We start from the raw sequence: 56,074 nt of genomic DNA, 5'->3' as shown, positions 1-56,074 counted from the left end.
CTGTCGCAGCAGCGCTGATCGGCGCGGTCCTGCTCATCGCGCAAACTGTCGAGGCGGAACGCCATGAACGCGAGCAGGTTCAGAAGACCAATCGCATCCTGCTTCAGCTGCGTAACATCAGTCGGGCCGCTTTGAACGCGGAAACAGGTCAACGCGGGTATGTTATCACGCTAGATCGGCGCTATCTGGGTGCATATACTCTATCTCGCGACACATATCGATCTGAAATCAATAAGTTGCGCGATCTGATTGGAGACAACATCACTGTCAAACAGGCCGAACTGGTCGACCGGATCGAAACCCTCTCCGATGCCAAATTCGCGGAGATGGACGAGACGGTGAAGTTGATGGATCACCGCGATATCTTCAGCGCGCAGAAGCTGATCCTCAGCGACGAAGGCCTTGAAACAATGGGCCTTCTCAGCCAGTCGATCCGCGATCTGGAGGCGATAGAGCAGCAAATTCTCGCGCAGGCCACCGCGCAGAGCACCCGCGCCGAACAGCGGGTGATGCCGTTGCTGGCCGGGTTGCTGGTGTTGCTCACCGTCGCGCTCGTGCTCGGCTACCTGCTGGTCGGCCGCGCAGCACGGGCAGAGGCGGAGGCCGCCCAAGCCGCCCGTCTGGCCGAAGCGCGCGACCGCGCCGACTTGCTGGCGCGAGAGCTTAACCATCGGGTAAAAAACCTTTTTGCCGTGATCCTCGCGATCGTGCGGATGAGTGCGAAAGACGCGCCAGAGGCCAAGCCGGTGGTTGATCGCATCGCCGAACGCATCCATGCGCTGCTCAGCGCACACGAAGTGACGCAAGGCAAAGCGCAAGGCGCGACGAGCGACCTCGGAAATCTGGTCCAAACGGCTGTAAAACCATATCTTTCCAGCGACCGGGTGGTGAACCTGGATGGCAGCCCGGTGGCGCTCACCGCGCGGCAAGTCACACCGCTGGGGCTGGTGCTGCACGAATTGACGACGAATGCCGTCAAATACGGCTGCTGGGCAATCGGCGGCGAACTGACCGTGCGGTGGGAGATCGATTCCGACCGGATTACAATCGTTTGGTCCGAAGATGGTGCCCGCGAGGTAACACCAGACACCCCCGTCGAACGCACGCCCGATGCCGCGCCTGCCCGCGAAGGGTTCGGCACTCTGCTGATGACCAGCGCCGCCCGCCAGTTGCGGGGATCGATCAATCGCGACCTTTCGCCGGAAGGGTTGCGGGTAACGATTGAATTCCCGCACGAAGGCGCACCGAGCGAGGGTTGAGACGGTTGCCCCCGCCCGCCCTTGCCAGCGCATGGGTGCTTCCATAAGTCTCCGGCTATGTTCAGCGAATTCGATCTGTCCCGCTATACCATCGAATGGCCAGAGATGATCCACGCCGTGGTTTATCTCTGCGCGACCATATTCATCGCATTGCTGTTCCATACGCTCGTGTTTTCAATCCTGCGTCGCGTCGTGCGCCAGACCGAAACCGGGGCCGACGATCTGGTCATCGATCGCCTTTTTCAGCCGAGCCGCTGGGCGATTATGGCAATCGGGATTTCGCTTGCCGCACAGGCAGATGGCTGGATTGGCGCGGTGTGGGATATCGCGGGCAGATTCGTCATGCCCGCTTTGCTGGGATGGATGGCATTCGCCATTGTCCGCGCGTTCGCACTGGCGCTGGATCATCGTGCCGAAGCTTCGGAAGACCCGGTCTCCGCACGCAGCCACCGCACGCGGATCGCGATCCTTTCGCGGACGGTCACTTTCATCATCGTGTTCATCACTATCGGCCTGATGATGCTGGGAATTCCTGGTGTCCGCCAGGTCGGCGTCACCGTGATGGCCTCTGCCGGTCTTGCCGCTCTGGCGGTGGGCGCAGCGGCGCAACCCGCTCTCAAGTCATTGATTGCCGGTCTGCAAATGGCAATCACCGAACCGCTGCGTATCGGCGATCTGGTGGTGGTCGATGGCTTCACCGGGCGTGTGGAAGAGATCCGCATGAGCTTTGTCGTCGTGCGGATGTGGGACGAACGTGCGGCGATGGTGCCCACCAGCCGCTTCCTCGACAACAGCTTCGAAAATTGGTCGCGGGTGAGCGAGAAACTGTCCGGTCCGGTCTATCTCCACCTTGACCCGGCAACCGAAATAGCGCCCGTCCGCACCGAGTTCGAACAATTCCTCGCGGCACAGCCCGAATGGGATCGGCGCATGGGCAATTTGCTGGTCACAGAAGCACGACCGGAAAGCATCGAGCTGCGTATGGGGATGAGCGCAGCAACGATTGGCGAGTTGTGGGAACTGCGCTGCCGGGTGCGCGAACATATGCTCGACTGGCTACGGCGCGAAATGCCCGACGCGCTGCTGCGCCACAGGCTGGAAGTCGAAGCGGCCAATGCACGGGTGGAACAGTGACGGGCCCCGCCGAGGCTCAGGACCCGTTACTGGCAGCATAGCGAGCACCTCCCCGCGCACCTGCGCGAGCGGGGAGGTGGCACTCTCTGGCAGATTAGCTGCCCTTCGGATCGCCTTCGTCGGGCCCGTGTTTGAATTCACGGGTCGGCTCCAGCATCCCGTCGGTGATAAAGCCGATTGTCGGGCGAACAGCAGCAGCCCGCTTTTTCAGTTCGCCGCGCATCTTGAGATATTCGTTCTCCATCTCCTCCGTCACCGTGGCGCGCGATTCCGCCAGAGCTTCGGTAAAGTCGGCCGCCGTGACGCTGTCCGCCTCACCGCCCGCACGCCGCAAGGCACTGAGCCCTGCCCTGCGCACGATGTCTTCCAGATCAGCACCGGTAAAGCGCTCTGTTTTCTCAGCAATCACGCCCAGATCGACATCGCTGGCCAGCGGCATATTGCGCGCATGGATACCCAAAATGCGTTCGCGCCCGTCTTTGTCCGGCGTTCCGACATAAACCAGTTCATCGAACCGCCCCGGTCGCAGCAACGCCGGGTCGACCAGAGTGGGACGGTTGGTAGCGCCGATCACGATGACCGACTGCAATTCCTCCAGCCCGTCCATTTCAGCGAGGATCGTATTGACGACACGACCGGTAACCGCCGGTTCGTCTTGCCCCGTCCCCCGTGCGGGAACGAGACTGTCGATTTCGTCGATGAAGATGACGCAAGGTGCGACCGACCGGGCCCGCTGGAACATGCGGGCGATCTGTTGTTCGCTCTCGCCGTACCATTTCGACAGCAGGTCGCTCGACTTCATCGAAATGAAGTTCGCTTCGGATTCCTTGGCCACTGCCTTCGCCAGCAGCGTCTTACCCGTTCCCGGAGGCCCGTAGAGCAGGAAGCCCTTGGCCGCGCGAATACCGAGCCGATGAAATGCCTCGGGGTTCTTGAGCGGAAGCTCGATCCCTTCGCGGAGCTGTTCGGTCGCTTTGGCGAGCCCGCCAATATCGCTCCAGCCCACATTGGGCATCTGCACCATCACTTCGCGCATGGCACTTGGCTGCACCCGCTTGAGCGCAGCGAGGAAATCCTCGCGCGTGACTTGCAATTCTTCCAGCACTTCTGGCGGCACGGTGCGTTCGTCGAGATCGAGCCGTGGCATGATTCGCCGCACTGCCTCGATTGCCGCTTCGCGCGACAAGGCTGCGATATCGGCGCCGACGAACCCGTGCGTTGTGCGCGCCAGTTCGTCCAGATCGACTCTGTCACCCAGCGGCATGCCGCGGGTGTGGATCGCCAGAATCTCGCGGCGCCCTTTCTCGTCTGGTACGCCGATCACGATTTCACGGTCGAACCGACCGGGCCGCCGTAATGCTTCATCGATCGCATCGGGGCGGTTGGTCGCTGCGATGACCACGATGTTGGAGCGCGCCTCCAGCCCATCCATCAGCGTAAGGAGCTGGGCAACCAGTCGTTTCTCCGCCTCGCCAGCGACCCTGTCGCGTTTGGGGGCGATCGAATCGATCTCATCAATGAAGATGATCGCAGGCGCAGCTTTGGCCGCTTCCTCGAACACTTCACGCAGATGCTTCTCGCTTTCGCCATAGCCCGAACCCATGATTTCCGGGCCGTTGATGGTGAAGAAGTCCGCATCGCTTTCATTGGCGACCGCTTGTGCCAGACGGGTCTTGCCCGTCCCCGGCGGACCGTGGAGCAACACACCCTTGGGCGGATCGACCCCGAGGCGCGTGAACAATTCGGGGTAGCGTAGCGGCAGTTCGACCATTTCGCGCAATTGCTGAATCGTATCGCCGATGCCGCCGACATCGTCATAGTTCACAACCGCACGGGCATCGCGCGGCTCTTCGAAAGCGGGGCGCAATTCGACTTCGGTATTCTCGTCGATATGGACGATGCCCTTGGGGCTGGTCGATACGACAGTCAGACGGATCTGCGTAAGGGCATAAGCCGGTGCGTTGAACATACGGCGCACTTCGGGCGGCATATTCTGCACCGGCTGCTGACCGGTCGTGGCAACGATATCGCCCGCCACCAGTGGCTTGCGGAAGAAATTGCGCTGCAAGGCCTGCGTCGGGCCCTGCAGGCGCATTTCGCGCTGAGCAGGGGCGAACACGACCCGCGTCGCCGGGCGCGATTCGGCAGAGCGAATAACGACATGTTCGCCGGATCCGGTTTCCGCATTGCCACGCTGCAACCCATCGAGCCGCACCACTTCGAGCGATTCGTCTTCCGGATAGGCCGGGGCGGCAATTGCGGCCGTCGCCCGTTTGCCCACCACTTCGACGACATCGCCTTCGGTGATACCCAGCGCCTGAAAGGCGGAGCGGGGCATCCGGGCGATTCCCTGCCCCGATTCCTCCTGCCGCGCCGCCGCAACCTGTAACCTCACCGTCCTGTCGATTGTTGCCGCGTCGTCTTCGGCCATCGGGCTTCCGCCTTTCCTATTGTCTGCCTGTCTGGCCCCACGAATTAGGAACCCGATCCTGCTTTGCCAATGAATGGGGCGCGATTCGGTGCCAGAAAGCCGACCAGACAATCAAATTGGTGACGGCACTTGCAATAAAGGCCTGCATCGGACGAAAAAAAGGCCCGGCGGAAAACCACCGGGCCTTGGAAGTCTTGGGAGAGGATGCCTGAAAGGCAGGGAGACATATGCCGATTGCCGACATTTTGTGCAAGTGCGAAATTTTCAAGCACAGTTGCATAATCCGCAATTTGTGGAAATTAACAATTTAATTTCAATCGGATATTTCCGCAAGGCAAGAAAAGACACCGCGGATCGCACCCGATATTTTGCAGTGCACAATGAATTGCTCTGCTCGACAACTGCGTTGCGGGTCGCTCCGCAAAAGCTGTCTATTCGCCGGGATCAGGGGTCGTGACAGCAGATAAACTGCTCGCTAAACCTGTGGCATGAACAAGCTCTATCCCTCCGCCGCAGCCGCGCTCGACGGCATTCTGACCAACGACATGGTGATTGCCAGCGGGGGCTTCGGCCTCTGCGGGATACCGGAAAGATTGCTCGATGCTATCCGCGATTCAGGGGTGACCGGACTCACATTCGCCAGCAACAATGCCGGGATCGATAACGAAGGTATCGGCAAACTCCTCCGCACCAAGCAAGTGAAGAAAATGATCAGTTCCTACGTTGGCGAAAACAAGGAATTCGAGCGCCAGTTCCTCTCCGGAGAGCTGGAGGTGGAATTCTCGCCGCAAGGGACGCTGGCCGAACGGATGCGTGCGGGCGGCGCGGGCATTCCCGGATTTTACACCAAGACCGGCGTCGGCACTCAGGTGGCCGAAGGCAAGGAAGTAAAGCAGTTCCCCAACCGTGACGGGGAAATGGAAGACTACATTCTCGAACGCGGCATTTTTGCCGACCTGTCGATCGTCAAAGCGTGGAAGGCCGACGAAACCGGCAATCTCGTGTTCCGCAAGACAGCCCGCAATTTCAACCTGCCCGCTGCCACTTGCGGCAAAGTCTGCATCGTCGAAGTCGAAGAAGTGGTGCCGGTTGGCGCGCTCGATCCCGATGCCATTCATTTGCCGGGGGTATATGTTCAGCGCCTGATTGTCGGCGCTCCATACGACAAGAAAATCGAATTCCGCACCGTGCGCGAGCGGGAGACGACGTGACCTGTACAGGCCCTGTTGATTTTGCAGGGGACACGTCGGCTTGATCCGCCCGTTCGCTCCCTTCGTTGCTGCGGCGATGGCAAGCTGCGCGCTGTCAGGCTGCGTTGCTGCAATCGTGCCGACAATGGCAGGCGGCGCCTTCCTGCGTCAGCGGATGGCCAATGCGGAAGAGCGCAAGGAAGCCCAGACGGCACCCGTTGCCTCTACAGGCGCCACCACGCGCGAACCATCCGTCTCTGATGCCGCTCTTGCGAGTGGGGAAAGCGGCGAACGCATTGCCGCGATCCTGGAGGGACCGTTACCGCCCCCGTCGGGCTCGCCTGTGTCTCTCAACGCCAGTTCCTATGCCGATCTGTACGCATTTGCCGCCAAGGCAGGAGCCGCTCCGCCGGTCGGCACAGTACGTCATTCGGCGATGCTGGCCGATTCCGGGATGCTGGATGCCACGACAGCCGAATGTTCGATTCATCCCGCAGCGGTGCTGATCGATCTCGATCCTGCTGACGCGCTGCTGGAGCCGGGCGACGACCTGCAGGCCGATCAGGCTCTGGCCGAACGTCTGGCCACCTTGCGGAGTGACAATATCACGATTGGCTGGATTTCCGGCAATACCGCCGATCGGGCGGGTGACATTCGCCGTGTCCTCTTATCCACCGGGCTCGATCCTGACGGCCACGATCCACTGGTTCTGCTGCGCTATCCCGATGATCGCAAGCAAACCCGCCGCGCCGATTTTGCGAAGGAATATTGCGTCGTCGCCATCGCAGGTGACGAGCGCGCCGACTTCGACGAATTGTACAAGTATCTCAAGGATCCCTCTGCTGCCTTGTCGCTTGAACCGCTGCTTGGCAAAGGCTGGTTCCTGATCCCCCAACCGCTGAACTGAAGGACGATCTGATGCCCTGGACCCGAGACGAAATGGCCGCCCGTGCCGCGCAAGAGCTGGAGGACGGCTTTTACGTCAACCTCGGTATTGGCATCCCGACGCTGGTGGCAAACCACATCCCCGAAGGGATGGACGTAACATTGCAGAGCGAAAACGGAATGCTCGGCATCGGCCCGTTCCCCTATGAGGATGAGGTCGATCCCGACCTCATCAACGCGGGCAAGCAAACCATCAGCGAACTGCCACGGAGCGTCTATTTCGACAGCGCTGCCAGCTTTGCGATGATCCGGGGCGGGCACATCGATCTGACTGTGCTCGGCGCGATGGAAGTGTCGGAAAACGGCGACATCGCCAACTGGATGATTCCCGGCAAGATGATCAAAGGCATGGGCGGGGCGATGGACCTTGTCGCCGGGGTGAAGAAAATCATCGTCGTGATGGAACACACCAGTAAATCAGGCGCGCCCAAATTCCTTCCCGAATGCGATCTGCCGCTGACCGGTCGCAACGTGGTGGACATGATTATCACCGATCTGGCCGTGTTCCGCCGCCCCGATCATTCCAGCCCGTTCAAACTGATCGAGCTTGCACCGGAGGTTACGGTAGACGAAGTGGCCGCCAAAACTACAGCCCATTTCGTTACCTGAGCGCGCTGTTCGATATGTCGCGACTGCGCCGGTCATCCCCCTCGCTCGCTCTGGGCCTGCTGACCATGATCAGCACGGTTGGATTTATCGACCGGATCGTAGTCAACGCGCTGGTCGAACCGCTCAAGGAAGAATTCCAGCTCAGCGATGCGGAAGTTGGCCTGCTCGGTTTCGCCTATGCCGCGCTGAATATCGTGCTGGGTGTAGCTATCGCGCGTATGGCCGAACGGCGGCGCAGGCTAAGTTTCACGGTTGTCGGCACGCTTGCCTGGTCGGTTGCCGCTGCGGCATGCGGTTTTGTCACCAACTGGGCGCAATTGCTGATGGCCCGCATCGCAGTGGGCGTGGGCGAGGCAGTTGGCCTGCCCGCCAATCAGTCGGTCATCGCCGACTATTTCCCGCCCGAACGGCGCGCATCGGCAATGTCGGTGCTGTTGCTGTCCCCGCCGCTAGGTGCATTCATCGGGCTGGCAGGCGGGGCGCTGGTGGCGGAGGTCTGGGGCTGGCGAATGGCATTCATCGTCACCGCCCTGCCAGGCCTGTTGCTCGCCCTGCTCGTATGGCTGTTCGTCAAGGAGCCGCCACGCGGTCAACACGACAAAGTAACAGACGACACAGTTCCGCCGATCAGCGCCGTCCTTCGCCGTTTTGCCGAATTGCCGAGTGCGCGGCATCTGGTGGCGGGATCCGCGCTTGCCTCGCTGGTCGGGTTCGGCCTGACAGCATTCTTCGCCGCGCTGCTGATGCGGCAGTTCGGTATTCCGCTGGCGCAGGCGGGGCTGTACGCCGGGCTGATCGCCAGCTTGCCAGCAAGTCTATCGGTTCTCAGCGGCGGCGCGCTGGCAGACAAGCTGGCCGCGCGAATCCCATCATCTTATGCACTTGTCCCGGCAATCAGCCTCGCAATCGCCGCTCCGCTGTTTTGTTTCGGAATCACCCGTGGCGACCTGTGGTTGCTGATGGTGATGGTCGCCGCGTCGACTATGCTTCAATTCATGTATCTGGGCATGACCTTCGGTACATTGCAGAACATGATGCACCCGCGGATGCGGGCCACCGCCAATGCGCTGCTGAATATCGTGTTCGGCTTTGCCGGTGGTATCGGGCCGGTGATAGTGGGCGCGCTCAGCGATCGTCTGGCTGACACGGGAATGGCGGCCGGCACCGCTCTGTCACTGGCAATGGCCGGTACGGCGGTACTCTACTGGTGGGCCGCAGCTCACTATGGCATCGCCGCCCGCACAGTCGCCAGCGATCTGGCGATCGTGCGCGAGGGGCGAATTTAAGCGATCAGCCAACTGCTTCGCGCAGATCGGCTGCCAGATCGGTTTTCTCCCACGGGAAGGCATCGCCTGCTGCGGTACGGCCGAAGTGGCCATAGGCCGCACTCTGGCGATAGATCGGCTTGTTCAGGTGCAGCCCTTCGCGAATACCGCGTGGGGTCAGGCCGCCCAGCTTGCGGGCAGCCACCTGACGGATCGCTTCTTCCAGCTTCTCGTCAGCGACGGTGCCGGTGCCATGCGTATCGACATACAGCGAAAGCGGTTCCGACACGCCAATCGCGTAGGCGACCTGAATCGTGCAGCGCTTCGCCAGACCGGCAGCGACGATGTTTTTCGCCAGATAGCGCGTCACATAGGCAGCCGAACGATCGACTTTGGTCGGGTCCTTACCAGAAAACGCGCCGCCGCCATGCGGCGCCGCGCCGCCATATGTATCGACAATAATCTTGCGTCCGGTCAGCCCGGCATCGCCATCGGGCCCACCGATTTCGAACTTGCCGGTGGGGTTGATATGCCACCGGGTTGCGTCCGACAGGAAACCTTCGGGCAGGATTTCGCCAACCACCTTCCTCACGTAAGCCTTCAGTTCGGCTTCCTTCTCACCCTCGTGATAGCCGGGCGCGTGCTGCGTGCTGACGACAACCGCGGTGCAGGCCACCGGCTTGCCGTTTTCATACTTCAGCGTGACCTGGCTCTTGCTGTCAGGTTCGAGGAACGGCGCCGCGCCGCTCTTGCGATCGGCGGCAAGCCGCTGCAAAATCTTGTGGCTGTAATCCAGCGTGGCGGGCATCAGATCGGGCGTTTCGTCACACGCGAAGCCGAACATGATCCCCTGATCGCCCGCGCCTTCATCCTTGTTGCCGCTGGCATCGACGCCCTGCGCGATATGATCGCTCTGCGCGTGGAGGTAGTTCTCGAATTCGAACGTTTCCCAATGGAAGCCCGATTGTTCGTAGCCGATTTCCTTCACGACATTGCGAACGGTGCGTTCGATTTCTTCCAGCGCACCATCGGCCCACGCGCCATTTTCGAACACGCCCTTGCAGCGGATTTCCCCGGCAAGAACTACGCGCTGTGTCGTCGTCAGCGTTTCGCAAGCGACGCGAGCCTGATCGTCTTTCGACAGGAACAGATCGACGATAGCGTCCGAAATCTGGTCGGAAACTTTGTCGGGGTGCCCTTCGGAAACGCTTTCCGAAGTGAACAGGTAATCAGCGCGCATCGAATTCAGTCCTGATATAAAGACAGCTTTATGTCTGCAAATAACCCGCGCAGCACTAGCGGGCGCGACGCCGGGTTGCAAGCAATGACGCGGCCAGCAGCAGCACCGCCCAGCCAAGCGGCAACAGATTGCCAAGTCGAGCAAACAAAGTGGGCGCCAGCGCTTGCGGGACAAGCCCGTCGATGCGGCCCGGCCGGTGTGCGGGCATCGTGTTGCGGACCACACCGTGCGCGTCGATTACCCCGCTGATTCCAGTGGTGGTTGCACGCAGGACCGGCAACCCCTCCTCCATCGCGCGCATCCGGGCCTGCGCGAAGTGCTGGGGCGGACCGAATGTGCCGAACCAGCCATCGTTCGAAGGGGTAAAGATATAATCGGGGCGATGGGCGGGATCGACCACCTCCCCGCTGAACGTGATTTCATAACAAATCTGCATCCCCGCCTTACCCCACGCGCCCAGATCGAGCGTGCGTGGGCCGGGACCGGGAATGAAATCGATCGATCCGGCCACCAGCCGGCGAAACCCCAGCGGTTCAAGCAACCAGCGCAAGGCCAGATACTCGCCATAAGGGACAAGGTGCGCCTTGGCATATGAGCCAGCAAAAGTTCCCTGCGGAGTCAGCGCAGTGACGACATTGTATGCCCCGATTGCGCGAGCATTGGTGGAGCCCGGCTGATCGATTTCCAGATCGACAGCCCCCGTCAACAACAGGCTACCCGGCCCGATCAACCGACCAATACGCGCGCGGGCGAATTCGGGATCGGCCCCTGCGGTCGTCGCATCGTAATATCGCTGCGGATAACCGTCGCGCAGATAGTCGGGCAGCCCGGATTCGGGCCACAGCACCAGCCGCCGCCCTTTGTCTTGCCGGGGCGCGGTAAGCCGCTCAAGCTCCTGAAACTGCGCTTCGTACAAGCGCGGATCGTTCAGTTCTTCCTGCGTGAAATCGGGCTGAATCAGGGTGTATTCCAGCGTTCCGGGGTTCGCCGCCGGGCCGGGCAGATACATTCCCACGGCAACGAGCGCGAACACCGTCGCGACCCGCCACCATGCCCGTGCAACCAGCAGCCAACCGATCCCACCCGCAACCAGCACCGCAAGCCCCGAGAGGCCATATGTGCCCATCCACGGCAGCAGGGCAGCGATCCCCGGCCGATCGAACCCGCCGAGGAATACGAGACCGAACGGATCCCAGGCATATCCGGTGAAGACCCAGCTTTTCAGCCACTCCGCCACGATCCAGCACCCGGCCAGCGCAAATGCCACCGGCAACGGGCGCTGCCCGCCAATGGCGCGCGCAGCACCGGCAGCAAGTGCCGGATAAACCGCCAGATATACTGACAGTAGCGGGACCGCCGCCCAGCCCAGCGCGGGCGACATCGCGGCCTGATAAGTGAATGCCGTGGCGATCCAGTTGTTCGCGAACGTGTAATGCGCCACGCCGAACAGCCAGCCGATCAGCATGGCCCGCCGCCAGCCCGGCGCTTGCGCCACCAGCACAGCGAAACCCGCCATGCCCAACAGCGCGAATGGCCAGAGGTTGAGCGGCGGAAAACCCAGCGCCGCGACCAGCCCGGCGGCCATCGCGACAATGCGCGGATGCGCCGCCAGCCAGTGGCCGAAAGCTGTTATTCCGCTCGAAACACGCCCTTGCGAAAGGGCGACGCGATCCTGCACGGCGCCCTCCCGAAGTCCGTCAGCCGACTGCCTTCAGGCCGTCGTCGCTCTCCGCTTCGTCGGCCGCTTTACGGCGGCGACGGACAGCGGGCTTGCGCGCTGGCTTTTCCGCTTCGTCGGCTTGCGCGATTGCCGGGGGCAGCGCACTGGAATCGATGCCGCCGTCGTTGGACACACCGCCATCGCTATCGTCGGCATCGGTTTCTTCGCGACGCTTGCGGCCACGACGGGCCACAGGCGCCTTTTCCCGCGTGCTTTCGCGAGTACCGCGCGTGAACGGATTATCCGCCGGTTCAAACTCGTTATCGATATCGTCGCTGTCGCGGCTGTCATCATCGCGGTCATTGCGACGGGTCCGCTGACGACCAGCATTGCGGCCTCGCGGCGCGCTGTCACGGTCAGAGTCGCGGCCATTGTCGCGGTTCGATTCGCGGTCGTCGTCGTTATCGCTATCTTCGCCATCGCGTTCTTCACGATTGCGGCTGCGCGCTTCTTCCTGACGTGCCTTGTTATCGGCGATTACACGGAAGTAATGGTCGGCGAATTGCAGGTAATATTCGGCCTGCACCCGATCGCCATTATGTTGTGCGTCCTGCGCCAGCTTCTTATATTTATCGAGCAATTGCGGGGCGTTACCACGTGCCCGGCTGTCGATCCGGTTCTGGCTGTTGCCACCGCCACCCTGCTGACGATTACCGCGCCCGCGACGACGGTTGTTGTTGTTACGGTTGTTATTGTTCAAGGAAAATTCTTCCTTATCGTAGATCTGCCCGGACGATCCATCAGCCGGGTTTCGATCGCATGACCCCATGCCGCGCCCGCCATCGGGATCGCGGTGCCCCACCTGCACCTCTGCACGGGCGCAGTGCCCGGCCGGTATGCAAATGTTGGAGCTTTAAGGCGATTTCGGGTGCGGACCATGCCGCCGACCGAAGGCCTTGCACAAGACGTAGTGCCACGGCGGCCATTTGCCAAGCCCTAAGTCAAAATCAGTCCACGGGGCCGCCCGGCAAGGTCGTGGCGCAGGGTAACAGCGAAGCCCGCTTCATGAGACATGACAGTTACTTCACCTGCTTGTGTGGCCCCGATTTCGAGCACGGCAACACCGCTCGGTTCGAGCAAATTCTTCAATTGTGGCACGAGGATACGGTAATCATCCAACCCCTCCGGCCCGGCGAACAAAGCCCCTGCAGGTTCGTACATTTGTACGTTTTCATCGAGTAACGCATCAAACTCACCCGGTAACGCCCCCAAACTGACATAGGGGGGGTTCGCGATCACCAAATCGAAGCGGCCAAGCCCATCGGCCCAGCCATCGACCGTCCAGTCCGCCAGTTCGAACCGGGCACGATCCGCCAGATTCAGCTCCGCCGCATTGGCCGTTGCGATTCGCAATGCCGCTTCCGATCGATCGATACCGATCCCATGCGCGGCGGGCAATTCGGCCAGCAGCGTCAGCAGCAAGGCGCCGGACCCGGTTCCGCAATCGAGCACCCGGCAGGCATCGGGCTTTGCCTCCAGCGCGGCGGCGACCACGCTTTCGCTATCGGCGCGCGGGATCAGCACATCGGGGCTGACCGAAAATGTACGGCCATAGAATTCCGCCGTGCCGAGGATATAGGCCACCGGCTCCCCCGCCAGCCGCCTTTCCAGCAACGGAGCGAACCCGGCGGGTGCCGGATCGCGCATCGCACCGATCAGCATGGCGGAGCGCGTCATGCCCAGCGCATGGGCCATCAGCAGCTCGGCATCGATCCGCGCCCATTCTTCGCCAAGCCGCGCGGTGGCATCGCGCAGCGCTGCGCCAACGGTGCTGGTCATTCGCCCAGCGCGGCGAGGCGTTTGGCTTCGTCTTCCGCGATCAGCGCATCGATCAGTTCGGCCAGTCCCGGCCCGGCCAGCACATCGTCCAGCTTGTGCAGCGTCAGCCCGATGCGGTGATCGGTCACGCGGCCTTGCGGGAAATTGTAAGTGCGGATGCGTTCCGACCGGTCGCCGCTGCCGACCATCGCCTTGCGCGCTTCGGCCTCTGCCCCGTGCACTTCCTCCCGCCGCTTTTCATAGAGACGCGCGCGAAGCACCTGCATCGCCTTGTCGCGGTTGCGGTGTTGGCTGCGTTCGTCCTGCATGGCGACGACGATGCCAGTGGGAACGTGAGTGATCCGCACCGCCGAATCGGTGGTGTTGACGTGCTGCCCACCCGCGCCGCTGGAACGGTAGATATCGATCTTGAGATCCTTGTCCTCGATCGACACGTCGACTTCGCTCGGTTCGGGCAGCACCGCCACGGTCGCCGCGCTGGTGTGGATGCGCCCCCCGCTTTCGGTCACGGGCACCCGCTGCACCCGGTGGACCCCGCTTTCGAACTTGAGCTTGGCGAACACCCCGGTGCCGGTGACGTTGGCGACCACTTCCTTGAACCCGCCGATATCGCTGGCATTCACGCTGATCGTCTCGACCCGCCAGCCCTGTTCGGCGGCATAGCGTTCGTACATGCGGAACAGATCGGCGGCGAACAGCGCAGCTTCATCGCCGCCAGTCCCGGCGCGGATTTCCAGCATCGCCGGACGCGCATCGGCGGAATCGCGCGGCAGCATCGCCACCGCCAGCGCGCGTTCAACCGCGGGTAGCTCTTCCTGCAGGCGGGCGATTTCCTCTTCCGCCAGCGCCTTCATCTCCGGGTCGCTGTCGTCGAGCGATTCCAGTTCGGCCAGCTCGGTACGCATCGTCCGCGCCTGCTCCGCCGCGCGGGCGACCGGCTCCAGCTCGGCATAGTCGCGGCTGGCCTGTACGAAGGCATCGCCTTCCAATGTGCCCGACGCCATCCGCGCTTCGAGTTCAGCGAAGCGGTGGGTGATCTGATCGAGACGTTCGGCGGGAATGGTCAAAGGGGCTGCTCTGTCGTTGCGAAACTCACGCGTGTTTTAAAGACCCGGCGCGAGAAGAAAAGCGGGGCCCCGGATCAGGTCCGGGGCGACGATATGGTGGACGGTGTGGCTAATACGCGGCCGTTGCTGCGGGCCAATAGCCAGCGGGGGAACGGGCAGAGCGCCGCACCAGCAAAGCAGCCATTGACGCAACACTCCCCACCAGCACCGCTGTCACCCCGGACTTGATCCGGGGTCCCGCTGTTTTTCCGGCGCGGTGCCCGCAGGGAAGTTGGACCCCGGCTCGTTGGCCGGGGTGACGGGAGGTGTTCTGCATCCGCTTCATGCGCCGATCTGGCTCAACACCTGATTGATCCGATCGATATCGGGGGTGTCGGGGGCGGAGCGGAGGTTGAACCCGCTGTCATTCAGGCTGACCAGCGCCTTGGCCTGCACCTTCGCCGCCTTGTCATAGCGTTTGCGCGGCGATCCGCTGTCGAACACTTCGACCGAGAAACCGGCGGCGCGCAGTGCAGCAGTCGCCGCGATACCCTTCGCGATCAGTTCGTTATCCTCAACCGCAAGGCTCACGTCCGGCCCGGCGATCTCGCGATCCCCCACCAGCATCGCCAGCCGTTCGATCCCCGCTGCCCAGCCCACCGCCGGGGTGGCTGGACCGCCGAGCGATTCCATCAGCCCGTCATACCGCCCACCGCCCAGCACGGTGCCTTGCGCGCCCAGCCGGTCGGTGACGAATTCGAACGCGGTATGGCGGTAATAATCCAGCCCGCGCACCAGCGCGGGATTGCGCGCCCACGCCACGCCCGCCGCATCCAGCCCGCCAGTGACAGCGGCGAAGAAATCCTGCGCTTCGGCAGACAGGTAATCGTCGATCCGCGGCGCATCGGCCACGAATGCCTTGTCGCGCGGGTCTTTGCTGTCGAGGATACGCAGCGGGTTGCGTTCCAGCCGGTCCTGCGAATCTTCGCTCAGTTCCGCCTTGTGGGCGGAGAAATAGTCGATCAGCGCCGCGCGCCATGCCTCGCGGCTGTCGCCATCGCCCAGCGTGTTGAGTTGCAGCGTGACGCCATCGGCAATGCCGAGTTCGTTCAGCAACTGATCGGCCATCGTCAGCAGCTCCACGTCCGCCTGCGGCTCGGCCGCGCCGATCACTTCGGCGTCGAGCTGGTGGAACTGGCGATAGCGGCCCTTCTGCGGGCGTTCGTAGCGGAACAGCGGGCCGTGGGTCGCGACCTTGAGCGGAGCATATTGTTTCCACCCGTCGGTGAGATAGGCGCGGGCGATGCCGGCGGTGAATTCGGGGCGCAGCGTCAGCGATTCGCCTCCGCGATCGTCGAACGAATACATTTCTTTCGACACGACATCGGTGGTTTCGCCCAGCGAACGGGCGAACACCTCTGTCTTTTCGAACACCGGCATTTCCACCCGGCGGAAGCGATAGAGGCGGCGGACGCGTTCGAACGTTTCCACCACGAAGGCGAAGCTTTCCGCATCGGCACCGAAAATATCCTGCGTGCCGCGAATGGGTTGGGGTGTCTTTCCGCTCATGCCGCGCGCGTTAGCGTGTTCGGCGCGCGCCGGAAAGACGCTGTTGAACGGAAAGAAGAGTCGGGCGCTCATCGCTGCCTTGAAACCGTCTGCCGCTTCGCGCATTAAGCTCGACCATGAAAAACCGGTTCGCACTGCCACTTGCAGCTCTCGCCCTGTCGCTCCCCTTTACCGACGCCATCGCCGCCCCGCCCACTGCGGCAGACGAAAACAGGTCGCGCCCGATGCAGGCCGCGCTGAACGATGCAACCCCGCTGCCCGCCGATACCCCCTGGCCGGGCGGCACGATCGATCTGAACATCGACGCCAGCGATACCGTGCGCGGCCTGTATAAAGTGACGCAGACGATCCCCGTCGCGCCGGGCACCAGCGAACTGACCTTGCTGTTCCCCAAATTCATCCCCGGCAAACATGCCGCGCGCGGGCCGATCAACCTGCTGGCCGATGTGCGCTTTTTCGCGGATGGCAAGCCGCTGGCGTGGATGCGCGATCCGCTCGATGTCTATGCCTTCCGCCTTTCGCTCCCCGCCGGGACGAAAGCCGTCACGGCGAAGTTCGTCCACACCTCTCCGCTGGAAAGCAAAGAGGGGCGGATTTCGATGACGCAGGAAATGTTCAACCTGCAATGGGATATGATGAGCCTTTATCCCGCAGGGCATTATATCCGCCGCATCGCCTTCAACCCCACAGTGACAGTGCCCGCCGGGTGGACAGTGTACACCGCACTCGACGGCAAGAGCCGCAGCGGGGATACCGTGCGCTGGGGCACGGTGGACTATGAAACGCTGGTCGATTCCCCGATCTTCGCCGGGAAATACGCGAAGAGCTGGGAAATGGGCAAAGACACCCGGCTCGATGTCGTGGCCGACGATCCCAAGTATCTCGAACTCGCGCCGCAGAACCTTCAATCGTTCAAAAACATGTTCACGCAGGCCGATTACCTGTTCGGCGCGCGCCATTTCGATCATTACACCACCCTGCTGGCGCTGACCGACCGGATGGGCGGCATCGGGCTGGAACATCACCGGTCGAGCGAAAACCAGTACGAACCCACTGCGTTCATCGACTGGGACGATATGGACTGGGATCACAACGTCGTGGCGCACGAACTGGTCCATTCGTGGAACGGCAAATATCGCCGCCCGGCGGACCTGTGGACCCCCGATTTCCGCACCCCGATGCAGAATTCGCTGCTGTGGGTGTACGAAGGGCAGACTCAGTTCTGGGGCTGGGTGCTGGCCGCGCGTTCGGGTGTGCAGACCAAGGAAACCGTGCTGGGCCAGTTCGCCCGTGCCGCGGCGTTTTATTCCGAAGGGCAGCCGGGCCGCGCATGGCGTTCGGTGGCCGATACCACCAACGATCCGATCATCAACGCCCGCCGCCCGCTCCCCTACCCCTCGCTGAACCGGAGCGAGGATTATTATACCGAAGGCGCGCTGGTGTGGCTGGAAGCCGATCAGATCATCCGCGCCGGGACCAAGGGGAAGAAAGGGCTGGACGATTTCGCCCGCCGTTTCTTCGGCCAGAACGATGGCGACTGGGGCGTTTCGACTTATACGTTCGACGATGTCGTGGCCGATCTCAACGCGGTCTATCCCTATGACTGGGCGCAGTTCCTGACGACGCGGATGCTCACCCCCGGACAGCCTGCCCCGATCAGGGGCATCGAGATGGCCGGATACAAGCTGGTGTTCCGCGACAAGCCCAATTCTTACGAAAAGGGGCGCATGGCATCGAACAAATCGCTCGACCTGACGTATTCGCTGGGCATGACGCTGGACAAGGATGGCGATGTCACTGCCACTTTGTGGAATGGGCCGGGGTTCAAGGCGGGCATCGTCGATGGCGCACGTATTCTGGCGGTCAACAGTATCGAATACAGCGCCGATGCGATGCGCGATGCGATCAAGGCAGCAGCCAAGGGTAAGGAACCGATCCAGTTGCTGGTGAAGCGCGGCGAAAACGTCACCACCGTGCCGGTCGATTACCACGGCGGGCTGCGGTATCCGTGGCTGACCCCTGCCAAGCCGGGCGAGCAGGGGCTCGACCACCTGCTCACCCCGCGCACCGGCAAATGATTGTGGCGCGGGCGCTGTGACGCAAGCGGCGCGTACCGGCATCGGCAACCGGATCGCGCCGCCCCGCTTTGTGGCGTTCGTGGCAATTTCGGTATCCGTGGCGGCTGGCTGGCTGCTGCTGGGCGATGGCCGGGTGGCCGATGCGCTGACCACCGGGTTCGACATTGCCGCCGCGCTCTATCTCGCATCGATGGCGCCGTTGCTGCGCTCCCACAGTGCCGACAAAATACGCCGCCACGCCCGCGATAACGATGCCAACCGCGTGTGGGTGCTGGTCCTCGCCTGCCTCAGCGTGCTGGTCGTGCTCGCGGCGCTGTCGGGCGAACTGCACGAAGCGGCCAAGGGCGACGGTGCGGCCATCGCGCGCCTGCTGGCGACGCTGACGCTGGCGTGGCTGTTCGCCAACACGGTGTTCGCGGTGCACTATGCCCACCTGTTTTACGGCGAGAGCTCAAACAAGGACAGCGACCGCGGCGGGCTGGACTTTCCCGGCACGAAAGAACCGGACTATGCCGATTTCCTCTATTTTTCCGCGACACTGGGGATGACATTCCAGACTTCCGATGTCGCAATCACCAGTCGCGCGGTGCGGCGGGTGGCGCTGGGCCAGTGCCTGATCGCCTTCGTCTTCAACCTCGGCATTCTGGCGTTCGTCATCAATACACTGGGCGGACTGGCCTGATCGCCTTCACCGCTCCGACCGGGCGCGATGCGACCTTGGTAGGACAGTAGCGAATCCTTGTTGCGATGCAGCACTCTGCGCCCTAGAGGCAGCGGCACTATGCAGATCGACAAGATTCCCACCGGGGACAATCCGCCCGAAAGCCTCAACGTCATCATCGAAGTGCCCACCGGCGGCGAACCGGTGAAGTACGAATTCGACAAGGACAGCGGCGCGCTGTTCGTCGACCGTATCCTGCACACGCCGATGCGCTATCCGGCGAACTACGGTTTCGTGCCGCATACGCTGTCGCCCGATGGCGATCCGCTCGATGCGCTGGTGATCGCGCGCAGCCCGTTCATCCCCGGCTGCGTCGTGCGCGCCCGGCCGATCGGCGTGCTCAACCTGGAAGACGAACACGGCGGCGATGAGAAGCTGATCTGCGTGCCGATCGACACCACCTTCCCGTATTACTCGGACGTGGCCGAAACCAAGGATCTGCCTTCGATCATCTTCAAGCAGATCGAACACTTCTTCACCCACTACAAAGATCTGGAAGCGGAAAAGTGGGTGCGTATCGGCCAGTGGGGCGATGCGGCGGAAGCGCGCAACATCGTGCTGGAATCCATCGAACGCTATAACGACGCGAAGAAGGGCTAAGCCCCTTCCTCTCCAGAGCGGTTATTCCACGGGCCTGCTCGGATCGAGCAGGTCCTTTTCCTGTCCCTGATCGGGTTCGCGCCGTTCACGGCTGACCATTTCGGCCACTTCGTCGCTTGGCCGCACATCTTCGTGCGCGGCGCTGGCGGCGGCGGATGGGACAGCGGCCTTTTCCTTGTGCGGTGCCGGTGGCACGCTCCCCGCATCGACCCGCTGCAATGGCAGCGGCGGTGTGCGTTCGTCGAACCGCAGGCGATAGATCGGTTCAGGCAAAGCGAACCCGCCTTCCTCCAGCGCGCCCTTCACCGCAGCAATCGCCCGGCTGCGCGCCTTGGCCCAGTCGGTTTCGCGCTGATCGATCCAGCCGAGGAAGCGGATCACGATATTCGAATCCCCCACTTCTTCGGTGCGCGCTTCGGGCGGCGGATCGGCCAGCACGAATGGCAGCGCGGCCATCGTTTCGCGGCCCAGCGCCCGCGCGGCATCGGGATCGTCGTCGGCATCGATCCCCAGCAGAAAATCGAACCGCCGCGCCGGGTTGCGGGTGAAATTGACGATCACCGCCTTGAACACGGTGGAATTGGGAATCCGCAAGTGATTGCCGTCCAGCGTCATCAGCACGGTCGCTCTGCTGGTCAGGCGGATCACCCGCCCTTCGAAACTGTCGATCGTCACATGTTCGTTGGCCCGGAACGGTTGCCGCAGGCTGAGCATCAGCGAAGCGACATAGTTTTCAATCGTATCGCGCATCGCAAAGCCCAGCGCGATACCGATCACCCCGGCCCCGCCCAGCACCGCGCTAAGCAGCGCCGTCGCCCCCAGCACATCGAGCGCGACCACCAGCCCGCCGATCACGAAGACAAAGCGGATCGCGCTGGCGATCAGTTCAGCGAGGAAGGAATTGGGCGCGACCCGGTGCCACAATGCCCCGATGCCCGCGATAAGATAGCCGATCAGCGCGATCACCGCCCAGATCGCCAGCGCCACGCCCGCCAGCGGGATCATCCGCACAAAGCTTTGCGTCCGGTCGGCCAGTGTGCCGACGGCGTTCGATCCACTGACCGACAGATCGCGCTCTATCCGGTTTTCGACTGTGACAACACCCGATACCCGACCCGCAATCGCCTCTGCCCGCGCAATATCGGCATCTTGCGGGACAGTGCCCGATAGCGTCACGACCCCTTCGCTCACTTGCGCGCGGACATCGCGGAAAGCGGGCAGTTCGCCAAAAATTCCCTCTATCCGGCGGGCGATCCGGGCATCGGCCCCGACATCCTGCGTATCGGCAATCGCGCCTGTGGCGGGCGCGGCGGCGGTCGGTTCAGCCGACGGAGTATTGGTGGGCGATGCCGTATCGATGGCAGGCAGAACAGCATGGAGCGGCGCGGCCAGCAGCGACGCCAGCGAAACCGCCAGCAATGCAGCGAGAAGGCGCGCCAGCGACACCCCTTATCCGCCCGCCACGGTCATGCCGTCTATGCGGATGGTCGGCACGTTGACCGCGCGCCAGTCCTCCAGATCGTTTGCCACAGACATGTGTGCAAACATCTGTAGCAGGTTGCCGGCAATGGTGAAGCCCGACACCGGGCCAGCGATTTCGCCGTTGACGATCCGCCGCCCCGCTGCGCCGCGGCTGTAATCGCCGGTGACACCGTTGACGCCCTGCCCGATCAGGTAATCGACCAATACGCCATCCTGAATATCCGCGATCAGTTCGGCCACGCTCGCCTGGCCCGGCAGCAGATCGATATTGCTGGCCGCGACCCCCGGCGATCCGCCGATTCCGCGCGTGGCATGCCCCGTCAGTTCCAGCCCCAGTTGCGCGGCGGAGGCGACGTTGGTCAGCCAGCCGGTCACTTTGCCATTTTCCACCAATGCACGCGGCGCGGTCGGCACCCCTTCGCCATCGAACGGGCGCGAGCGCGGGCCGCGCGGCTTCAGCGGATCTTCGACAATGCGGATCGCATCGGGGAACAGCGCTTCGCCTTCATGACCGAGCAGGAACGAATGCTGGCGGGCAATCGCGGGCGCGCTCATCGCCCCCGCCAGATGCCCGATCAGCGATCCGCCCACACGCGGGGCGAATACCACCGGCATCGGCCCGCTGGGCACTGATGCAGGGTCGAGCCGCGCCACGGCACGCTCCCCCGCGCGCTGGCCGATTTCCTGCGGCGACTGCAAATCGGCCAGATGGCGCGCGCTGCGATAGGCATAGTCGCGCTGCATCCCGGCGCCGGTGCCTGCGATGACACTGGCCGATATGCCATAGCTTGTGCCGCTATAGCTGCGGCAGAACCCCTCGCTGGTGGCCAGTGTGACTTGCGCGTCGGATGCGCTGGCACCGCCGCCTTCGGAATTGGTCACCCCGGCAACCGCGCGGGCGGCATCTTCCGCTTCGGCGGCGCGTTCGCGCAGTTCTTCGGGCGAGAGCACGCGCGGGTCGGCCAGATCGAGCCCGGCCACCTCGCCCGTCGCCAGCGACGCGGCAGGTGCCAGCCCGGCATAGGGATCTTCCGGCGCGATGCGCGCCATATCGACCGCGCGGGCAGCCAGTTCATCGATCCCGGCAGGCGACAGGTCGCTGCCTGAAACGCTGGCCGATCGCCGCCCCACGAACACCCGCAACCCCGCCTCCGCACTTTCGGACCGGTCGATATCTTCCAGCTTGCCCAGCCGGACCGACACCGATTGCGAACCGGCCACGCGGTGCAATGCATCGGCGGCATCGGCACCGTGGCGGCGCGCGGCATCGATCAGCGCGCTGGCAATATCGAGAGCATCGAGAGCGGTGTTATCCGGGGCAGTCGTCGTGGTCATCCACCCCGGCTAAGCGCTCGCCCGGAAGCGGGCAAGCAGCGAATTCACGCAAACGCGGCGATCGCCCGCAATATGCCGGTCAAAGCGAACGGCAGACCGATGGCCATCGCCCACAGCACGATCTGATCGCGGCGATAGGTGCCCCGCAAAGAAAGATCGGCCGCCTCTTCATCCGACAGATGCATCCACCGCCGTTCGAACGCGCGGCACGCGGGGATGATCGCAGCAACCAGCAGGACCAGAGCGATATACGGGAGCAGCGAAGACGAACCGCTTTTCAACGCATGGATCGTTACGAAAATCTGCAAGCCGGTATAGGCCAGCAGGGCATAGGCGACATTGTCGCTCATCCGTTTGCGCCAGTCGAGCTTGTGCCCGGTGGCGGCTTTATCAGTATGCGTCGTGCGATCAATCGCGTTGGGCATTGCCCTTTTCTCCCGTGAGTCCCTCTCCGGTGGAAGACTATTTCACACTCAATGGCTTGCGGCAAGGGCACTAACCATCGTGTCAGGCGGCGTAGTGAGAGAAGCTGGACCCCGGCTCGGGGGCCGGGGTGACGAAGGAGGGGCGGATATACCTCCGCCAAACCGTTACCTTTACGTCAATCGGCCACGCCCCGCCGCCTAACCCAAACCGTCACCCCGGACTTGATCCGGGGTCCAGCTTCACTTCCGGGTCTTCCGCCCCTTCCCCCGTGGCATCAACACCACCAACCACGCACGAATCCTGCCAGTTGTCGCGATACGGGGTTTTCACACCGGCAGTGAGTGCTACATGGCATGGCAAATGAGCACGACCGAAAGCGAGACCGCCCCACCGGCCAACGCCGCCCCGCCCATCCCGCAGGGGGGGCTGGAAGTCATCTCCATCGCCAAGAGTTACGACAAGCGCGCCGTGCTGACCGACATCTCGCTCAGCGTGGGCAAAGGCGAAGTGCTCGGCCTGCTTGGCCCCAATGGCGCGGGCAAGACTACCTGTTTCTATTCGATCATGGGCCTCGTACGCCCCGATGCCGGGCGCATCCTGATGGATGGCGAAGATGTCACCCGGCTGCCGATGTACCGCCGCGCGGTGCTTGGCCTCGGCTATCTGCCGCAGGAAACCAGCATTTTCCGCGGGATGACCGTGGAACAGAACATCGAATGCGTGCTCGAACTGGTGGAGCCGGACAAGGACACCCGCGCGCAGGAACTGGACCGGTTGCTCGATGAATTCGGGCTGGAGCGCCTCCGCTCGACCCCGGCAATGGCGCTTTCCGGCGGCGAGCGGCGGCGCTGCGAAATTGCCCGTGCACTGGCGGCGAAACCCTCGATCATGCTGCTCGACGAACCCTTTGCCGGGATCGATCCACTGTCGATCAGCGATATCCGCGATCTGGTGAAAGACCTGAAGCAGCGCGGGATCGGTGTGCTGATTACCGACCATAACGTGCGCGAAACGCTCGATATCGTCGACCGGGCCTGCATCATCTATGGCGGTCAGGTGCTGTTCGCCGGCACGCCGGAGGCGCTGGTGGCAGATGAAAACGTGCGCCGCCTCTATCTGGGCGAAGGCTTTACCCTGTGATTGCCGCTCTGCTGAAAGGCTGATCGATGGCGCTGGGGCCACGGCTCGACCTGCGGCAGTCCCAGTCGCTGGTGATGACACCGCAATTGCAGCAGGCGATCAGGCTGCTGGCGCTGTCGAACCTCGAACTCGAAACCTTTATCGGGCAGGCGCTGGAAGCCAATCCCCTGCTGGACGCAGGCGATATCCGCGCCGACGATGCTCCGCCGCAACCGCTGGAAGAGTTCCCCGCCGAACCGGGCGCTGACAGCATGGCCGAAGGCGACGCCGCGCTCGACATCGATCTGTCCGCGCTCGACCGCGACCGCGATACCGGCGACAGCGAATGGGGCGGCGCGCTGTCGGCAGGTGGACCGGGTGAAGAAGGCCTGTCAATCGACGAGCGGGGTGCGGGCGAAGGGCCGAGCCTGTCGGACCATCTCCACGCGCAGATCGGCGCGGTCGCCGGGGACGCGCGAGAGGCGCTGATCGCGGCCACGCTGATCGATCTGATCGACGATGCGGGCTATCTCACCGCCCCGCTCAGCGAAACCGCCGATCTGCTGGGCGTGCCACTGGCCGAGGTCGAACGCGCACTGGCGCTGGTGCAATCGCTCGATCCCACGGGCGTCGGCGCGCGCACGCTGGCTGAATGCCTCGCGTTGCAAGCGAAAGAGGCCGACCGCTACGATCCGTGCATGGCGCGGCTGATCGACAATCTCGATCTGCTGGCCCGGGGAGAAATCGCCCGGCTGCGGCGGATGTGCGATGTCGATGAAGACGATTTCTCCGATATGCTGGCCGAACTCCGCAGCTACGATCCCAAGCCCGGTCTGGCATTCGATGGCGCGGGCGAAGCGGCCATCGTGCCCGATATCCTGCTGTCCCCCGCGCCCAGGGGCGACGGGTGGGATATTCAGCTCAACGAAGCCACTCTGCCGCGCGCGGTGGTCAATCGCGCCTATTATGTCGAACTGCGCGGCGGCTGCACCGACAAGCAATCGCGCGCATGGCTGAGTGAACAACTGGCGGAGGCCAACTGGCTGATAAAAGCGCTCGACCAACGCGCGCGCACGATACTGAAAGTGGCCGCCGAAATCGTGAAGCAGCAGGACGGGTTCTTCCGCCGCGGCGTATCCGAACTGCGCCCGCTGACTTTGCGGACAGTGGCCGATGCGATCGAAATGCATGAAAGCACGGTCAGCCGGGTCACCAGCAACAAATATATCGCCTGCCCCCGCGGGACGTTCGAACTGAAGTACTTCTTCACCAGCGGCGTGGCCAGCGCCGATGGCGAAGGGGCATCGTCCGAAGCGGTCAAGGCTGCGATACGGGAACTGATCGATGCCGAAGATCCGCGCAAAATCCTGTCGGACGATACATTGGTCACTATGCTTAAGGATCGCGGGTTCGATCTGGCCCGGCGGACAGTCGCCAAATACCGCGAAGCGATGGGCATCGGTTCCAGCGTCCAGCGACGCCGCGCAAAAAAGCTTGCCAACTTAACAAGATAGCGCAGCCCTGCCAATTTCCGTCGGGGGCATGCGCCTTGCCCCCGCACCTGTTGCGCGAAAGACTCAACCACCTTTCCGTTATCCTATTTACGCGCTGTTAACCTTTTTCATTCAGATGTTTTGTGGTTAATCACTGGCAACACCTCTTTACCGAGGGTTACCAAACGGGTTTTGGGCACAGGGGGGTATATACCCATGCGCGTATTGTTGATCGAGGACGAGCCGACCACCGCCAAGGCGATCGAGCTTATGCTGACCACCGAAGGTTTCAATGTTTACAGCACCGATCTGGGCGAAGAAGGCCTCGATCTGGGCAAGCTGTATGATTACGATATCATCCTGCTCGACCTCAACCTGCCCGATATGCACGGGTACGACGTGCTGAAGAAACTGCGCGTCGCCAAAGTGCAGACGCCGGTTCTGATCCTGTCGGGTATTTCCGAAATGGACAGCAAGATCCGCAGCTTCGGCTTCGGCGCAGACGATTACGTCACCAAACCGTTCCACCGCGAGGAACTGGTTGCCCGCATCCATGCTGTCGTCCGCCGTTCGAAGGGCCACAGCCAGTCGGTGATCCGCACCGGCAAGCTGGCGGTCAACCTCGACACCAAAACCGTGGAAGTCGATGGCGCCCGCGTCCACCTGACGGGCAAGGAATACGCGATGCTGGAACTGCTCAGCTTGCGTAAGGGCACCACGCTGACCAAGGAAATGTTCCTTAACCACCTGTATGGCGGGATGGACGAACCGGAACTGAAAATCATCGACGTGTTCATCTGCAAGCTACGCAAGAAACTCAGCCATGCATGTGCCGGTGAAAACTACATCGAAACCGTCTGGGGCCGCGGCTATGTGCTGCGCGACGCCAACGAAGAGGCTGAAGCGGCCTGAACCCAACCGATTTAGCCCGCCGCTTTCTTCGGGATCGTGGCGGACGGGGCAAGCCGCCCGGTGCAGCGATGCGCCGGGCGGCTTTGTATCGGGCGCGCAACTGCATATCCCCCCTCGACAAAACCCGCCTCAACCGCCTAGCGCGCGCGGCATGAGTGCTTACAAACAAGGCGATCCGACAACCCTGAACCGGCTCTATGGCCGCAGCCAGGGCAAACCCCTGCGCGCCGCGCAGCAGGAACTGGTCGATAATCTCCTGCCGCAAATCGCCGTACCCGCCGAAGGGCCGATCACGGCAGAGCGGCTGTTCGGGCACGATTGCCCGCTGCATTTCGAAATCGGTTTCGGAGGAGGCGAACATCTGGCCTATCGCGCCGATCTGCTGCCCGATCACGGGTTCATCGGCGCCGAACCGTTCGTCAATGGCGTGGCGCAGGCGCTGACCCATGTGCGCGACGGGGCACTGGGCAATGTGCGTATCCAGCATGGCGATGCACTGGAAGTACTGCGGCGCGTACCCGATGGCGCGCTGACGATGCTCTATCTGCTGCATCCCGATCCCTGGCCCAAGGCGAAACATGCCAAGCGGCGGATGATGAACGACGGGCCGGTGGACATGATCGCCGCCAAGCTGAAGCCGGGCGGCGAATTCCGCTTCGGCACCGACCACCCGGTTTACCTGCGCCACGCATTAATGGTGATGCGCCGCCACCGGCACCAGTTCGACTGGCAGGTCGAATCTCGCAAAAGCTGGGAAGTGCGCCCTTGGGGCTGGTGCGAAACCCGCTACGAACACAAGGCCCGCACCGTTTTCGGCCACGAAGTCTGGTACTTTCGATTCAGGCGACGCTAGACTACGCTGATGTTGTAAAAACAACGACTTAGCGCAAAACACTTACGCCAGAATTGCCTCCAATTCGCCCCTTTTTCCGCTTGCGTGATTACCCGGTGATTGCCAGAAAAGGCCACGAGGTATCGCATGGCAACAGGAAAAATCAGCAAGCGCACGGTCGATTCGCTCCCGGTTGGACCAAAGGAAAACTATCTTTGGGACACCGATCTCAAGGGCTTTGGCGTCAAGATTACAACTGCTGGATCAATCAGTTACATAATCCAGTTCCGAATGGGCGGACGAGAAGCGAAGACCCGTCGTTTCACGATCGGATCACATGGATCGCCTTGGACACCGACTACTGCACGCTTGGAAGCTGAGCGATTGTTGGTGATTGTTGCGCAGGGCATTGATCCGGTTGATGCGGAAAAGCAGCGCCGCCGGGAAGCTGTCGACCTCGCCTTCTCGAATTACGCTGACCTCTTCACTCGCTCCTGCAAACGCGAGGGATGGCGTCGCCTCGTGGAGCGATCCATTCGCCTCTACCTCAAGCCCACATTCGGAATGAAGGCGCTGCCAGCGATTACGAAGATCGACGTCGTTTCGGTTCTCGATCAGATGCCGCCCAAGCAGGTGGCAAACCGGCGAAATGTCTTTGCCGTTATGCGCCGCCTGTTTCGCTGGGCCGTCAGTCGCGGAGATATCGATCGCAATCCGATGGAGGGCATGGAAACGCCGCCTCCGGTCAAGCCACGAGAGCGCTGGCTCAAGGATGGCGAACTCCGCCATATCTGGAATGCGGCGCCGGAATGTCATCGCTGCTTTGGTCCAATTGTCAGGCTTCTGATCGTAACCGGACAGCGCCGTGAAGAAGTCTCCGGGATGCACTGGCAGGAGCTCAGTCGCAGCGAAAGATTATGGACCCTGCCCGGATCTCGAACCAAGAACGGAGAACCTAACTCCATTCCCCTCAACGATCTTGCAATCGCCGAGCTCGACCGGGAGGCTCGCGGCGAGAGGTGGCCGCGTAAGGGCCGTGTTTTCGCGACAGCTAGCGGGGCGGGCTTTACGGGATACGCCAAAGGGAAGGTGAAGCTCGACAGCCTGATCGAGGAACGTTGCGAAGAGCCGCTCGAAGCCTGGCGCCTTCATGATCTACGACGAACCCTCGCAACGAACTTCCAGCGGCTTGGCGTTCGGTTTGAAGTCACCGAAGCCGTTCTCAACCATGTGGGCGGATCTCGCGCCGGAGTCGCCGGCATCTACCAGCGCCACGACTGGAAGGACGAAAAGCGCCAGGCGCTCGATGCCTGGAATGACCACCTCGCGACGGTTCTGTCCGAGAGTGGGGAGACGACCTAAAATATTGGCGAGGGCTAGGGCGTCTGCTGGTTCAAACGTCCGACAAGAGCGGGTACCAGATCCTCAATGTGTTGATGATATGCGCGTACCGCTCGGTTTGAGCCATCGAACCCTTGCTGCGCTTTTCGCTCAATTTGCTCAAGGGCATGCGGCGCGCCAGGCCAAATCACCGGCTCGAGTTCACGTAGCGGATGGAGTCTGTCGCTAATGCGTTCGACCAAATGTACGCGAAACCGATTGCCTGAGCTTGCCGCGATGTCTCTGAAGGCGCGCGCCAATCGGTCGGCATAAGCACCTCGCGTGTCGTTTGATCCTTCGTTGATTGTCAGTGATTTGTGATCGTTGTCGGGAGCCTGCTCCAAAAGCAGGGCGTTGACTTGCAGAATGTCGCGCAAGGCCTGTTCGGTAAGCAGCGGTACGCGAAATCCTTCGCCGGGCGTGAGGTCGACCAGCCCTTCACCGACAAGCTGGTTCAGGCTGTCTCTTACCGGCGTCATGCTCACTCCGAAATCGTCAGCGAGTCGCATCGCCTCAAGCTTCGTACCGGCCCGGAAGCGCCCTTCCAGCAATGCATCTTTCAACCGCCTGTACGTAGGCTCGAGGACGTGAGCGGGACTCATCGTCCGCCGCGGCGCGTCTTGGCGAACTCACGAACCGCTTCTTTCTGGTCGGGGCGCAGACTATCGGTTGCCTGAGGGAATTCGGGCACCTTGTCGCTCAGCAAAACCGACGGGCATTGCCCTTCGAAATTACCCAGGTTCGGACGGTGCTGCACATATCCGGCGAGCTCGGCGAGTTCGGGAGAGAACTCTTTTGCTACTGCTGGTGGATAGGCCAGCCAGAGATTCTCGTAGGGTTTGAGCCAGCCGAGACTGTAGCCGATTACGACACCGCGGCGGACATCCTCGGTCTGGTTTGGTCCCGCTCCATGGACGGTGGAGCCGAGAAAGCAGATCGCATCGCCGGGCTTGCAAACAGCTACTATGGGATCGTCGAGACTTTCGAGATTGTCGACAGGCTTCCTGTGCGTCCCGGGGTAGATGCGTGTCGCGCCATTGAGGCGAGTAAATTCGGTCAGCGGCCAGATGACGTTGAGAAGATATTCGTGATCGCCCTTGCGGCCTGCCCACATATCCTGATCGCAATGCGGAAACTGTTCTATCTCGCCGGGATGGATCGCGATCGCCTGGGCGACATTGAGCTGTATCCGGTCGCAGGCGCTGCCGAGAATTGCGCGGGCGAGCGATAGGACTAGCGGCTGCAGGACTAGATCGCCTGCGACCTGCGACCGGCGAAGCAGGCTTCCAAACCGTTTGGTCCGATGGCCATAGAAGTCTCCCTTGCCGAGGGGCGCCTGCGCAAATGCACCTTCCAGGTCGGCATCGAGTGCGGCGATCTGTTGCTCGGCGACAAGCTGCGGAATGATGCAATAGCCATCCTCTTGCAGCTGATCGAGCCAATGCGCCTCCCTCGGCCCAGTCATGCTGCCAGCTCCATGCCGCCATAGGCTTCCGGCTTAGGATTGCGGCAGTAGATCCCTGCGTTGGCGAGTTGCGCGCGTGTATCTTGGTCGATGTCGATCCGAAGAGCGACAAGCTGCTGCCCATCGATAGAAACGCACGGTCCAAGCTGCTGGCAGCGCCAGCCGAACTGGGCGATCTGACGGAACCAGGGCACTGGGGCGACCGCCGAATAACCAGAGATCCCTTCCGATATTGCAAAATCGGCGAGTGCGGAGACGAGCTGGTTGCGGACACTCCGGCGATCAGCGCGCGGCAACGTGGGATCGATACAGAATCGGGTAATCTCGCGAAATGCCTCATCCTGCGGAACAGGTCCGGTGCACAGCTGCGGAAAGAGATCGCGTAAGATATGAGGTCCATCAGAACGCAGGAGCCGGGCCGATGCGCGATGCTCGCACTTTTCGCCGGTGAGGACGAGATAGGCGGCCGAGGGCGTATCGAACTGGTCGATTTCAAAGGTCCCGTCGAGCACCGGAACGTCCCACCCAAGAAGATCCACGAACACGCGCTTGCGCGCCTCGAACATGGCGCGAAGTGCCGGATCGACCAAGTTTGCACCATTTATACCGCTGCTTTGCTGCATGAAGATTACCTGTGAACTTGATGACTGCTCGCATCTCATCAAATCCGGATAGGCAGCGACATACCAAGAACTGGGGAGGGCCACATCTGGCGCTCTACAGGGGAGAGTTTACTGGCCATCCCACCTTTGCGATGAGCGTCAGCGTTTGAAAATCATCAAGATACGACAGGTATCTTATCGGTCCGATTCTGTTCATCCCGGGAAGGTCACAAGCTGGCTATGAATGCAAAAGTCATCACGAACTTCCAGCTTGGCAGCCGCGAATCCTCTTCGGCGCCTGATGTCTTGCCCCTCGCTACAGAGCATGCGCTGCAATCCGCCGGAGCTGCTTTCCATGCGCTCGCCGACACCATGCCGCAGATGGTATGGTCGACTCTTCCCGACGGCTCCCACGATTATTACAATGCGCGCTGGTATGAATTCACGGGTGTCCCTGTCGGATCAACCGACGGCGAAGGATGGGCCGGGATGTTCCATGAGGATGACCAGGCCGACACATGGAAGAAATGGAACCACAGCCTCGCTACCGGCGAACCGTACGAGGTTGAATATCGCCTGAGGCATCACAGCGGCGATTATCGCTGGATGATCGGTCGTGCGCTGCCGATCCTCAACGAGGAGGGTGAGATCCAGCGCTGGATCGGCACTTGTACGGATATCGACGAGCAGAAGCGCACCGCCCTCCAAAACGAAATCCTGAGTCAAGAGCTCAGCCATCGCATCAAGAACATCTTCGCGATTGTTTCCGGTTTGATCAGCCTGACAGCGCGCGCAAATGAAGCGTTCGGTGAAGCGTCGCGCGACCTGCTGGGCCGGATTTCCGCGCTGGGGCGCGCGCACGAATTCGTCCGGCCCCACAGCGAAAAGTCCCAGCCCGAGGGCAAGGAAGTGACCCTCGCCACGCTGCTTGCGACGATCTTCGAGACCTATCCTGCCTTTTCCGAAAGAAGGATTGCTATTTCCGGCCCCGATATCGCGGTCGAAAGCCGCGCCGCCACGCCGGTTGCATTGGTGTTCCACGAGCTGGCTACCAACGCGATGAAGTACGGAGCTCTGTCCAATCCCGAGGGAAGGATTTCGCTGGACCTTTCAACCGAGGACGAGATGGTCCGCTTCCGCTGGAGGGAACACGGAGCTCACATCGACAAGGCGAGTGAGCCTCAAACGGGTTTCGGAAGTCGCCTCATCGAGTTGGCCGTGAAGCAACAGCTAGGAGGCAATTACGAGAGAACCTGGCATGACGATGGCGTTGAACTCGTCATGGATGTCCGAAAAAGCAGGTTGCAGGAGCCTAGTTAAAGAAGAGCCTAAGACGGGCTGGCGGATCGATTTTTTCGCCCTTCCGGACCGCAATGACATAGTCGAGAACCTGCTTGAGAATGCTAAGATCGACCGGTTTTTCCAGCGCGCCCAGCGTTCCGCTCACCCCTTCGCCGAGTTGTGCGGGATTGGCGGTTACGAAAATAACCTCGATCCCGAAATCCGCAGCAAGCTTCTCGCCGATCCTCGGACCAGTGGCTCCATCGGCCAGATTGACATCGACGAGCGCCACATCGATCGCGTCTGAAGCCTTTGCCAATGCCGATTGCATGTCGTCGGCTATGCCTGCGGATTCATGACCGAGATCGTGAACCACCGCCTCCATTTCGACAGCTATGAGGAGTTCGTCTTCGACAATCAGAATGGTGGTCGGCATGGAAAGCTATCAAAAGTTAAATGACGAGGCTCTGTAGTGAGGGGACGGACAGGGCGCATATTCGTTCCCTCGCCTCGTCGCATCCGGCTTCGATCGAAATAGCTTCAAGACGCGCACCCGTTCCGACGGCATAGCTTCACTATCGGGCGCCAGGACCACGACCAAAGAGCGTATCTATGATGGGGCATTCCGGAACATCACCGCCTTCGCAGCGGGCTGATACATCGGCTAGCGTGCGCTCCAACCTAGTCAAATCAGCAATTTTAGCTCGCACGCTGGCCAGATGGTTATTGGTCAGATCCCGAACCTCGCCGCAGCTGTAGGGGTGCGAATCAACGAGGCTGAGCAGGCTTTTGAGCTCCTCGATCGAAAAACCCAGATCGCGGCCGCGCAAGATAAAGCCGAGCCGCGCCTGGTCGCCGGGTGGATAGAGCCTGTGCCCGCTTGCCGTACGCTCGGGAGGCTGAAGCAGACCGATGTTCTCGTAGTAGCGGATTGTCTCAAGGTTGCAGCCCGACCGTCTGGCCAGTTCTCCCCGTTTGATCACTTGCGATGCTGTCATGAGCCATATGCCAATTAGTGCTTGAACCTGTAGTTACTACAGGGAGTACATTGGTTTCCATGGTCGATCAAATGCACAAGAACGCGCAGCGCTTATGGGCGAGCGGCGGGACGCTCGGCGCGATACTCGCCTCGTCCTGCTGTATTGCCCCGCTGTTATTGCTGAGCCTTGGCATCAGCGGCGCGTGGATCGGCAATCTCACTGCGCTCGAACCGTACAAATGGGTATTTATCGCCATTGCGGTTGTCTTTTTGGCCCTTGGATTCCGGCACGTCTATTTTCGGCAAGCCGAACCTTGCGAAGACGGAACATATTGCGCGCGGCCCGGAGCAAACCTGCTCGTCAAAAGCTCCCTGTGGCTGGCGACCGTATTGGTCGCTGCCTCGTCCACGGTCGAGTGGTGGGCGCCGCAATTCTACTAGGAGTTCGAAAGATGAAGAAGACGATGATCGTCGCAGTTGCGATACTGGGACTGGCCGGAGCGGGTATCTGGGCAGCGACCTTGTTTCCGCCAAACTCCGACGAACGGGTTCAACAAAATTCCGCGCATCTGCAATCGGCAAGTTTTGCGGTCGAGAATATGACCTGCGCGACCTGCCCGATAACGGTTCGGCGCGCGATGGAAGGCGTGGCAGGCGTGCACGAGGTGACTATCGATTACGAGACCAGGACGGCGACTGCGCAGTTCGATCCTGAGCGAACAACCACAAGCGCGATCGCCGCGGCGTCGACCGAGGCCGGATATCCGGCGATCCTTTCAGAGAGCGCGCTATGATCGAACTGAAGTCCGAGATCACATGCCCTACTTGCGGGTACAAAAAGCTCGAAAGAATGCCGACGGATGCCTGCTGGTTTTTCTACGATTGCAATGGTTGCGGTGTGAAACTCCGCCCCAATGCGGGCGATTGCTGTGTCTTCTGCTCATTCGGCACCATCCCCTGCCCGCCGATCCAGGAAACGCGTGCCGATCGCAAGGGCGCCACATGTTGCGGAGGGCGGTGAGATGAGTACGCGAAACTTCGATCTTATAGTGCTGGGTGTTGGTATGGCGGCCGTAAATGCCGCCAACAAATGCGCCTCAGCCGGTTGGTCGGTCGCGGTGGTCGACGAACTGCCTTATGGCGGCACCTGCGCCCTGCGCGGCTGCGATCCGAAGAAAATGCTCCGCCGCGGGGCGGAAATCATCGACGCAGCGCGGCTCATGCACGGCAAGGGCATCGAACCGAACGACATCGCCATCAACTGGCCCGATCTGGTCGCCTTCACGCAGACGTTCACCGACAAAATGCCCGGTCGGATCGAAAACGGTCTGGAGAGCAACGGCGTCACTAGCCTTCACGGGAAAGCGCGCTTCGTCGGCGAAGATACCGTCGAAATCGACGGCGAGGGGCAGTTTCAGGCAAACCATTTCCTGATCGCAACGGGTGCCAAGCCGCGGACGATAGATGTTCCCGGCTCCGAACACCTTACCGACAGCACCGAGTTCATGCGGCTCGATGCGCTGCCCGAACGCATCCTGTTCATCGGCGGCGGCTTCATCTCGTTCGAGTTTGGCCATATCGCAGCACGCGCCGGCAGCGAGGTGTGCATGATCGATCGCGGCGAGAGACCGCTTAAAGGTTTCGATGCCGATCTTGTTGAAAGACTCGTCGCGCGAGGCGAGGAAGTCGGCGTCCAACTGCGACGGCGCACGTCACTCAAATCCATCAAGAAGGACGGGACGGACTTTCTTGTCACGGTAGAAACGGGTAGCGAAACGAAAGATTTGCGCGCCGATCTCGTCGTCCAAGGCGCGGGCCGCGTCGCGGCAATTGATCAGCTCGATCTGGCCGCAGCCAATGTCGAGGCAGGTGACAAGGGCGTTGCGGTCAACGCCTACCTGCAAAGCACGTCCAACCCGAAAATCTACGCTGCCGGGGATGCCGCCGATACGCAGGGTGCCCCGCTTACGCCTGTCGCGGTTTTCGAGGGCAAGGTAGCTGCGTCCAATATGCTCAAGGGCAACCGGACCAAGCCGGATTATTCGGGAGTTCCGAGCGCTGTATTTACCGTACCGGAGCTAACCCGCGTTGGCATGCTCGAACAGGATGCACGAGAGGCCGGGCACGATATCCGCGTCGTCGAGAATGACACCGGCGACTGGTATTCCAACCTTCGCGTTGGCGAAAGCTGCGCTGCAACCAAGGTTATAATCGATAAGGACAGCGACACTATCCTGGGCGCCCATCTGCTCGGACCCGAATATGGCGAAATCATTAATTTCTTCGGTTTGGCCACCCGACTTGGACTGACAACAAGCGATCTCAAGAAAATGGTATCGGTGTATCCGAGCGTGGGCTCCGATCTTGGCTCCATGCTATCGTAGTTGCGCCTCGCTTGGTCCAGTAAAGCCATCAACCGGGTAATCCCGTTTGCGATCGACAGTCGAAATCTCGATAGAGGTCAGATGATGACCTTTCTCGCATATCTCGGTGCTGCAATTGCTGAAATTGCGGGCTGTTTCGCTTTCTGGGCGTGGTTGCGTATGGACAAGTCGGCTTGGTGGCTCGTTCCGGGCGTGGCTTCACTCGTCCTTTTTGCCTATTTGCTAACGCTGGTCGATGCCGAGCATGCAGGTCGAACTTATGCTGCCTACGGCGGGGTCTACATTCTGTCCGCGCTTTTGTGGCTTTGGATCGCAGAAGGCGTGAAGCCCGATCGGTGGGACACTCTGGGCGTGGCGATCTGCCTTGTAGGCGCCGGCGTCATCTTGCTCGCCCCCAGACCGGTATGAGGCACATCCGCATCAAGCCAAAGGGAATATACCACGCGTCCGATTGGCGATCGCTACCAGCGACAACATGACAGGCACTTCTACGAGGACGCCTACCACCGTAGCCAAAGCAGCTCCGCTCCCTAGGCCGAACAGGCCGATCGCAACCGCCACCGCCAGTTCGAAAAAATTGGACGTGCCGATAAGAGCGCAGGGCGCGGCTACTGCGTGCGGGACCTTCCACGCTTTGGCCCAGCCATAAGCGATGAAGAAGATGCCGTAGCTTTGGACAACAATGGGCGCTGCAATCAGCGCGATCAACAGCGGTCGGGCGACAATGGTTTCCGCCTGGAAGCCGAACAGCAGCAACACCGTCAGCAGCAGGCCGATGATCGAGAGCGGCTTCATGCGCCCCGTGAATTCGGACACCGCCGCTTCATCGCCGCCATGGGTCGCGAGAAGCCGATGCCGCACAATGGCACCGGCTGCGAGCGGCACAACCACATAGAGCGCGACCGAGAGCAGCAGCGTCTCCCACGGGACCGCAATGTCGGTCACGCCCAGCAGCAGCGCGACAATGGGCGCGAAGGCCACGATCATGATGAGATCATTCGCCGCGACTTGCACCAGCGTATAGGCAGGATCGCCCCTGGTGAGCTGCGACCATACGAAGACCATCGCGGTGCAAGGGGCCGCACCCAGCAGGATCAGCCCGGCGATGTATTGCTGGGCATCGGCAGGCGCGATCAGGTCGGCAAAGACGACCTCGAAGAACAACACGCCAAGTGCAGCCATCGTGAAAGGCTTGATGAACCAGTTCACTACCAGCGTGATGATCAGGCCCTTTGGCTTGTCACCGACGCGACGCACCGCGCCGAAATCGACCGCCACCATCATCGGGAATATCATCGCCCAGATCAGTACTGCGACGACAAGATTGACCGAGGCGTATTCGATGCCCGCTAGCGAGGCGAATAGCTCTGGCGCTGCATTGCCGAGCGCAATCCCGGCGAGGATCGCGCCGCCGACCCAGACCGACAGCCATTTCTCGAACAGGCCTAGCCCCGCCGCGCGGGCGTCCATGTCAGCAGCTGCAGCGGTCATTGTTCATCCGCCTCGTGGCCAATGGCTTGCAGCTTTTCGCGCAGGGCAATCTGCTCGAAGCTGGCAATCGGCAGCGCCAGCATCAGGTCGATACGGCGCTTCAGCATGCGAAACGCATCGAGGAAGGCCGCTGCCTTCTCTGCATCGCTGCCCTCGACCGCCGCCGGATCAGGAATGCCCCAGTGCGCGGAAGTCGGACGACCCGGCCATACTGGGCAAGTCTCGGCCGCCGCGCTGTCGCAGACGGTGAAGATCAGATCGAATTCTGGTCCTTCGGCAAACTCGCTCCAGCTCTTTGAGGAATAGCCATCTGCCGGATAGCCCAGTGTCTTGAGCGTATGGATCGCCCAGGGATTCACTGTGCCGATCGGATTGCTTCCGGCGCTGTAGGCCTTGAATCGACCCTCACCGTCTTGGTTGAGGATTGCCTCACCCAGGATCGAACGAGCGGAATTGCCCGTGCACAGGAACAGCACGTTCAGCGGTTGATCTAACATCAGTTACCTCAGCAGCAGGACGTCTTGGCAGGTGCCAGTTGCGGCGCGCAGCAGGCGCCCAAAGTGGCAATGGCAGATGCGAGCTGGTCGAGGTCAGGACTGCCGCCATAGGTCGTGCTCTCGCCATCGGTCAGAAAAGCTTCCCAGACGACGCCATCTGGATCGGCGATCCAGCTCTTTTCCGACTGCGCGTAGCAGCAAGTCGTCGCGCCTTCTTCGAGCACCGGGCGGTCAGCAGCCTTGAGGCGGCCATAGACCTCTTCGAGTTCGCTCTTGTCCTCGACCTGCAAGCCGACATGCTCGATGCCTTTGGCAGCAGCCTCGCGCATCGAAATCGCGAAGTTGATGCGCGGATCTTCCAGCATCCACTTGGCATAGTCGGCCTTCACCACGTCGGGCTCGGCACCGAACAGGCTTGAATAGAAGGCAATAGAGTGGTCGATGTCGGTCACGCCGACATGCACGTGAAAGCGTTTCATCAGGCGCTCTTTCGTTGAGGAGAAGGAAAGCATTCGGTATCCTGGGAACAGGACATGCCGCCGCAGCAGTTCTCGGTGAGGTAGCCCATCAGGCCATTCATCGCGGCATAGTCCGCCGAATAGATGATCGAGCGGCTTTCGCGCCGCTGGGTGACCAGCCCCGCATTGCCCAGTTGGGCAAGGTGAAAGCTCATTGAAGACGGAGGCACTTGGAGTTTCTCAGCTAGCACCCCAGCGGCAACGCCTTGCTCCCCGGCCTGCACGAGCAGGCGGAATGCGGCGAGGCGATGCTCCTGTGCCAGAGCAGATAGGGCTCGGATCACGCGGTCGGCTTGCATCGCTCACTCCAATGATTCGATAACTATTAAAATATCGAAATGCCGAGAGAAGTCAAATTGCTTTCTGAACGGTTGCGAAATAGGCAGTACGGCCATGTTCGAGTGATTGAGAGGCAGTGGCGCGAAAACTAGCCTGTGTCCCGCCAACGGATAATGTCGGCAAACCCGATCAACCCGTCGAACAGCGCCGCGACGACGAGGGACTGTTTACAATGGACCTGGTAGCGCTCGCGGGCCATCTTAAGATGCTGAATGACGGTTTCGGTGCTGATTTCGAGTATCATGGCCGTTTCAGCTGCAGTCTTCCCTCTTGCAACCCAAAGCAGACACTCCCGCTGCCGATCGGTCAGGGAAGGGACCTTCTCATCGAACTTTTCTGAACTCAGGCCCAGCGCACAGCTCAAAGCCAGCGTCCCGATCATTTCCGCGACGGCGAAGCGCCGTCGGAGCAGTTCTCGCTCGGGTCGAACAGCAAAGGTGCAGGTGCCGCGCCCTATCCCGGGCAAATGCCGCGGAACAGTATAACCATTGCCAATTCCGCATTCCCGGCCGACATTGAGCATTTGACGGTCGCCGCGCGTGAGAGGGACGAGTTCGTCAATCCAGTCCCAGGCGAAACCGATGATGGTCTTGTCACAGGCTCTTCGCACCGGATCCTGCCCTGCGAGGTCGAAGGCAATATAGACTTTCGCCCATTCGTCGGGATAGTCGTGCAATAGCAGGCCCGGTGCCTCGCACGATGTCGAACGCATCTCCAGGCTAAGCGCGAAGTGGTCGAAGCCAAGGCGCCGGGAAACCTGTTTAAGCGCACCGTCGAGTTCAGTGTCCGAACGGACATTGATAAGTTCAGTTGCGAATTCCTCCGCGAGATATGCGTACATAGACCTGCCGTTCGATCGGCAGCACGCAATCCAACACGCCGCCACCTGACCGCCTGCTCGGTGCCGGATCAGACGGTTCCATTCCACCTGTTCCAGCAGTTGCAGTTGCGACCCTCAAGGTCCGGTTCCAATCCGGGCGCGCCGCAAAATTCAGCAGCATGCCCCACGAAAAACCATAGTGCATTCAGTGCGTTTGAAAAGAGCGGAGCCGGCTTTGGCGAAGCAAGCCGAGATAGCCGTGCGACGCCATTCGCCGCGCCTCAACCACGAGACGCTGGGTCTGGCGGCGTTGCGATGACGATTTCCAGTCAATGGCGCGCTGCGCGGACAATCCCCGATAAACAATGGTTCCAGCGATATCTTTTAGCATAACACCCTCAGGCGCCCGGGATAAAGCATCAAGTATGGCGAGCAGCAAGTGGAAGCGGTGGGACTGATAGGCAGTGGGCTGCAACTGGTTTCGCACGCTGGGAGCAGCGGAACCATCTACACAGCAGTGAAACGCATCGAGCGCCGCCAGCCTGATCGGAAACGACTGGTCCCGAGGGATCAGATAATTGTCTCCACCCAACCGGGCGGAGGCCATAACGAGCAGCCGATGGCGAGCGCCACCACCGGCGAGGACCAGATGATCTCCCGCATTGCTGGTTCGCTTGGAGATCAGGTCGCACGTTGCGCGCGCCGCCTTGACTGCGCGCCCACCGCCAAGAATTACCACATGAGCGTTTTCCTCGGCTTGCCAGATCGCCGGATGGCTGCGAGCTGAAAGGTCGGGATCAATCGGGAAATTCAAGGCCCCATGAACGCGCCATTCGGCGGCAAGCTGGGGATTGCGGGTCGAAACCGCTTTCGCGGGCGATCCGTGCGTATTGTTGCCGGTACGCGGCATTGCGGCGCAGGAATTCCTGCGCGAAATCCGAATAGTCGAATGCGCCTGTCCGGTCGTTGCTGTCAAATGGTCGATCCATGAAGCACCTCCTTTCTCGCCGATTTCGCTAGAGGCGCCAGCACCGCGCCGACATTCCATGACCTAGGGGGCCGCCTCCCCAATATTGGGCATATTTGATCAGGCGCTCGCCGAGACCGTTGCTTTCTTAGGGAAGGCGACGACCGCCGCCACAAGCGGGTCCAAAACGGCTCTACTTACCTCTTGCAAGCCATTCCTATGTTGGGCAGATTGACAGCGCGCGGATTGATATTCTGGCACCATCCGCGTGGATCTTTCCGCCGGACATCATGCACGCCGGTCCATCGCAGGCCCGGCGGCCGGACCGATCAAGGGGCACAAACCAGGCCCCGGACGGCGGCACAGACCTGGAACCCGCACGCAGTTCGCCACGGCGAACTCAGGTTGCGGTCGCCTCCAAGTTCGAAGCATGACTCAAATTGCCGCCGAAATTCGGCACCAATCTCCCCAGTGCGTGGGTCCCGCATATTGCGCTGCAAAGGTAAGCCGAACGGTCGGTCGCCGCCGCACACTCGATGCCCTCTACCGCGAGGAACGGGCTGGACTGATCGCCTATCTTGCGCGCCGCGTGGGCTCCGAACGCGCCCGCGACCTGGCACAGGACGTGTTCCTGCGTGCGGCGACCAGCAAGCAGCTGACGGAACTCGTCAATCCGGCGGGCTTTCTGAGGCGGATTGCATTCAACTTGATGGTGGACGAGGCGCGGCGGCAAAAGTGCCGGGTCAGGACCCAGCCACTTCTGGAGAACGCAGACGCGCCAAGCCGTGCTGCGCAAGAAGATGCCGTGCATGTCCGTGAAACCCGGCAAGCGCTGGAAATCGCGCTCGCAGAGCTCCCCGAAAAGTGCGCGCGTATCTTCGCGATGAACCGCTTCGAGAAGAAATCCTACCGAGAGATACATATCGAGCTCGGCATCGCACTGCCGACGGTCGACTATCACATGATGAAAGCTCTTGCGCATTTGCGTCAAGCGCTGGGTCACAGTTGGTGACTGCAGGCATCCGGCCAAAAGGGACCACTCAAAATTTAATTTCAATTGAAACTAAGGTGCTCGCAAAAGTGAGCGTCATCTTCTGTAGCGGCCGGTCCGCGCCAAAACAGGGAGATATCAATGTCGTCGACAATTCGCACACTTTCCGTCCTTCTAACCGGGGCAGCATTTGCAGGTGCCGCTCCTCCTCTTTTCGCCCAAGACAGTCCAGGCGAACAGGCACAAGATGACGCTGCCGAGGTTGGCGATACAGCTTTGGACGAAGAGAGTTCCGCGATCGTTGTCACGGGAACGCGTATCCGAGGCGCACGGGTCGTAGGTGAAGTCATCGAGCTTGATCGCGAGACGATCGTCGAGACGGGCCAGGTGGACCTCGGCGAAGCGATCCGCAACCTACCCCAGAATTTCTCGGGCGGTCAGAACCCTGGGGTTGGTTCGGGCGGCGGCATCGGCAATGAAAATGTAAATTCAGCATCGTCTCCCAATCTGCGCGGGCTTGGGCCCGATGCGACGCTGACATTGCTCAACGGTCATCGCCTTCCATACAACTCGGCGTCCCAGGGCGTCGACATCTCCGCCATTCCGCTCGCCATTGTCGACCGGCTCGAGGTCGTCCCCGATGGAGCTTCAGCGCTCTATGGCTCGGACGCGGTTGGCGGCGTTGTGAACGTCATCCTGCGCCGCGACTTTGAGGGCGTGACAACCTCGGCCCAGATTGGAGCGAGCACCGATGGAGGCAACTTTCGCCAACAGGCCGACATAGTCGCAGGCACAATCTGGAACAGTGGCGGCTTCGTCTTCGCCTACGACTTCGCGAACAATTCCGGGATTGAGGCGAGGGAGCGCGCCTATGCAGGATCACTGCTACCGGAAACCTTGCTTTATCCCTCAAACCGGCGCCACGCCGTAACATTTTCGGCGCACCAGAGCTTGTCAGAAGGCGTGGAGGCCAATCTCGACGCGCTCTATTCGTATCGCGAATCAACCACCATTGATGGCACGCCGGCCCAGCGCATTCGGCGTGAGCCCGACCTCGAGACCTTTTCCGTAGCGCCGTCGCTGCAGTTTGACCTTGGGCCGAGTTGGAAGGCCAATCTCGCGGGTGTCTTCGGGCGCGATCGAACCCGCTTCCAGACCAGTTTCATTCCAGAGACAGGTCCGGCGCGCGTCTCTACGGGAAGCTACCTGCATCAGATCACCTCGCTGGAAATGGGTGCGGAAGGCCCGGTTATCACTCTTCCCGGCGGCGAGACGCGCTTGGCTGTCGGCATCGGATTTCGTAACAATCGACTCGAGTACTCTCTGGAAAGCGCGATCCTCAATGCGCAATTCGATGCAACGCAGCGGGCTCGCTTCGCCTATGCGGAACTGTATGTTCCATTCGTGTCGGGTCGGAACGCCGTCGATGGAATCGAGCAGCTAACGCTATCCGCTGCAGTTCGCTACGAAGACTATCCCGGACTCGACCAGCTCGCCACCCCGCGCCTTGGGATTACCTATTCGCCAAGTGGTGATCTGATGTTCAGAGCGAGTTGGGCACGCTCGTTCAAGGCTCCCACGCTTTTCCAGCAAAACATCTTTTCTCAGGCCATTCTGGTGCCTGCTGCGGTGTTCGGAGCGGGCACCGGCTCCGACACAGTCTTTCTGAGCGGGGGCGGCAATCCCAACCTCCGTCCCGAGCGCGCCCGAAGCTGGACGGCGGGATTCGAGTTCCAGCCTGCGGCAGTCCGAGGATTGACCGCCTCCGCGACGTGGTATGATATCCGCTATGACAACCGCGTCGTTGCGCCGATCGCTGGATCGATCGCAGCTGCTATCAACAATCCGGGCTATGCCAGCCTCATCGATTTTTCACCTGATCCGGCCGATTTGGCCGAACTCATCGCGGGTGCCCAGTTCGGATTGGAGAACTTTACAGGCCGCCCGTTCGATCCTGCAGATGTTGTCGTTCTGTTCGATAACAGGAACATCAATGTCGCGGCGTGGAGCGTAGAAGGGCTGGATGCCAGGATTGCCTGGAACCGCGATCTCGGGAATGACCGCTCGATAGGATTGGATCTCAACGGCAGCTGGTTGCGCAGCAGGCAAACCATCACATCCGAACTACCTGAAGTCCAGCTTGCCGGTACGACTTTCAACCCGCCCCGCTACCGCGCGCGTGGAGCAGCAAGATATCGGGCAGGCCGCCTTACCGCCAATGCGGCAGTCAGTTATATCGGTGCGCTCGTCGACAGACGGCTTGCAACCGTGCAGCGGCTGTCACCAAGCGCAACTGTCGATCTTGGCATGCACTATGCGGTCATTCGCGGCGACGACCGTGATCCCGGCCTCGAGTTCTCGTTGACCATTCAAAACCTGTTTAACGATAAGCCGGACGTGATCGGCCAAACCGGTCCCAACACAACACCCTACGATTCAACCAATTATTCTCCGATCGGGCGCTTCATCGCGTTTGGCGTAAGGAGGCATTGGTAATGACTGCGCTCCTTACCCTAGCGCTCAGCCTGACGATCGTGCCGACAGCTGAAGATCCGCCATCGGCCGAAGATCCGTGTGATGCACTGCCCATCGCCCAGGAAACGGCAAATGCGGAATTAGGTGAGTGGACAGTGGACGGACAAGTCCGGATTGCGGATATTGGCGCACCGGTCGGAACTCCCAATCGAAGTGTATTTGGCATCTCGCCTGACGACAGCCAAATTGCCTTCACCGTCCGTCGCGCAATTCCCGAGACGAATAGCTATTGCCAAAGACTGCTGGTCGCGCCGTTGAACGGCGAAGGTTCTCCAATCGAGGTGGCGCGCGGCGGGGAATTCATTCGCGACGATTTCCGGCTTCGCGACTTCACCGCGATACTGGCCGGTTGGCCTAGGACAAGCGCGCCGCGATGGTCGCCGGATGGCATGCGAATTGCGTATCTGAGGAGAGAAGCCGGTTCGACACAGGTTTGGTTGGCCAGCCCAACCGGGCAAACGGGTGCGGTCCGAGCAACCAATCTGGCCGACGATGTCGACGATTTCGCCTGGGCTCAGGACGGAATGGGTCTCATTGTCAGCACAAGGCCTGCAATTCGCCTCGCCGCCGCGGCAATCGCCAGCGAAGGCAGACGCGGCTTTCTCTTCGACGCGCGGTTTGCGCCGCAGGCAGCCGACCGACCGATACCGACCGGCCATGCCGATCCGATCTATACATGGGTTTCGCTTCGGGACGGGTCATCGCGACCTGCAACCGAAATGGAGCAGGTGCTTATTGCCCCGCCGCGACCGGCAGCGATACCGGACAACGCACGAAATGTTCGATCAGGAGAGGGCGGATTTTCGGCCTGGCTCGAAGCAGAGTTCCCCGAGCGTCTCCTCAGCCCGACGCGGCTGGTTCTGGCCGCTCCGGACGGCAGCCGAAAAGTCTGCCCTGTCACGCAATGCGACGGCATCCGAGAACTGTTCTGGTCGGCCTCGGAGCGCGCCCTTTTCCTCGTCCAGCGTACTGGATGGGCCGACAGCCAGACGGCATTGTTGCGCTGGGATCCCCGCGATGCTGCGCCTCGCCAAGTCCTGATTTCCGATGATGTGTTCATCGGGTGCGCCCCTCATGCCAACGAACTTATTTGCGGGCGTGAGGGCAGCACACAGCCTCGCCGATTAGTGGCGCTCGACATGCGAACGGGATCAGAACGACTGATCCACGATCCAAACCCGCAGCTTGAGAACATGGAGTATGGCTCCGTCCAGCGTTTCCGCTTCCGCCTGGCAAGCGGTGTCGAGAGTTTCGCCGACCTTGTCCTGCCGCCCACTCATCGACCTGGCGAACTGCATCCCCTGATCGTGGTGCAGTACCGGAGCCGGGGCTTCCTTCGCGGAGGAACCGGGGACGAGGTTCCGATCCAGCCTCTCGCCGCACGCGGATTCGCGGTCCTCAGTTTCGACCGGCCTGATTTCCCGCCAGAGGCGTATCTGGCAACAACCGATGCAGAAATACGGACATTGAGCGAAGATGACTGGGCGGACCGGCGCCAGGTGCAGGAAGCACTAGAGCTCGCTGTACGACGCGCCGTCGAGACTGGTGCGGTCGATCCAACGCGCATGGGGATCAGCGGATTCAGTGATGGCGGATCGACCGTCCAGTGGGCGCTGATCAACTCGGACCTTTTCCAGGTCGCTTCGATGGGATCGTGCTGCGAGGATCTCTACTCCTTCGCTCTCGCTGCAGGGCCACGGTTTACCGAGTATTTGCGGGACATGGGTTATCGCTATTTCGAGCCCGGTGCCGAAACATTCTGGGAGCCCATGTCGCTCATACTCAATGTGGACCGGATCGATGTTCCAATTTTGATCCAGGCAGGGGACAGCGAGTACGAAGGCAGCCTCGATGTCGTTGAAACCTTCTCGCATAACAATAAGGCTATCGAACTCTACGTGTTCCCCGATGAGTCTCATGTCAAATGGCAATCGTCGCATCGCCTGGCGATGTACGAGCGCGTCGTCGAATGGTTCGAGTTCTGGCTTATGGGCAGGCTGAACTGCAATCCTTCAAGAGAAGCACAGTACGCCCGCTGGAGCGCCATGGAGGGTGCCCCGCCCACACGCGACCTTCGCTGCCATGCTGAACCATTAGCGGGTCCATGAGCGAGCCCAATTCTCGGCTTCGAGCAGGTCAAGTATGCGACCGAACATGCTGTTGTCGTCTCGTTCATCAGTGCGCAGCGCGGCTTCCACGGCATGGCGGTCGATTACCCCGTTCGCGGCGAGCAACCCATCCAGCAAGCGCTCGGCGATCGAATTTCGGTTCAGGGCGAAAATTTGCCTTACGAAGCTGTCGGGTCCGGCCTTCGATGTTCTGGCCAGCACGGCAGGCGGCAATTCCTGTGCGAATGCCGCCCGGGCCAAAGCGCGGTTCCTGCCGCCGTGTGCCCATATCCAAGTCGGAACACCGAGACAAAACTCCATGAGCGGCTGACTCATTAGTGGCGAAAATCGAGGCGGGCCGGCGGCCAGTCCATGAATGTGGTTCTGTGCCCGCATGATCAGGACCATATGGTCGCGTTTTCCCGAACCTGAGATCCCTAGAGGACTCAGCCAGGGCACGAGTGGCTCGCTGTACGCAGCGTCAGTTCCGCAGGTAAGCAGACTCGCATCGACCGGCCAGCTTTCCCTCGTTCCCTTACCAAGCCGTCTGCGAAGAACTGCGGCGACCATGGTGGGGACCGAGCATCCGGTGATATGGCACATGTCAATCAGGGAGCGCAGCACGCCTGTCCCCAGACCCTCCGCTGCCAGCCGGTCGGCTACCGGCGCAGAGGAATGGAGGAAACAGAACAGATTGTCGCCTCCGTTGCCATCGTAGATGACCGAGGCGCCGAGGTCCGCCATCGCATCGACAAGCAAGGCGTCAAGAATGTGCTGGAATGAACGTCGGGCCGGTCGCGGCAACCCCCGGGAGGAAGACCTCGAAGGATCGTAAAACGCCGGGTCGTATATCCGTTCGACACACCGAACCCCGAACCATTCCGCCACGCGATTGGCGTATATGCGCTCGTCGCCGGACGGATCCGGAGTGGCGAGAGTAACGCAATCGAAGCGTTCGCCCGAATGGGCCAGAGCAGCGCAAATGAATGACGAATCGACGCCGCCCGATGCCGCTACGCTTGCTCTTCCAAACATGCCGCTCCAGCTTTGCAGCACTGCGGCGCCGAGCTCCTTCAGTTGCGCGGCGTAATCCGTGAATGCCGGGATCGGCATTCGTGGGAGAAAGTCGGTTGCATGCCATATCCTACGGATCTGCAAACCCTGGCGCGCGAGTAAATGCAGCGATCCAGGCGCGAGTTCGTCAATTCCCTCAAGACACGTTTTCCGGTGGCGTTGTTCAGGCCGTAGCAGGTGCGCGTGCAGCGCCGGGTACGAAACCGGCGTCTCCAATCCTCCCGCTTCCGCAATCAGGAGCGGGTCACTGGTCAGTATGACGTGCTCGGATGTGGAGAGAAGGTAAACGGGCAAGAGTCCGGAAGGATCGACCAGCACACCCATTGGCCCATTGCTCCAATCGCCTAGGATGGCGACATATCCACCCCAGACGTTGGCGACGAGATGCTTGGCGGCCTCCTCGGCTTCGGCCGGGGCCAACCCGAGTTCCTCGGCGGCGCGCACGCGGCGATATGTCGTTCGGGAAAAAGCGATCCCGATCAGGCAGCACTGTCGGTTCAGGAAATGGCAGGGCGTTTCGCTGTCACACCACAAGGCCGCGACATCGGAACAAACCTGACCCGGGGTTGCAACGATTGACGGCAAGATTTGGCCGTTCGCGCCATGAGGAACCGCAAGAACAAAACGTAGCGGTCTCATACGACAAGAATTGGTTCATAGCGGAGCACTTCTTCGACACTGTCGTTCAAGACCGTGTCTCGGTGCTGCGTCCAGCAGTGTGCTGCAAAAGGGGGTGTATGGACGCCGATGACGATCCGCGCCCGGTCGCCATATGCGGCAAGACAAGTCGCGAGAGCGATGGAGCGCGAAAGACACCGGTCCGCAGCGGTGCGCAACAATCGTGCATCCTCAAAAGCCCCGATACACCTGCGTCCCTTCTCACTGATCTCGAATTGGCTTTCCGACCTGGATTCGACAACGCTCCGTAATTGGGAAAGGACCAGCGCCAAAGAGTGTTTCGCGAGCCGCGCTTCAACGCGGCGTTGCATCCAAAGCGCTCTCGCGACTGCGGGCAGACTAAAGGTGTGCTCGGCGATTGCCGGGCTCGATTGTTCTGGGACGGTCCAGTCCGCAGGCCGGGCGAGGCTGCTCGGTTGGTGCCATTGCTTCTCGGGATACCGGCCAAGTTTTTCGAGACATCTGCGATTTTCGTCATCCGACAACCGAAAGTAGCGATCGTTGGAAACATCGAGAAATAGGAGCTGGCCATCCAAAATGCGCCACGCCAGTCCTTCGCGGTGGAGATCCATCGATTGGGAGCCCGAATCGGCGGGTCGCGCGGCAGGATTGCGCCGCACGGCCCGCCGAGGACTTATTCGTCGAGCAGGCCCGGGCTGTTGGCCAATTGCCCGCCGCTGGCGTCGATGTAGAAACCGACGGCGCCCTTGGTCTCAACCGAGGCCTTGCCGAGGTCGATAACCTCATTCTGGTTATGGTCGAACTCCTTCATGATTCACTCCTGTGGTTGGTATCGCGACTCGGACGTCGCAAGTGGAGAGTGAGCGCGGAGCGGAATTCAGACCAACTTATAATGGAATTATAAATACAGTGTGGTCGAAGATGCGACCGGGTGATGGAAACACCCGTTGGCGAGTGTATCGACACTTTTAGCTTTTCGCCTGGACATGCGTGTCGCCACCCGGTCGCTAGGAACATGCGTTCGCTACTTCACGATAAGGCCAATCATGCACGCGGAAACAGCGCAATTCTACCTACGTGTGCATTTCGCAAGTAAGAATGGCTTGGAAGAACCAGAAAAAGTTCCGATATTGTAGGTGCTTATTGTTTGGATAGTGCGCGCGATCCTCTGCGTGCCTTGGCAAAATCCCGGTCACTTGCAACAAAGCGCTCGATCATCGGCGGAATAAGCAGCTCAGGCACAGGCGCACCCTCTGATACCCCGCCATTGAGCACGGTCCCATATTCGATCAGCCGGCGATGGAGCCGGGCAGGGATTTCGATCGTTAACTTTACAGGCTTGCCATCGGTGATGTCGGAGAGTTTGAGCCGGGTCATGCTCCACCCTCCAGCACGATATCGCGCGTCACCAGCACCCGCACGGGAAAGCCGGGGCGGATCGTCAGCGTCGGGCGGATATCGAGCTCGCGTGCAATCACCTGCTCGCCAGCGCGATTGATGCTGTCCTGACTGCCGCGGCGAACAGCGCGCAGCAGATCATGATCTCCACCTGCGCCGAGTTCGCCACCAATCCCGAGCAAGGTGGAAACGAGCGCCGCCTTGACGACACCGCCCCAATGGTAATCGACGCCGTCTTCCAGTCCGGCATAGCCCGAGGGATCGGCGACTGGCTGGCGATCGAGCACAATCGAGCGACCATCAGGCAGGATGAGCCTGTTCCAGGCCAGCAGCACCCGGCGTTGCCCGAACCCGACATCGGATTCGTACTCACCGATCAGGCGCGCACCCTGCGGGATCAGAAGATGCCGTCCGGTCAGGCTGTCATAGATATTCTCGGTAACCTGCGCGGTCACGAGGCCGGGCTGGTCTGAGCGGATGCCGGTGATCAGCGCTGCCGGAATGATCGACCCGGCCTGAAGCAGCGCGCCAGATGGCACCGCCTCGAGCCGCTGCAAAGACGCTGTCCGCGTGTCGGCAGGCCGTTCGAGAAAACTCGGCCGCGCGGTCGAGACGGTTGGCTGAACTGGTGCTGGGGGTTGCGGCCCAGCACCCGAAGCTGCCGGACCGGAATTGGCGGCGGGTGTCCCGCCGCCGAAAAACAGGCGACTGCCGCGCGCCGCCTCGCGTTCCTGTTCTAAGCGTTCGCGCGCCATATCCTCGGGGCTCGGCGCCGCCCGCTGTGACGGTGTCGGAGGCGGGGCGCCGACCGGTGGAAGCGCGGCAACTGCCCCGCGATCCTGAGCCTCGAGGATCGGTTGACCGAGATCGCCCGGCAGCGGCGGCCCTAACCTCGGAACCTGCGAATAGTCTGCCGGGGCAGTGGCAAGTCCGTCTGCCACAGCAATCCCCTCGGTGTTGACCAGCTCTTCGCCAAAATCCTGCGAAGCCGGTTGCAGGGCGTAGAGCAGTATACCGCCAAGCACGGCCAGACCCGCGGCGCTGGCAATGCCGATAGCCTTGCGCGAGAGCCTGACCACGCGCGGTCCTTCCCCGCGCAATTGAACGATGCTTTCGGCATCGGGTGGCGGCTCGGTCTTGCTTTCCTCGTTCACGACCGCCCCCGCTTGCGGTTTTCAATCTTCACGCGGACCTGTCTGCGACCGGTACCGAGGCGCAGTTCGGCCTTGTGGAAGAGGCGGTCGACGATGAGATAGCGCCCGGCGATCCGGTAGTTGACCAGCTCGGCTGCGCCATCCGTGCCCACCACGAAGAACGGGGGCATTTCGCCCCGGGCGATATCGGGTGGAAACTCGACCAGGGTCCGCTGTCCGTCGTCGAAGACCCGTAGCGGGCGCCAGTCAGGCTTGTCACCCGAGATGCGGTAATCGAAATTGAGCGCCTCAAGCGTGAACCCGTCGGTGACCGGTGCGGCTCGCGCCGCTCGCTCTTCTTCAAGGCGCAGCGCGATCAGTTCGTCTGCCGGATAAGACCAGCTGACCGAGGCCATATAGATGTCCGGATTGGCGCGCAGTTCGATATGATAGGTGCGGCGGTCGGTATTGATGACCAGATTGGTGGCGATGTCGGGCCGCGTCGGTTTGATAAGGATATGCACCCGCCGCGTCGCTCCCGAGCCGCTCAGCGTGTCGCCGATCATCCAGCGCACGGTATCACCTGCAGCGACCGGCCCGGGGCCGACCAGCGTTTCGCCCTCCTGCAAGGCGATGTCGGTCACCTGCCCGGGTTTGGCATAGACCTGGAACAACGCACCTTCGCGATAGGCATAGCGCTGGATGGCATTGTCAAATCCGGCATTGTCCGGTTCGATCCTGGCGGCCTCGTTCGCCGCTCCCACATGGCTCTGAGGATCAGGGGCGGGGTCAGAGGCAGGGGAGCGGCGCGCGGCAGTGGGGGAGGCCTGCCGCGAGGGGGTGTTGGCATATGCAATGGCCTGAACAAGGCGGGATGCATCGGCGAGGTCGAAGGCGGTGATCGCCCGCGATGCGGCCCGGGCCTGCGGCGCAGGCGTCGCTGACGCGGGCGATCCGGCAAGGAGTAGAACGCCGGCTGCGAGCAGCGCCGGACGGGAGAATTGAAGTAAGTGCGTCATCAGCCAAGCTCCTTTGACCAGTTGATCGAGGTGACGAAGATCCCGAGCGGATTGCTGGTGAGCGCGTCGGGCGTTCTGGGAGGCTGGACGGCAACGCCGAGGATAGCGGTCCAGCGAGTGGTTTCGGCGAGCGCGCCGTCACGGTAGCGCCGCTCGACCCAGGCCACGCGAAAGCTGCGCGGCGAGGCACGGATCACGCTGGTGACATCGACCGCAACCTGTTCGCGGCCGATTGCCGCGAACGGGTCGTTGGCCCGCGCATAATCGTTGAGCGCCAAGGCGCCCTTGTCGCTGGCGAATTGGTAGGCTCTGAGCCAGTTCTCTCGCACCACAATTGGATCGTCGGGGATAGCGCGGACATGCTCGATAAACCGGGCGAGGTGAAAGGCGATCTGCGGATCGGTCGGCTCGTAATCCGCAGCGGCGGGAGCTACGGTGCGGGCCTCGCCCAGCCTGTCGACCTCGACCACCCAGGGCACGATGGTGCCGCGCGCATTCTGCCACACGAGCCCGCCGGTCAGCGCTGCCGACAGGCCGAGCGCACCGAAAAAGGCGTAGCGCCAACTCTTTGCCTGGACGCGCGCGGAACCGATGCGCTCGTCCCAGACCTGCGCCGCGCGCTGGTAGGGCGTCTCTGCTTGAGGCGTTTTTGCGTACCGGATCGAAGGCCGTTTGAACATTGGAGGCTAATCCTTCTCTTTGGTGTCGATGGAAGCGCCTGCACCATGGCCATCACCGGAGCGCACGGTGTGCGCGGCAAGCGAGGCCGAGTGCCCCAGGCTTTGCCTGTGCTTCATGGACCGCGCCCAGGCCGGCGGGCCGTTCGTCTGTTCCGGATCCGGTGACGAAGCACCGTGAGCAGGAACGATGCGTCCACCCATGTTCCCGACCGACGCACGCGCCCCGTCGCGGAAATTGCTCTTGGCGCTGTCTGCCGCCTTGCGCAGCGGCGACATGGCGGCACCGCCTGCTGCGCGGCCAACACCCGCCATTCCGCCTGCAACCGCGGCGCCGCCGCTCTTGCCCGCCGAACCGGTGGCATAGGTCATGGTCGCACCTCCGGCGGCGCGCGAGGTGCCTCGCGCGACGGAAGAGGCAGCACTGGCGACCGCGCCGCCCGCAAGTTTGGCACCGGCCACGCCGCCAACCGCAGCACCGCCTGCAAGAAGCGCGGTGCCCGCAGCAGCGCCTGCACCGAGCTGCGGACCGCCCGCGACAATGCCATTGGCGATCCCCGGCCCGAAAATGCCCAGACCGAGCAGAGTGAGGCTGGCGAGCACGATGGCCAGCGCATCCTCGATGGTCGGCTCGCCGGGGATGGCGCCGGTGAATTCGGCGAAGAGCGTCGAACCGATGCCGATGATGACGGCGAGAACGAGCACCTTGATTCCCGACGAGACCACATTGCCGAGCACGCGTTCAGCGAGGAATGCGGTCTTGCCAAACAAGCCAAAGGGAATGAGCACGAAACCCGCCAAGGTCGTCAGTTTGAACTCGATCAGGGTGACGAACAGCTGGATAGAGAGAATGAAGAAGGCGATGATGACAATCGCCCAGGCGACCAGCAGAATGATGATCTGCAGAAAATTCTCGAAGAAGCCGACATAGCCCATCAGATCGGCAATCGATTCGAGGAGCGGCCAGGCGGCATCGATGCCGACCTGCGCCACCCTTCCCGGTTGCAACAGATCGCCTGCGCCGAGCCCCGAGCCACTCGCCTTCAGGCCTAGCCCGGCGAAACTGTTGAACACGATATTGGCGAGCGCGCTCCAGTTGCCGATGATGTAGGCAAAGATGCCGACGAAGAGCGTCTTCTTGACGAGCCGGGCGATGATGTCGTCGTTCGCGCCCCAGCTCCAGAACAGGGCGGCGAGCGTGACATCGATCACGATCAGCGTAGTCGCGATGAACGCCACCTCGCCAGAAAGCAGCCCGAAGCCGCTGTCGATATATTGCGAGAAGATCGCGAGGAAGCGATCGACGACGCCGGTGCCGCCCATGTCAGTCCTCCCCTCGCGCTTCGCCGGAAGAGGACCCAGGCAGCGCCTTGTCGCCGATCCCGGAATAAGCCTCGGGGTGATCGACGCCAAAGAAGCGGCGGCGCTTCTCGGCCCAGGCGGCGCGGCAATCGGGCGAGGACAGCGCCAGTTCGCCGATTTGAGCGCAAACCCTCAGCTGTGCCGGCAGCGGATCGCCGTCGGGCACCCATATGCGCCGGTCGGCTTGCCGCACCGGCGCGGGCTCCTCGCGCAGCTGGACGATCGTCGTCGCGATGGCGAGACCGACGAACACAGCGGCACCGGTGCGCGCGAGGAGCTTGGTGTCCATCGCGGATCAGTCCGATCCGCCGGGCAGATAGCGCGGACGAATAGCGAGAAACCGCCCCAACTGCTCGCGCGCCTGTGCCTTGGCCGCCGCGCGTTCGGCGGCATCGAGCGCCTGCGCCCTGCCAGTAGCGGCGATCGTGGCGGTCAGGTCGGCCAGCTGGCGGGCCTGCAATGCCAGCAGCTGGTTGCCAGCCTGTGCTGCCTGCAAGGCGCCCGTGGCGGACTGGCTTGCGGAAACGAGGCTGCCGAGCGCATCGCGCGAACCTTCGATATTGGCAACCGTGCCCGCCTGGACCTTGAGGGCATCTTCGAAGGCCGCCACGCTGTTTTGCCAGCGCGCCTCGGCGCCTTCGACCATCGCCCGCTGCGAGGCACCGAGCGGTACGTTCTTGTAATGCTGGTCGAAAGCGCCCTCGATGGTGCGGACATCGTAGGCGATGCGCTGGGCTTCGTTCAGCAGTTGCTGGGTCTGCCGGATCTGGTCCTGCAGGGGCTGCACGATCGTCAGCGGCAGGCTCTGAAGGTTCTTCGCCTCGTTGATGAGCGACGTCGCCTGGTTCTGCAGCATGCGGATCTGGTTGTTGATCTGCTCAAGCGTGCGCGCGGCAGTCAGCACGTTTTGCGCGTAATTGGACGGATCGTAAACGATCCCGCCGAACTGGGCGTGTGCAGGCGTTGATACCAAGGTGCTCGTACTCGCCAAGGCGAGCGCGGTGCCCATGGCCATGCTGCGGACGATTTTTCGAGAGGTCACTTCAGGTCTCCTTCTGGTGGGTTTGGGGGGTCGGAAGAGTGCGCATCGCTGCCGAGCAATTCGGCGGCCCAGTGGAGGCCGCGATACCTCAGCCAGTGGACGGCAAAGCCGCTCCGACCATGCTTTTCGATGATGCGGGACATGGCGAGCTGGTCGCTCTTGGAAGAAGCGGCGGCAAAGGCGAGCGCCACTTCGCCAAGGCCAAGTTCGAACAGGCGATTACCGCGAGAGGACTGACAGTAATAATCGCGCTTGGCCGTTGCCCGGCTGAGGATTTCAATCTGGCGGTCGTTCAGCCCGAAGCGGCGATAGATACTCAAAATCTGGGGTTCGACCGCCCGGTCATTGGGCAGGAAGATTCGCGTCGGGCAGCTTTCGATAATCGCGGGCGCGATCGCCGAGGTCTCGATATCGGCAAGGCTTTGAGTGGCGAAAACGACGCTCGCATTCTTTTTGCGCAGGGTCTTGAGCCATTCGCGCAATTGCGCGGCGAAGGCCGGACTGTCGAGCACCAGCCAGCCTTCATCGATGATGATGAGCGTCGGCGAGCCGTCGAGGCGGCCTTCGATACTGTGAAACAGATAGGACAGCACGGCAGGCGCAGCCGCCGATCCGGTCAGCCCTTCGGTCTCGAACGCCTGGAAACTCGCTTCGCCCAGCCGTTCGCTCTCGGCATCGAGGAGCCGTCCGAACGGCCCGCCGACGCAGTAGGGGGCAAGCGCCTGCTTCAATGCCTGCGATTGCAAAAGGACAGCAAGCCCGGTGAGCGTGCGCTCAGCGACCGGCGCGCTCGCCAGCGAGCTCAGCGCCGACCACAGATGATCCTTGGTTTCCGGATCGAGTGCGACGCCCTCCGCAGCGAGGATCGCCTGAAGCCATTCCGAGGCCCAGTTGCGCTGTGCCGGCTCATGGATCCGCGCCAACGGTTGCAGCAGGACTGGCTCGTCGCTGTCCTCGGAAAGACTCGATCCCAGATCCTGCCAATCGCCGCCGCACGCGAGCGCGGCCGCACGGATCGAGCCGCCGAAATCGAAAGCGAAAATCTGCGACCCGGCATAGCGGCGAAACTGCAACGCCATCATTGCCAGCAAGACCGATTTGCCCGCCCCGGTCGGACCGACGACGAGGCTGTGTCCGACGTCACCGACATGAAGCGAAAACCGGAACGGGGTCGAGCCTTCGGTCTTGGCGTAAAGCAGCGGCGGCGCGTTGAAATGCGCATCGTGTTCCAGTCCGGCCCAGACAGCCGAAAGCGGCATCATATGCGCAAGGTTCAGCGTCGAGATCGGGGGCTGGCGAACATTGCCGTAGACATGGCCGGGCAGCGATCCGAGCCAGGCCTCGATCGCATTCATGCCTTCGGTCACGCAGGTAAAATCGCGGCCCTGGATGACCTTTTCGACCAGCCGCAGCTTCTCGGCGGCAAGCGCCGGTTCCTCGTCCCACACCGTAACGGTCGCGGTGACCAGCGCGAGCCCGACATGGTCGGCGCCCAGCTCCTGCAGCGCGGCATCGGCATCCTCGGCCTTGTTGGCGGCATCGCTGTCGACCAGCACCGAAGCCTCGTTGGTCATCACTTCCTTGAGGATCGCGGCGACCGATTTGCGCTTGGCGAACCACTGGCGGCGAATTTTCGAAAGCAGCTTCGTCGCATCGGATTTGTCGAGCATGATTGCCCGCGTCGACCAGCGATAGGCAAAGCCTAGCGCATTGAGTTCATCGAGCAGGCCGGGGAATGTCGCGCTCGGAAAGCCGATCACGGTCAGTGTCCGCAGATGGGCCGCACCCAGGCGCGGTTCGAGACCGCCGGTCAGCGGCTCGTCGGCAAGCAGCGCATCGAGATGCATCGGGGTTTCGGGAACGCGTACATCGTGCAGTCGCGTCGAGATGCAGCTGTGAAGATAGCTCAGGGTCTCGCCATCATCGAGCCATTGGACCTCGGGAAAGAACCCTTCGAACAGGCGCAGCAGCCGGTCGGTCCGATCGGCGAAGCCCTCGAGAAGCTCGCGCGGATCCACGCCTTTCTCGGCCCTTCCTTCGTAGAGCCAGCTTTCAGCCCGCGCGGCATCCTCGGCTGGCGGCATCCATAGGAGGGTCAGAAAATAGCGGCTCTCGAAATGCGCGCCCTCTTCTGCGAACTGCGCGGCGCGCTCGCGTTCGACCAGTGCCGAAGCCGGATCGGGAAAGG

At 61.6% G+C, this 56,074-nt stretch carries 56 protein-coding genes (2 of these 56 running past the window's edge); 23 read left to right on the top strand and 33 right to left on the bottom strand.

The features are described from left to right. Together D6858_RS07100 and D6858_RS07095 are read left to right on the top strand one after the other, a co-directional pair. Window positions 1-1,259 carry the 3' portion of a sensor histidine kinase gene (locus D6858_RS07100; protein ID WP_120108558.1) on the top strand. 130 nt of this gene lie to the left of the window's left edge, so only the last 1,259 of its 1,389 coding nucleotides appear in the window; its start codon lies off the left edge, out of view; it ends in the stop codon at window positions 1,257-1,259. 57 nt (window positions 1,260-1,316) lie between these two features. After that, window positions 1,317-2,393, top strand: a complete 1,077-nt coding sequence (locus D6858_RS07095; RefSeq protein ID WP_120108555.1) for a mechanosensitive ion channel family protein — start codon at window positions 1,317-1,319, stop codon at window positions 2,391-2,393. 94 nt (window positions 2,394-2,487) lie between these two features. Here the strand turns inward: D6858_RS07095 and D6858_RS07090 are convergent, their stop codons facing one another. Next, complete coding sequence (locus tag D6858_RS07090; RefSeq protein ID WP_120108553.1) at window positions 2,488-4,824, bottom strand: CDC48 family AAA ATPase; 2,337 nt, start codon at window positions 4,822-4,824, stop codon at window positions 2,488-2,490. A gap of 488 nt (window positions 4,825-5,312) precedes the next feature. On the opposite strand from D6858_RS07090, the gene D6858_RS07085 reads away from it, so the two are divergent. From D6858_RS07085 to D6858_RS07070, 4 genes are read left to right on the top strand one after another with little or no spacing between them, the layout of a single operon-like run. Further along, window positions 5,313-6,035 carry a CoA transferase subunit A gene (locus D6858_RS07085; RefSeq protein WP_120108551.1) on the top strand — a complete coding sequence of 241 codons (723 nt, stop codon included), beginning with the start codon at window positions 5,313-5,315 and terminating at the stop codon, window positions 6,033-6,035. 40 nt (window positions 6,036-6,075) lie between these two features. Then, on the top strand, window positions 6,076-6,921 hold the full coding sequence (locus D6858_RS07080; protein ID WP_120108549.1) for a hypothetical protein: 846 nt from the start codon (window positions 6,076-6,078) through the stop codon (window positions 6,919-6,921). 11 nt (window positions 6,922-6,932) lie between these two features. Then, window positions 6,933-7,568 carry a CoA transferase subunit B gene (locus D6858_RS07075; RefSeq protein WP_120108547.1) on the top strand — a complete coding sequence of 212 codons (636 nt, stop codon included), beginning with the start codon at window positions 6,933-6,935 and terminating at the stop codon, window positions 7,566-7,568. A 14-nt stretch (window positions 7,569-7,582) separates the two neighbouring features. Further along, complete coding sequence (locus tag D6858_RS07070; protein ID WP_120108545.1) at window positions 7,583-8,854, top strand: spinster family MFS transporter; 1,272 nt, start codon at window positions 7,583-7,585, stop codon at window positions 8,852-8,854. Between the two features lie 4 nt (window positions 8,855-8,858). Here the strand turns inward: D6858_RS07070 and metK are convergent, their stop codons facing one another. From metK to hisS, 6 genes are all read right to left on the bottom strand, one after another. Beyond that, entirely contained in the window at window positions 8,859-10,073 is a 1,215-nt protein-coding gene (metK, locus tag D6858_RS07065; RefSeq protein WP_120108543.1) for a methionine adenosyltransferase, read from the bottom strand. Between the two features lie 55 nt (window positions 10,074-10,128). Further along, a complete protein-coding gene (gene lnt, locus D6858_RS07060) occupies window positions 10,129-11,658 on the bottom strand; it encodes an apolipoprotein N-acyltransferase (protein ID WP_120109521.1) in 1,530 nt (509 codons plus the stop codon). A 112-nt stretch (window positions 11,659-11,770) separates the two neighbouring features. Continuing rightward, complete coding sequence (locus D6858_RS07055; protein ID WP_240623744.1) at window positions 11,771-12,493, bottom strand: DUF4167 domain-containing protein; 723 nt, start codon at window positions 12,491-12,493, stop codon at window positions 11,771-11,773. A gap of 236 nt (window positions 12,494-12,729) precedes the next feature. Next, a complete protein-coding gene (gene prmC / locus D6858_RS07050) occupies window positions 12,730-13,572 on the bottom strand; it encodes a peptide chain release factor N(5)-glutamine methyltransferase (protein WP_120108541.1) in 843 nt (280 codons plus the stop codon). Further along, window positions 13,569-14,639: a peptide chain release factor 1 gene (prfA, locus tag D6858_RS07045; protein WP_120108539.1), complete on the bottom strand. Its 1,071-nt coding sequence runs from the start codon at window positions 14,637-14,639 to the stop codon at window positions 13,569-13,571. Before prfA ends, prmC begins: the two co-directional genes overlap by 4 nt. A gap of 321 nt (window positions 14,640-14,960) precedes the next feature. Continuing rightward, entirely contained in the window at window positions 14,961-16,187 is a 1,227-nt protein-coding gene (hisS, locus tag D6858_RS07040; protein ID WP_120109517.1) for a histidine--tRNA ligase, read from the bottom strand. A gap of 116 nt (window positions 16,188-16,303) precedes the next feature. Between hisS and D6858_RS07035 the strand changes: the two genes are divergently transcribed. The 3 genes from D6858_RS07035 to ppa all read left to right on the top strand — a co-directional run bounded on the left by D6858_RS07035 (window position 16,304) and on the right by ppa (window position 19,586). Then, complete coding sequence (locus tag D6858_RS07035; RefSeq protein ID WP_120108537.1) at window positions 16,304-18,265, top strand: M61 family metallopeptidase; 1,962 nt, start codon at window positions 16,304-16,306, stop codon at window positions 18,263-18,265. Between the two features lie 16 nt (window positions 18,266-18,281). After that, a complete protein-coding gene (locus tag D6858_RS07030; RefSeq protein ID WP_120108535.1) occupies window positions 18,282-18,947 on the top strand; it encodes a DUF1345 domain-containing protein in 666 nt (221 codons plus the stop codon). 99 nt (window positions 18,948-19,046) lie between these two features. Next, entirely contained in the window at window positions 19,047-19,586 is a 540-nt protein-coding gene (ppa, locus tag D6858_RS07025; RefSeq protein ID WP_120108533.1) for an inorganic diphosphatase, read from the top strand. Window positions 19,587-19,607: 21 nt separating this feature from the next. Here the strand turns inward: ppa and D6858_RS07020 are convergent, their stop codons facing one another. From D6858_RS07020 to D6858_RS07010, 3 genes are read right to left on the bottom strand one after another with little or no spacing between them, the layout of a single operon-like run. Next, window positions 19,608-21,032 (bottom strand): mechanosensitive ion channel family protein, encoded by a 1,425-nt coding sequence (locus D6858_RS07020; RefSeq protein WP_240623743.1) that lies wholly within the window; start codon window positions 21,030-21,032, stop codon window positions 19,608-19,610. A gap of 3 nt (window positions 21,033-21,035) precedes the next feature. Then, on the bottom strand, window positions 21,036-22,403 hold the full coding sequence (locus D6858_RS07015; RefSeq protein ID WP_120108531.1) for a TldD/PmbA family protein: 1,368 nt from the start codon (window positions 22,401-22,403) through the stop codon (window positions 21,036-21,038). A gap of 44 nt (window positions 22,404-22,447) precedes the next feature. Further along, window positions 22,448-22,828: a hypothetical protein gene (locus D6858_RS07010; protein WP_120108529.1), complete on the bottom strand. Its 381-nt coding sequence runs from the start codon at window positions 22,826-22,828 to the stop codon at window positions 22,448-22,450. 361 nt (window positions 22,829-23,189) lie between these two features. On the opposite strand from D6858_RS07010, the gene lptB reads away from it, so the two are divergent. From lptB to D6858_RS06985, 5 genes are all read left to right on the top strand, one after another. Beyond that, window positions 23,190-23,969, top strand: a complete 780-nt coding sequence (lptB, locus tag D6858_RS07005; protein WP_225082020.1) for an LPS export ABC transporter ATP-binding protein — start codon at window positions 23,190-23,192, stop codon at window positions 23,967-23,969. Window positions 23,970-23,995: 26 nt separating this feature from the next. Further along, on the top strand, window positions 23,996-25,462 hold the full coding sequence (gene rpoN, locus D6858_RS07000) for an RNA polymerase factor sigma-54 (protein ID WP_120108525.1): 1,467 nt from the start codon (window positions 23,996-23,998) through the stop codon (window positions 25,460-25,462). Between the two features lie 195 nt (window positions 25,463-25,657). After that, window positions 25,658-26,353 (top strand): response regulator transcription factor CtrA, encoded by a 696-nt coding sequence (ctrA, locus tag D6858_RS06995; RefSeq protein ID WP_102153859.1) that lies wholly within the window; start codon window positions 25,658-25,660, stop codon window positions 26,351-26,353. A gap of 151 nt (window positions 26,354-26,504) precedes the next feature. Continuing rightward, window positions 26,505-27,206 carry a tRNA (guanine(46)-N(7))-methyltransferase TrmB gene (trmB, locus tag D6858_RS06990; protein ID WP_120108523.1) on the top strand — a complete coding sequence of 234 codons (702 nt, stop codon included), beginning with the start codon at window positions 26,505-26,507 and terminating at the stop codon, window positions 27,204-27,206. Window positions 27,207-27,332: 126 nt separating this feature from the next. Further along, window positions 27,333-28,547 carry a tyrosine-type recombinase/integrase gene (locus D6858_RS06985; RefSeq protein ID WP_029140603.1) on the top strand — a complete coding sequence of 405 codons (1,215 nt, stop codon included), beginning with the start codon at window positions 27,333-27,335 and terminating at the stop codon, window positions 28,545-28,547. Window positions 28,548-28,561: 14 nt separating this feature from the next. Here D6858_RS06985 and D6858_RS06980 read toward each other — a convergent pair whose 3' ends face one another. The 3 genes from D6858_RS06980 to D6858_RS06970 are packed head-to-tail and all read right to left on the bottom strand — an operon-like array spanning window position 28,562 to window position 30,653. Continuing rightward, complete coding sequence (locus D6858_RS06980) at window positions 28,562-29,128, bottom strand: GntR family transcriptional regulator (protein ID WP_230279203.1); 567 nt, start codon at window positions 29,126-29,128, stop codon at window positions 28,562-28,564. A gap of 35 nt (window positions 29,129-29,163) precedes the next feature. Next, window positions 29,164-30,030 carry a phytanoyl-CoA dioxygenase family protein gene (locus tag D6858_RS06975; protein ID WP_010239387.1) on the bottom strand — a complete coding sequence of 289 codons (867 nt, stop codon included), beginning with the start codon at window positions 30,028-30,030 and terminating at the stop codon, window positions 29,164-29,166. After that, a complete protein-coding gene (locus D6858_RS06970) occupies window positions 30,027-30,653 on the bottom strand; it encodes an acyl-homoserine-lactone synthase (RefSeq protein ID WP_050775909.1) in 627 nt (208 codons plus the stop codon). The genes D6858_RS06975 and D6858_RS06970 overlap by 4 nt, the downstream gene beginning before the upstream one ends. Window positions 30,654-30,872: 219 nt before the next feature. Between D6858_RS06970 and D6858_RS06965 the strand changes: the two genes are divergently transcribed. Next, complete coding sequence (locus tag D6858_RS06965; RefSeq protein ID WP_054522828.1) at window positions 30,873-31,952, top strand: sensor histidine kinase; 1,080 nt, start codon at window positions 30,873-30,875, stop codon at window positions 31,950-31,952. Here the strand turns inward: D6858_RS06965 and D6858_RS06960 are convergent. Continuing rightward, window positions 31,945-32,349, bottom strand: a complete 405-nt coding sequence (locus D6858_RS06960) for a response regulator (protein WP_120108521.1) — start codon at window positions 32,347-32,349, stop codon at window positions 31,945-31,947. The two genes, D6858_RS06965 and D6858_RS06960, sit on opposite strands and share 8 nt — an antisense overlap. A gap of 139 nt (window positions 32,350-32,488) precedes the next feature. Next, a complete protein-coding gene (locus D6858_RS06955; RefSeq protein WP_010240361.1) occupies window positions 32,489-32,911 on the bottom strand; it encodes a MerR family transcriptional regulator in 423 nt (140 codons plus the stop codon). Window positions 32,912-32,970: 59 nt separating this feature from the next. Between D6858_RS06955 and D6858_RS06950 the strand changes: the two genes are divergently transcribed. The 5 genes from D6858_RS06950 (at window position 32,971) to D6858_RS06930 (ending at window position 35,684) form a co-directional block, all read left to right on the top strand. Further along, entirely contained in the window at window positions 32,971-33,333 is a 363-nt protein-coding gene (locus tag D6858_RS06950) for a mercuric transporter MerT family protein (RefSeq protein ID WP_010240364.1), read from the top strand. An 11-nt stretch (window positions 33,334-33,344) separates the two neighbouring features. After that, complete coding sequence (locus D6858_RS06945; protein WP_047819462.1) at window positions 33,345-33,686, top strand: heavy-metal-associated domain-containing protein; 342 nt, start codon at window positions 33,345-33,347, stop codon at window positions 33,684-33,686. After that, window positions 33,683-33,913, top strand: a complete 231-nt coding sequence (locus tag D6858_RS16210) for a GDCCVxC domain-containing (seleno)protein (RefSeq protein ID WP_082379137.1) — start codon at window positions 33,683-33,685, stop codon at window positions 33,911-33,913. Before D6858_RS06945 ends, D6858_RS16210 begins: the two co-directional genes overlap by 4 nt. Window position 33,914: 1 nt before the next feature. Continuing rightward, entirely contained in the window at window positions 33,915-35,276 is a 1,362-nt protein-coding gene (locus D6858_RS06935) for a dihydrolipoyl dehydrogenase family protein (RefSeq protein ID WP_120108519.1), read from the top strand. 81 nt (window positions 35,277-35,357) lie between these two features. Beyond that, window positions 35,358-35,684, top strand: a complete 327-nt coding sequence (locus D6858_RS06930; protein ID WP_054522830.1) for a YnfA family protein — start codon at window positions 35,358-35,360, stop codon at window positions 35,682-35,684. Between the two features lie 12 nt (window positions 35,685-35,696). On the opposite strand, the gene arsB is transcribed toward D6858_RS06930, so the two are convergent. The 7 genes from arsB to D6858_RS15790 form a co-directional block, all read right to left on the bottom strand. Then, the gene (gene arsB, locus D6858_RS06925; protein WP_054522831.1) at window positions 35,697-36,767 is read right to left on the bottom strand and encodes an ACR3 family arsenite efflux transporter; all 1,071 of its coding nucleotides are present in this window, start codon (window positions 36,765-36,767) and stop codon (window positions 35,697-35,699) included. After that, window positions 36,764-37,264, bottom strand: coding sequence for an arsenate reductase ArsC (locus D6858_RS06920; RefSeq protein ID WP_029140661.1), 501 nt, complete (start codon window positions 37,262-37,264; stop codon window positions 36,764-36,766). The genes arsB and D6858_RS06920 overlap by 4 nt, the downstream gene beginning before the upstream one ends. 8 nt (window positions 37,265-37,272) lie before the next feature. Further along, window positions 37,273-37,743: an ArsI/CadI family heavy metal resistance metalloenzyme gene (locus tag D6858_RS06915; RefSeq protein ID WP_010240701.1), complete on the bottom strand. Its 471-nt coding sequence runs from the start codon at window positions 37,741-37,743 to the stop codon at window positions 37,273-37,275. Further along, window positions 37,743-38,081: an ArsR/SmtB family transcription factor gene (locus tag D6858_RS06910; protein WP_010240699.1), complete on the bottom strand. Its 339-nt coding sequence runs from the start codon at window positions 38,079-38,081 to the stop codon at window positions 37,743-37,745. Before D6858_RS06910 ends, D6858_RS06915 begins: the two co-directional genes overlap by 1 nt. 128 nt (window positions 38,082-38,209) lie before the next feature. Further along, window positions 38,210-38,962, bottom strand: a complete 753-nt coding sequence (locus D6858_RS06905; RefSeq protein WP_120108517.1) for a LuxR family transcriptional regulator — start codon at window positions 38,960-38,962, stop codon at window positions 38,210-38,212. Between the two features lie 184 nt (window positions 38,963-39,146). Then, the gene (locus D6858_RS06900) at window positions 39,147-39,755 is read right to left on the bottom strand and encodes a DUF2285 domain-containing protein (RefSeq protein ID WP_082379136.1); all 609 of its coding nucleotides are present in this window, start codon (window positions 39,753-39,755) and stop codon (window positions 39,147-39,149) included. Continuing rightward, a complete protein-coding gene (locus D6858_RS15790) occupies window positions 39,739-39,930 on the bottom strand; it encodes a transcriptional regulator domain-containing protein (protein ID WP_165859654.1) in 192 nt (63 codons plus the stop codon). The genes D6858_RS06900 and D6858_RS15790 overlap by 17 nt, the downstream gene beginning before the upstream one ends. A gap of 408 nt (window positions 39,931-40,338) precedes the next feature. Between D6858_RS15790 and D6858_RS06895 the strand changes: the two genes are divergently transcribed. From D6858_RS06895 to D6858_RS06885, 3 genes are all read left to right on the top strand, one after another. Further along, a complete protein-coding gene (locus D6858_RS06895) occupies window positions 40,339-40,920 on the top strand; it encodes an RNA polymerase sigma factor (protein WP_082379135.1) in 582 nt (193 codons plus the stop codon). Between the two features lie 120 nt (window positions 40,921-41,040). After that, the gene (locus D6858_RS06890; protein WP_082379134.1) at window positions 41,041-43,395 is read left to right on the top strand and encodes a TonB-dependent receptor plug domain-containing protein; all 2,355 of its coding nucleotides are present in this window, start codon (window positions 41,041-41,043) and stop codon (window positions 43,393-43,395) included. After that, entirely contained in the window at window positions 43,395-45,542 is a 2,148-nt protein-coding gene (locus tag D6858_RS06885; RefSeq protein ID WP_054523105.1) for an Atxe2 family lasso peptide isopeptidase, read from the top strand. Before D6858_RS06890 ends, D6858_RS06885 begins: the two co-directional genes overlap by 1 nt. Here the strand turns inward: D6858_RS06885 and D6858_RS06880 are convergent. The 11 genes from D6858_RS06880 to trbE form a co-directional block, all read right to left on the bottom strand. Beyond that, complete coding sequence (locus D6858_RS06880; protein ID WP_060703631.1) at window positions 45,528-47,060, bottom strand: asparagine synthase-related protein; 1,533 nt, start codon at window positions 47,058-47,060, stop codon at window positions 45,528-45,530. The genes D6858_RS06885 and D6858_RS06880 overlap by 15 nt on opposite strands. 191 nt (window positions 47,061-47,251) lie before the next feature. After that, window positions 47,252-47,866, bottom strand: coding sequence for a lasso peptide biosynthesis B2 protein (locus D6858_RS06875; protein ID WP_010240191.1), 615 nt, complete (start codon window positions 47,864-47,866; stop codon window positions 47,252-47,254). 62 nt (window positions 47,867-47,928) lie between these two features. Beyond that, a complete protein-coding gene (locus D6858_RS06870) occupies window positions 47,929-48,066 on the bottom strand; it encodes a benenodin family lasso peptide (RefSeq protein WP_010240188.1) in 138 nt (45 codons plus the stop codon). Window positions 48,067-48,395: 329 nt separating this feature from the next. Then, window positions 48,396-48,632, bottom strand: coding sequence for a DUF2274 domain-containing protein (locus tag D6858_RS06865; protein ID WP_010240186.1), 237 nt, complete (start codon window positions 48,630-48,632; stop codon window positions 48,396-48,398). Further along, window positions 48,629-49,807, bottom strand: a complete 1,179-nt coding sequence (locus D6858_RS06860) for a TraB/TrbI/VirB10 family type IV secretion system protein (RefSeq protein WP_120108513.1) — start codon at window positions 49,805-49,807, stop codon at window positions 48,629-48,631. The genes D6858_RS06865 and D6858_RS06860 overlap by 4 nt, the downstream gene beginning before the upstream one ends. After that, entirely contained in the window at window positions 49,804-50,805 is a 1,002-nt protein-coding gene (gene trbG / locus D6858_RS06855) for a P-type conjugative transfer protein TrbG (RefSeq protein WP_240623742.1), read from the bottom strand. Before trbG ends, D6858_RS06860 begins: the two co-directional genes overlap by 4 nt. After that, a complete protein-coding gene (gene trbF, locus D6858_RS06850) occupies window positions 50,805-51,485 on the bottom strand; it encodes a conjugal transfer protein TrbF (RefSeq protein ID WP_010240179.1) in 681 nt (226 codons plus the stop codon). The genes trbG and trbF overlap by 1 nt, the downstream gene beginning before the upstream one ends. A 6-nt stretch (window positions 51,486-51,491) precedes the next feature. Continuing rightward, window positions 51,492-52,805: a P-type conjugative transfer protein TrbL gene (trbL, locus tag D6858_RS06845; protein ID WP_120108511.1), complete on the bottom strand. Its 1,314-nt coding sequence runs from the start codon at window positions 52,803-52,805 to the stop codon at window positions 51,492-51,494. Between the two features lies 1 nt (window position 52,806). Further along, on the bottom strand, window positions 52,807-53,133 hold the full coding sequence (gene trbK-alt / locus D6858_RS06840; RefSeq protein WP_120108509.1) for a putative entry exclusion protein TrbK-alt: 327 nt from the start codon (window positions 53,131-53,133) through the stop codon (window positions 52,807-52,809). A gap of 6 nt (window positions 53,134-53,139) precedes the next feature. Beyond that, on the bottom strand, window positions 53,140-53,886 hold the full coding sequence (gene trbJ, locus D6858_RS06835; RefSeq protein WP_369815379.1) for a P-type conjugative transfer protein TrbJ: 747 nt from the start codon (window positions 53,884-53,886) through the stop codon (window positions 53,140-53,142). Further along, a protein-coding gene (gene trbE, locus D6858_RS06830) for a conjugal transfer protein TrbE (RefSeq protein WP_120108507.1) crosses the window boundary here: on the bottom strand, window positions 53,883-56,074 show its 3' portion. Its footprint extends 271 nt past the window's final position; only the last 2,192 of its 2,463 coding nucleotides appear in the window; its start codon lies beyond the right edge, outside the window; it ends in the stop codon at window positions 53,883-53,885. The genes trbJ and trbE overlap by 4 nt, the downstream gene beginning before the upstream one ends.

Source organism: Tsuneonella suprasediminis, from assembly GCF_003605755.1.
Lineage (GTDB): Bacteria > Pseudomonadota > Alphaproteobacteria > Sphingomonadales > Sphingomonadaceae > Tsuneonella > Tsuneonella suprasediminis.
This window is presented reverse-complemented; position numbering and strand designations above follow the sequence as displayed.

Excerpts from the sequence above, each read along its gene's own strand:
- D6858_RS07095 (WP_120108555.1), top strand. The coding sequence starts at position 1,317 with ATGTTCAGCGAATTCGATCTGTCCCGCTATACCATCGAATGGCCAGAG.
- D6858_RS07090 (WP_120108553.1), bottom strand. The coding sequence starts at position 4,824 with ATGGCCGAAGACGACGCGGCAACAATCGACAGGACGGTGAGGTTACAG.
- D6858_RS07085 (WP_120108551.1), top strand. The coding sequence starts at position 5,313 with ATGAACAAGCTCTATCCCTCCGCCGCAGCCGCGCTCGACGGCATTCTG.
- D6858_RS07075 (WP_120108547.1), top strand. The coding sequence starts at position 6,933 with ATGCCCTGGACCCGAGACGAAATGGCCGCCCGTGCCGCGCAAGAGCTG.
- D6858_RS07070 (WP_120108545.1), top strand. The coding sequence starts at position 7,583 with ATGTCGCGACTGCGCCGGTCATCCCCCTCGCTCGCTCTGGGCCTGCTG.
- metK (WP_120108543.1), bottom strand. The coding sequence starts at position 10,073 with ATGCGCGCTGATTACCTGTTCACTTCGGAAAGCGTTTCCGAAGGGCAC.
- lnt (WP_120109521.1), bottom strand. The coding sequence starts at position 11,658 with ATGGCCGCCGGGCTGGTCGCGGCGCTGGGTTTTCCGCCGCTCAACCTC.
- prmC (WP_120108541.1), bottom strand. The coding sequence starts at position 13,572 with ATGACCAGCACCGTTGGCGCAGCGCTGCGCGATGCCACCGCGCGGCTT.
- hisS (WP_120109517.1), bottom strand. The coding sequence starts at position 16,187 with ATGAGCGGAAAGACACCCCAACCCATTCGCGGCACGCAGGATATTTTC.
- D6858_RS07035 (WP_120108537.1), top strand. The coding sequence starts at position 16,304 with ATGAAAAACCGGTTCGCACTGCCACTTGCAGCTCTCGCCCTGTCGCTC.
- ppa (WP_120108533.1), top strand. The coding sequence starts at position 19,047 with ATGCAGATCGACAAGATTCCCACCGGGGACAATCCGCCCGAAAGCCTC.
- D6858_RS07015 (WP_120108531.1), bottom strand. The coding sequence starts at position 22,403 with ATGACCACGACGACTGCCCCGGATAACACCGCTCTCGATGCTCTCGAT.
- D6858_RS07010 (WP_120108529.1), bottom strand. The coding sequence starts at position 22,828 with ATGCCCAACGCGATTGATCGCACGACGCATACTGATAAAGCCGCCACC.
- lptB (WP_225082020.1), top strand. The coding sequence starts at position 23,190 with ATGAGCACGACCGAAAGCGAGACCGCCCCACCGGCCAACGCCGCCCCG.
- rpoN (WP_120108525.1), top strand. The coding sequence starts at position 23,996 with ATGGCGCTGGGGCCACGGCTCGACCTGCGGCAGTCCCAGTCGCTGGTG.
- ctrA (WP_102153859.1), top strand. The coding sequence starts at position 25,658 with ATGCGCGTATTGTTGATCGAGGACGAGCCGACCACCGCCAAGGCGATC.
- trmB (WP_120108523.1), top strand. The coding sequence starts at position 26,505 with ATGAGTGCTTACAAACAAGGCGATCCGACAACCCTGAACCGGCTCTAT.
- D6858_RS06985 (WP_029140603.1), top strand. The coding sequence starts at position 27,333 with ATGGCAACAGGAAAAATCAGCAAGCGCACGGTCGATTCGCTCCCGGTT.
- D6858_RS06975 (WP_010239387.1), bottom strand. The coding sequence starts at position 30,030 with ATGACTGGGCCGAGGGAGGCGCATTGGCTCGATCAGCTGCAAGAGGAT.
- D6858_RS06970 (WP_050775909.1), bottom strand. The coding sequence starts at position 30,653 with ATGCAGCAAAGCAGCGGTATAAATGGTGCAAACTTGGTCGATCCGGCA.
- D6858_RS06965 (WP_054522828.1), top strand. The coding sequence starts at position 30,873 with ATGAATGCAAAAGTCATCACGAACTTCCAGCTTGGCAGCCGCGAATCC.
- D6858_RS06960 (WP_120108521.1), bottom strand. The coding sequence starts at position 32,349 with ATGCCGACCACCATTCTGATTGTCGAAGACGAACTCCTCATAGCTGTC.
- D6858_RS06955 (WP_010240361.1), bottom strand. The coding sequence starts at position 32,911 with ATGACAGCATCGCAAGTGATCAAACGGGGAGAACTGGCCAGACGGTCG.
- D6858_RS06950 (WP_010240364.1), top strand. The coding sequence starts at position 32,971 with ATGGTCGATCAAATGCACAAGAACGCGCAGCGCTTATGGGCGAGCGGC.
- D6858_RS06945 (WP_047819462.1), top strand. The coding sequence starts at position 33,345 with ATGAAGAAGACGATGATCGTCGCAGTTGCGATACTGGGACTGGCCGGA.
- D6858_RS16210 (WP_082379137.1), top strand. The coding sequence starts at position 33,683 with ATGATCGAACTGAAGTCCGAGATCACATGCCCTACTTGCGGGTACAAA.
- D6858_RS06935 (WP_120108519.1), top strand. The coding sequence starts at position 33,915 with ATGAGTACGCGAAACTTCGATCTTATAGTGCTGGGTGTTGGTATGGCG.
- D6858_RS06930 (WP_054522830.1), top strand. The coding sequence starts at position 35,358 with ATGATGACCTTTCTCGCATATCTCGGTGCTGCAATTGCTGAAATTGCG.
- arsB (WP_054522831.1), bottom strand. The coding sequence starts at position 36,767 with ATGACCGCTGCAGCTGCTGACATGGACGCCCGCGCGGCGGGGCTAGGC.
- D6858_RS06920 (WP_029140661.1), bottom strand. The coding sequence starts at position 37,264 with ATGTTAGATCAACCGCTGAACGTGCTGTTCCTGTGCACGGGCAATTCC.
- D6858_RS06915 (WP_010240701.1), bottom strand. The coding sequence starts at position 37,743 with ATGAAACGCTTTCACGTGCATGTCGGCGTGACCGACATCGACCACTCT.
- D6858_RS06910 (WP_010240699.1), bottom strand. The coding sequence starts at position 38,081 with ATGCAAGCCGACCGCGTGATCCGAGCCCTATCTGCTCTGGCACAGGAG.
- D6858_RS06905 (WP_120108517.1), bottom strand. The coding sequence starts at position 38,962 with ATGTACGCATATCTCGCGGAGGAATTCGCAACTGAACTTATCAATGTC.
- D6858_RS15790 (WP_165859654.1), bottom strand. The coding sequence starts at position 39,930 with ATGGATCGACCATTTGACAGCAACGACCGGACAGGCGCATTCGACTAT.
- D6858_RS06895 (WP_082379135.1), top strand. The coding sequence starts at position 40,339 with ATGACTCAAATTGCCGCCGAAATTCGGCACCAATCTCCCCAGTGCGTG.
- D6858_RS06890 (WP_082379134.1), top strand. The coding sequence starts at position 41,041 with ATGTCGTCGACAATTCGCACACTTTCCGTCCTTCTAACCGGGGCAGCA.
- D6858_RS06885 (WP_054523105.1), top strand. The coding sequence starts at position 43,395 with ATGACTGCGCTCCTTACCCTAGCGCTCAGCCTGACGATCGTGCCGACA.
- D6858_RS06875 (WP_010240191.1), bottom strand. The coding sequence starts at position 47,866 with ATGGATCTCCACCGCGAAGGACTGGCGTGGCGCATTTTGGATGGCCAG.
- D6858_RS06870 (WP_010240188.1), bottom strand. The coding sequence starts at position 48,066 with ATGAAGGAGTTCGACCATAACCAGAATGAGGTTATCGACCTCGGCAAG.
- D6858_RS06865 (WP_010240186.1), bottom strand. The coding sequence starts at position 48,632 with ATGACCCGGCTCAAACTCTCCGACATCACCGATGGCAAGCCTGTAAAG.
- trbG (WP_240623742.1), bottom strand. The coding sequence starts at position 50,805 with ATGACGCACTTACTTCAATTCTCCCGTCCGGCGCTGCTCGCAGCCGGC.
- trbF (WP_010240179.1), bottom strand. The coding sequence starts at position 51,485 with ATGTTCAAACGGCCTTCGATCCGGTACGCAAAAACGCCTCAAGCAGAG.
- trbL (WP_120108511.1), bottom strand. The coding sequence starts at position 52,805 with ATGGGCGGCACCGGCGTCGTCGATCGCTTCCTCGCGATCTTCTCGCAA.
- trbK-alt (WP_120108509.1), bottom strand. The coding sequence starts at position 53,133 with ATGGACACCAAGCTCCTCGCGCGCACCGGTGCCGCTGTGTTCGTCGGT.